General features: G+C 69.7%; 49 protein-coding genes. 20 read left to right on the forward strand and 29 right to left on the reverse strand.

Annotated features, from left to right (window positions below; all coding sequences use genetic code 11):
- Positions 1-80 precede the first annotated feature (80 nt).
- The gene (locus ACIBVP_RS40485) at positions 81-1,247 is read left to right on the forward strand and encodes a sensor histidine kinase (RefSeq protein ID WP_396111849.1); all 1,167 of its coding nucleotides are present in this window, start codon (positions 81-83) and stop codon (positions 1,245-1,247) included.
- Here ACIBVP_RS40485 and ACIBVP_RS40490 read toward each other — a convergent pair.
- Genes ACIBVP_RS40490 through ACIBVP_RS40500 form a run of 3 tightly spaced genes read right to left on the reverse strand, consistent with a single transcriptional unit; the run spans position 1,244 to position 2,488 of the window.
- Positions 1,244-1,765, reverse strand: a complete 522-nt coding sequence (locus ACIBVP_RS40490; protein ID WP_396111851.1) for a GNAT family N-acetyltransferase — start codon at positions 1,763-1,765, stop codon at positions 1,244-1,246. The two genes, ACIBVP_RS40485 and ACIBVP_RS40490, sit on opposite strands and share 4 nt — an antisense overlap.
- A gap of 2 nt (positions 1,766-1,767) precedes the next feature.
- Complete coding sequence (locus ACIBVP_RS40495) at positions 1,768-2,181, reverse strand: SRPBCC domain-containing protein (protein ID WP_396111852.1); 414 nt, start codon at positions 2,179-2,181, stop codon at positions 1,768-1,770.
- Complete coding sequence (locus tag ACIBVP_RS40500) at positions 2,159-2,488, reverse strand: ArsR/SmtB family transcription factor (protein ID WP_396111853.1); 330 nt, start codon at positions 2,486-2,488, stop codon at positions 2,159-2,161. The genes ACIBVP_RS40495 and ACIBVP_RS40500 overlap by 23 nt, the downstream gene beginning before the upstream one ends.
- A 149-nt stretch (positions 2,489-2,637) precedes the next feature.
- Here ACIBVP_RS40500 and ACIBVP_RS40505 point away from each other — a divergent pair, with 149 nt between their 5' ends.
- The gene (locus tag ACIBVP_RS40505) at positions 2,638-2,835 is read left to right on the forward strand and encodes an antitoxin (protein ID WP_396111855.1); all 198 of its coding nucleotides are present in this window, start codon (positions 2,638-2,640) and stop codon (positions 2,833-2,835) included.
- 52 nt (positions 2,836-2,887) lie between these two features.
- Here the strand turns inward: ACIBVP_RS40505 and ACIBVP_RS40510 are convergent, their stop codons facing one another.
- From ACIBVP_RS40510 to ACIBVP_RS40520, 3 genes are read right to left on the reverse strand one after another with little or no spacing between them, the layout of a single operon-like run.
- Positions 2,888-3,337 carry a pyridoxamine 5'-phosphate oxidase family protein gene (locus tag ACIBVP_RS40510; RefSeq protein ID WP_396111856.1) on the reverse strand — a complete coding sequence of 150 codons (450 nt, stop codon included), beginning with the start codon at positions 3,335-3,337 and terminating at the stop codon, positions 2,888-2,890.
- Positions 3,334-6,471 (reverse strand): SDR family NAD(P)-dependent oxidoreductase, encoded by a 3,138-nt coding sequence (locus tag ACIBVP_RS40515; protein WP_396111857.1) that lies wholly within the window; start codon positions 6,469-6,471, stop codon positions 3,334-3,336. Before ACIBVP_RS40515 ends, ACIBVP_RS40510 begins: the two co-directional genes overlap by 4 nt.
- A gap of 15 nt (positions 6,472-6,486) precedes the next feature.
- Positions 6,487-6,927, reverse strand: a complete 441-nt coding sequence (locus tag ACIBVP_RS40520) for a hypothetical protein (RefSeq protein ID WP_396111858.1) — start codon at positions 6,925-6,927, stop codon at positions 6,487-6,489.
- A 148-nt stretch (positions 6,928-7,075) separates the two neighbouring features.
- Here ACIBVP_RS40520 and ACIBVP_RS40525 point away from each other — a divergent pair, with 148 nt between their 5' ends.
- The gene (locus ACIBVP_RS40525; RefSeq protein WP_396111859.1) at positions 7,076-7,807 is read left to right on the forward strand and encodes a peptidylprolyl isomerase; all 732 of its coding nucleotides are present in this window, start codon (positions 7,076-7,078) and stop codon (positions 7,805-7,807) included.
- 45 nt (positions 7,808-7,852) lie between these two features.
- Here the strand turns inward: ACIBVP_RS40525 and ACIBVP_RS40530 are convergent, their stop codons facing one another.
- Positions 7,853-8,662 carry an NAD(P)H-binding protein gene (locus tag ACIBVP_RS40530; RefSeq protein WP_396111860.1) on the reverse strand — a complete coding sequence of 270 codons (810 nt, stop codon included), beginning with the start codon at positions 8,660-8,662 and terminating at the stop codon, positions 7,853-7,855.
- Positions 8,663-8,806: 144 nt separating this feature from the next.
- Between ACIBVP_RS40530 and ACIBVP_RS40535 the strand changes: the two genes are divergently transcribed.
- Positions 8,807-10,156, forward strand: coding sequence for a dicarboxylate/amino acid:cation symporter (locus tag ACIBVP_RS40535; RefSeq protein ID WP_396111862.1), 1,350 nt, complete (start codon positions 8,807-8,809; stop codon positions 10,154-10,156).
- On the opposite strand, the gene ACIBVP_RS40540 is transcribed toward ACIBVP_RS40535, so the two are convergent.
- Positions 10,153-10,929, reverse strand: a complete 777-nt coding sequence (locus tag ACIBVP_RS40540) for an isocitrate lyase/phosphoenolpyruvate mutase family protein (protein WP_396111863.1) — start codon at positions 10,927-10,929, stop codon at positions 10,153-10,155. The genes ACIBVP_RS40535 and ACIBVP_RS40540 overlap by 4 nt on opposite strands.
- 81 nt (positions 10,930-11,010) lie before the next feature.
- Here ACIBVP_RS40540 and ACIBVP_RS40545 point away from each other — a divergent pair, with 81 nt between their 5' ends.
- Entirely contained in the window at positions 11,011-11,340 is a 330-nt protein-coding gene (locus ACIBVP_RS40545) for a plasmid stabilization protein (RefSeq protein WP_396111865.1), read from the forward strand.
- A 23-nt stretch (positions 11,341-11,363) separates the two neighbouring features.
- On the opposite strand, the gene ACIBVP_RS40550 is transcribed toward ACIBVP_RS40545, so the two are convergent.
- Positions 11,364-11,657, reverse strand: coding sequence for an iron-sulfur cluster biosynthesis protein (locus ACIBVP_RS40550; RefSeq protein WP_396111866.1), 294 nt, complete (start codon positions 11,655-11,657; stop codon positions 11,364-11,366).
- A 187-nt stretch (positions 11,658-11,844) separates the two neighbouring features.
- Here ACIBVP_RS40550 and ACIBVP_RS40555 point away from each other — a divergent pair, with 187 nt between their 5' ends.
- Both ACIBVP_RS40555 and ACIBVP_RS40560 read left to right on the forward strand, forming a co-directional pair.
- A complete protein-coding gene (locus ACIBVP_RS40555) occupies positions 11,845-12,270 on the forward strand; it encodes an ATP-binding protein (RefSeq protein WP_396111867.1) in 426 nt (141 codons plus the stop codon).
- The gene (locus tag ACIBVP_RS40560; protein ID WP_396111869.1) at positions 12,267-13,079 is read left to right on the forward strand and encodes an RNA polymerase sigma factor SigF; all 813 of its coding nucleotides are present in this window, start codon (positions 12,267-12,269) and stop codon (positions 13,077-13,079) included. Before ACIBVP_RS40555 ends, ACIBVP_RS40560 begins: the two co-directional genes overlap by 4 nt.
- A 196-nt stretch (positions 13,080-13,275) precedes the next feature.
- On the opposite strand, the gene ACIBVP_RS40565 is transcribed toward ACIBVP_RS40560, so the two are convergent.
- A complete protein-coding gene (locus ACIBVP_RS40565; protein WP_396111870.1) occupies positions 13,276-14,112 on the reverse strand; it encodes a Ku protein in 837 nt (278 codons plus the stop codon).
- 292 nt (positions 14,113-14,404) lie between these two features.
- On the opposite strand from ACIBVP_RS40565, the gene ACIBVP_RS40570 reads away from it, so the two are divergent.
- The 5 genes from ACIBVP_RS40570 (at position 14,405) to ACIBVP_RS40590 (ending at position 20,717) form a co-directional block, all read left to right on the forward strand.
- Positions 14,405-15,424: a LacI family DNA-binding transcriptional regulator gene (locus tag ACIBVP_RS40570; protein ID WP_396111871.1), complete on the forward strand. Its 1,020-nt coding sequence runs from the start codon at positions 14,405-14,407 to the stop codon at positions 15,422-15,424.
- 488 nt (positions 15,425-15,912) lie between these two features.
- On the forward strand, positions 15,913-17,277 hold the full coding sequence (locus ACIBVP_RS40575) for an ABC transporter substrate-binding protein (protein ID WP_396111873.1): 1,365 nt from the start codon (positions 15,913-15,915) through the stop codon (positions 17,275-17,277).
- Between the two features lie 68 nt (positions 17,278-17,345).
- The gene (locus tag ACIBVP_RS40580) at positions 17,346-18,224 is read left to right on the forward strand and encodes a carbohydrate ABC transporter permease (RefSeq protein ID WP_396111912.1); all 879 of its coding nucleotides are present in this window, start codon (positions 17,346-17,348) and stop codon (positions 18,222-18,224) included.
- Positions 18,225-18,229: 5 nt separating this feature from the next.
- On the forward strand, positions 18,230-19,102 hold the full coding sequence (locus ACIBVP_RS40585) for a carbohydrate ABC transporter permease (protein ID WP_396111874.1): 873 nt from the start codon (positions 18,230-18,232) through the stop codon (positions 19,100-19,102).
- Positions 19,103-19,106: 4 nt separating this feature from the next.
- On the forward strand, positions 19,107-20,717 hold the full coding sequence (locus tag ACIBVP_RS40590) for a glycoside hydrolase family 13 protein (RefSeq protein WP_396111875.1): 1,611 nt from the start codon (positions 19,107-19,109) through the stop codon (positions 20,715-20,717).
- On the opposite strand, the gene ACIBVP_RS40595 is transcribed toward ACIBVP_RS40590, so the two are convergent.
- Positions 20,687-21,361 carry an SDR family oxidoreductase gene (locus ACIBVP_RS40595; RefSeq protein ID WP_396111877.1) on the reverse strand — a complete coding sequence of 225 codons (675 nt, stop codon included), beginning with the start codon at positions 21,359-21,361 and terminating at the stop codon, positions 20,687-20,689. The genes ACIBVP_RS40590 and ACIBVP_RS40595 overlap by 31 nt on opposite strands.
- Positions 21,362-21,430: 69 nt before the next feature.
- On the opposite strand from ACIBVP_RS40595, the gene ACIBVP_RS40600 reads away from it, so the two are divergent.
- Positions 21,431-22,258, forward strand: coding sequence for a LysR family transcriptional regulator (locus ACIBVP_RS40600; protein WP_396111878.1), 828 nt, complete (start codon positions 21,431-21,433; stop codon positions 22,256-22,258).
- On the opposite strand, the gene ACIBVP_RS40605 is transcribed toward ACIBVP_RS40600, so the two are convergent.
- The 9 genes from ACIBVP_RS40605 to sucC all read right to left on the reverse strand — a co-directional run bounded on the left by ACIBVP_RS40605 (position 22,215) and on the right by sucC (position 32,761).
- On the reverse strand, positions 22,215-24,251 hold the full coding sequence (locus ACIBVP_RS40605; protein WP_396111879.1) for a hypothetical protein: 2,037 nt from the start codon (positions 24,249-24,251) through the stop codon (positions 22,215-22,217). The two genes, ACIBVP_RS40600 and ACIBVP_RS40605, sit on opposite strands and share 44 nt — an antisense overlap.
- Entirely contained in the window at positions 24,248-25,393 is a 1,146-nt protein-coding gene (locus ACIBVP_RS40610) for a purine phosphorylase (protein WP_396111880.1), read from the reverse strand. Before ACIBVP_RS40610 ends, ACIBVP_RS40605 begins: the two co-directional genes overlap by 4 nt.
- The gene (locus tag ACIBVP_RS40615; RefSeq protein WP_396111881.1) at positions 25,393-26,121 is read right to left on the reverse strand and encodes an NUDIX hydrolase; all 729 of its coding nucleotides are present in this window, start codon (positions 26,119-26,121) and stop codon (positions 25,393-25,395) included. The genes ACIBVP_RS40610 and ACIBVP_RS40615 overlap by 1 nt, the downstream gene beginning before the upstream one ends.
- Before the next feature lie 135 nt (positions 26,122-26,256).
- Positions 26,257-27,207, reverse strand: a complete 951-nt coding sequence (locus ACIBVP_RS40620) for a chitinase (protein ID WP_396111882.1) — start codon at positions 27,205-27,207, stop codon at positions 26,257-26,259.
- Positions 27,208-27,321: 114 nt separating this feature from the next.
- The gene (gene gcl / locus ACIBVP_RS40625) at positions 27,322-29,025 is read right to left on the reverse strand and encodes a glyoxylate carboligase (protein ID WP_396111913.1); all 1,704 of its coding nucleotides are present in this window, start codon (positions 29,023-29,025) and stop codon (positions 27,322-27,324) included.
- 5 nt (positions 29,026-29,030) lie between these two features.
- Positions 29,031-29,918 (reverse strand): 2-hydroxy-3-oxopropionate reductase, encoded by an 888-nt coding sequence (locus tag ACIBVP_RS40630; protein ID WP_396111883.1) that lies wholly within the window; start codon positions 29,916-29,918, stop codon positions 29,031-29,033.
- Positions 29,915-30,688, reverse strand: coding sequence for a hydroxypyruvate isomerase family protein (locus tag ACIBVP_RS40635; protein ID WP_396111885.1), 774 nt, complete (start codon positions 30,686-30,688; stop codon positions 29,915-29,917). Before ACIBVP_RS40635 ends, ACIBVP_RS40630 begins: the two co-directional genes overlap by 4 nt.
- Before the next feature lie 13 nt (positions 30,689-30,701).
- Complete coding sequence (gene sucD / locus ACIBVP_RS40640; protein WP_396111886.1) at positions 30,702-31,595, reverse strand: succinate--CoA ligase subunit alpha; 894 nt, start codon at positions 31,593-31,595, stop codon at positions 30,702-30,704.
- Between the two features lie 2 nt (positions 31,596-31,597).
- Positions 31,598-32,761 (reverse strand): ADP-forming succinate--CoA ligase subunit beta, encoded by a 1,164-nt coding sequence (gene sucC / locus ACIBVP_RS40645; protein ID WP_396111887.1) that lies wholly within the window; start codon positions 32,759-32,761, stop codon positions 31,598-31,600.
- A gap of 94 nt (positions 32,762-32,855) precedes the next feature.
- On the opposite strand from sucC, the gene ACIBVP_RS40650 reads away from it, so the two are divergent.
- Positions 32,856-34,166, forward strand: coding sequence for an MFS transporter (locus tag ACIBVP_RS40650; protein ID WP_396111888.1), 1,311 nt, complete (start codon positions 32,856-32,858; stop codon positions 34,164-34,166).
- A 334-nt stretch (positions 34,167-34,500) separates the two neighbouring features.
- On the opposite strand, the gene ACIBVP_RS40655 is transcribed toward ACIBVP_RS40650, so the two are convergent.
- Positions 34,501-35,376: a LysR family transcriptional regulator gene (locus tag ACIBVP_RS40655; protein ID WP_396111889.1), complete on the reverse strand. Its 876-nt coding sequence runs from the start codon at positions 35,374-35,376 to the stop codon at positions 34,501-34,503.
- Positions 35,377-35,436: 60 nt separating this feature from the next.
- On the opposite strand from ACIBVP_RS40655, the gene ACIBVP_RS40660 reads away from it, so the two are divergent.
- Together ACIBVP_RS40660 and ACIBVP_RS40665 are read left to right on the forward strand one after the other, a co-directional pair.
- Positions 35,437-35,778, forward strand: a complete 342-nt coding sequence (locus ACIBVP_RS40660) for a DoxX family protein (protein ID WP_396111891.1) — start codon at positions 35,437-35,439, stop codon at positions 35,776-35,778.
- A 115-nt stretch (positions 35,779-35,893) separates the two neighbouring features.
- Positions 35,894-36,652, forward strand: a complete 759-nt coding sequence (locus tag ACIBVP_RS40665; RefSeq protein WP_396111892.1) for a hypothetical protein — start codon at positions 35,894-35,896, stop codon at positions 36,650-36,652.
- A gap of 21 nt (positions 36,653-36,673) precedes the next feature.
- Here ACIBVP_RS40665 and ACIBVP_RS40670 read toward each other — a convergent pair whose 3' ends face one another.
- On the reverse strand, positions 36,674-36,892 hold the full coding sequence (locus ACIBVP_RS40670) for a hypothetical protein (protein WP_396111893.1): 219 nt from the start codon (positions 36,890-36,892) through the stop codon (positions 36,674-36,676).
- A 267-nt stretch (positions 36,893-37,159) separates the two neighbouring features.
- Here ACIBVP_RS40670 and ACIBVP_RS40675 point away from each other — a divergent pair, with 267 nt between their 5' ends.
- The 3 genes from ACIBVP_RS40675 to ACIBVP_RS40685 all read left to right on the forward strand — a co-directional run bounded on the left by ACIBVP_RS40675 (position 37,160) and on the right by ACIBVP_RS40685 (position 38,465).
- Positions 37,160-37,921 (forward strand): GntR family transcriptional regulator, encoded by a 762-nt coding sequence (locus ACIBVP_RS40675; RefSeq protein ID WP_396111894.1) that lies wholly within the window; start codon positions 37,160-37,162, stop codon positions 37,919-37,921.
- A 103-nt stretch (positions 37,922-38,024) separates the two neighbouring features.
- The gene (locus ACIBVP_RS40680; protein WP_396111896.1) at positions 38,025-38,186 is read left to right on the forward strand and encodes a hypothetical protein; all 162 of its coding nucleotides are present in this window, start codon (positions 38,025-38,027) and stop codon (positions 38,184-38,186) included.
- 114 nt (positions 38,187-38,300) lie between these two features.
- Entirely contained in the window at positions 38,301-38,465 is a 165-nt protein-coding gene (locus tag ACIBVP_RS40685) for a hypothetical protein (RefSeq protein ID WP_396111897.1), read from the forward strand.
- Between the two features lie 436 nt (positions 38,466-38,901).
- Here ACIBVP_RS40685 and ACIBVP_RS40690 read toward each other — a convergent pair whose 3' ends face one another.
- The 7 genes from ACIBVP_RS40690 to ACIBVP_RS40720 all read right to left on the reverse strand — a co-directional run bounded on the left by ACIBVP_RS40690 (position 38,902) and on the right by ACIBVP_RS40720 (position 47,818).
- Positions 38,902-39,903, reverse strand: coding sequence for a TerC family protein (locus ACIBVP_RS40690; RefSeq protein WP_396111898.1), 1,002 nt, complete (start codon positions 39,901-39,903; stop codon positions 38,902-38,904).
- 82 nt (positions 39,904-39,985) lie between these two features.
- The gene (locus tag ACIBVP_RS40695) at positions 39,986-40,525 is read right to left on the reverse strand and encodes a hypothetical protein (protein ID WP_396111900.1); all 540 of its coding nucleotides are present in this window, start codon (positions 40,523-40,525) and stop codon (positions 39,986-39,988) included.
- A 12-nt stretch (positions 40,526-40,537) separates the two neighbouring features.
- The gene (locus ACIBVP_RS40700; protein WP_396111901.1) at positions 40,538-42,061 is read right to left on the reverse strand and encodes an Nramp family divalent metal transporter; all 1,524 of its coding nucleotides are present in this window, start codon (positions 42,059-42,061) and stop codon (positions 40,538-40,540) included.
- A 178-nt stretch (positions 42,062-42,239) separates the two neighbouring features.
- Positions 42,240-44,408 carry an acetate--CoA ligase family protein gene (locus ACIBVP_RS40705; RefSeq protein ID WP_396111902.1) on the reverse strand — a complete coding sequence of 723 codons (2,169 nt, stop codon included), beginning with the start codon at positions 44,406-44,408 and terminating at the stop codon, positions 42,240-42,242.
- A gap of 115 nt (positions 44,409-44,523) precedes the next feature.
- Positions 44,524-45,753: a formyl-CoA transferase gene (gene frc / locus ACIBVP_RS40710; RefSeq protein WP_396111903.1), complete on the reverse strand. Its 1,230-nt coding sequence runs from the start codon at positions 45,751-45,753 to the stop codon at positions 44,524-44,526.
- 12 nt (positions 45,754-45,765) lie between these two features.
- Positions 45,766-47,478, reverse strand: coding sequence for a thiamine pyrophosphate-binding protein (locus tag ACIBVP_RS40715; protein ID WP_396111904.1), 1,713 nt, complete (start codon positions 47,476-47,478; stop codon positions 45,766-45,768).
- An 88-nt stretch (positions 47,479-47,566) separates the two neighbouring features.
- On the reverse strand, positions 47,567-47,818 hold the full coding sequence (locus tag ACIBVP_RS40720; RefSeq protein WP_396111905.1) for a DUF6457 domain-containing protein: 252 nt from the start codon (positions 47,816-47,818) through the stop codon (positions 47,567-47,569).
- 76 nt (positions 47,819-47,894) lie between these two features.
- Here ACIBVP_RS40720 and ACIBVP_RS40725 point away from each other — a divergent pair, with 76 nt between their 5' ends.
- Positions 47,895-48,866, forward strand: a complete 972-nt coding sequence (locus ACIBVP_RS40725) for a 2-dehydropantoate 2-reductase (protein ID WP_396111906.1) — start codon at positions 47,895-47,897, stop codon at positions 48,864-48,866.
- The last annotated feature ends 378 nt before the right edge of the window (positions 48,867-49,244 follow it).

The following is a 49,244-nucleotide window of genomic DNA, read 5'->3' on the forward strand; positions in this document are numbered from 1 at the left end:
GCTACGAACTCGCGGCCCCAGGCACGATGCAGCCAGGTACCGGGTTCGAGGTACAGCTGGCTGTACCCCATGCTGGTGACATGCGGGAACGGGTCGCGGCGGTCTGGGGGACGGTGCGCTACCTGCTCGTGGGCGCGCTCACCGGTCTCGTGTCGCTCGTCCTGCTGCCGTTCATGCTGGTGTCACTGCTGGTGGCGCGCCCGACCGCCCTGCGCCTGCTGCACGACTGGGCGGGGCGCGAACGCGTCCGGGTCGCGGCGTTCACGGGTGCGCCCATCCCGGAACCCGCGCCGCCGGAGCGGGTGTGGGACGCCAGGAACGACGTGGCGTGGCTGGTCGTGCACGGGCTCACGGGCACGGTCGTGGGCCTGCTCGGGTTCGCGCTGCCCGCGTCGGCGGTCAACGCGGTGCTCGTGCCGTTCTACTGGTGGGCGGTGCCCGAGGACGACCCGGTCACGTCGCCGTACCCGGTGACGTCGTGGCTGGGCGCGGCGTTCATGCCGCTGGTCGCGGTCGGGTACGCGCTGCTGTCGCTGTGGTTCGTGCCGTGGCTGGGCCGGTTGCAGTCCCGGGCGGCGCGGGCACTGTTGTCCCCGCCCGCGGGCGCCCGGCTGGCGATGCGGGTCGCCGAGCTGACCGCGTCGCGTGCCGCCGCGCTGGAGGCCCACGGTGCGGAACTGCGGCGCATCGAACGGGACCTGCACGACGGCACGCAGAACAAGCTGGTGGCGGTCGCCATGCACCTGGGAATCGTGGAACGCGCGCTGCGCCGCGACCCGGCGGCGGCGCTGCCGATGGTGCTGACGGCACAGGACGCGGTGAGCGACGCCCTGTCCGGGTTGCGCGGGGTGGTGCGGAGCATCTACCCGCCGGTGCTGTCCGAACGCGGGCTGGACGGTGCGGTCGCGGGCCTCATCGCGAGCAGTGGCGTGCCGTGCGCGCTGACGGTGACCGACCTGCGGCGGGCCCCCGCGGCGGTCGAGTCGGCGGCGTACTTCGTGGTGGCGGAAGCGCTGACGAACGTCGCCAAGCACAGCGGCGCCACCCGCTGCGAGGTACGCCTGTCGGCCACGGACCACCTGCTGCTGGACGTGTGGGACGACGGGCACGGCGGCGCCGACGAGGAGCACGGCACCGGGCTGGCGGGCATCCGGCGACGGGTCACCGCGTTCGACGGCACGATGACCCTCGACAGCCCGGTCGGCGGCCCGACGACCCTACGGGTGACACTGCCGCTGGGCGGTTAGGGCCCTGCCGGGCACCACACGCCGAACCACTGCTCGGCGCCGAACTCCTCGAACCGCGTCACCTCGGCGAACCCCAGCTTCGCCGCGAGACGCATCGAGCGGTCGTTGGCGGTCTGGGTGCAGAGCACCACCGGCTCGCCGCGATGCGCGTGGGCGAACCAGTCAAGCACCGCCGTGCACGCCTCGGCGGCGTATCCGTGGCCCCACGCGCCCGGCAGGAACATGTAGCCAAGCTCGGCCTCCCCGCCTTCTGGGCCGACGCGCCCGGGGCGCTCCGGGTCGCGCCGATCGACGGTGACCATGCCGATCATCGCGCCGTCGAGGTCGACCACGAACCGCCCTGGGCGCCGTCGAGGTACCTCGGGGATCGTGCGCTCGAGTTCGTCGCGCGGGCGAGGGCCGCCGAGGTACGCGCCCACCTCCGGTGAGGCGAACAGCTCGATCAACGCCGCGCGGTCCCGTGCCTCGGGCTCGCGGAGCACGAGCCGCTCGGTCCCGATCGGCGCAGGGGGCCACACGATCAGGACGCCGCCACCTCTTCCAGCTCACGTGCCAGGCGGGGCAGTACCGCCGTCGCCCAGCCGCGGGACATGGTCGTGTACGCGTGCCGGTGCCGGGGATCGTCGAGGTCGAAGCCGCCGTGGGCCAGGAAGAGCCGTGTGCCGGTGCCTTCCGCGACGAGCCGCCACGTGATCGTCCAGTCCACGTCGCCCTCGCCGAACGTGTAGCTCAGCAGCCGCTCGTCCTCGACCTCCGTGACCGTGCACGGCTGGCTCCCCCACCCGCCCATGTCGAGCGTGAACCGGTGGCCCACCTCCGGCCGGATGTCGCCCGCGGCCCACCAGCGGGCCAGCCGGTCGGGTTCGGTGAGCATCCGCCACACCTTCGCGGGCGGCTGGGCCAGGAACTGGTCAACGTGAATCGTCTCGCTCATCGTCTTCCTCCATGATCTGGGACAGGGTGCGCATGCGGTCACGCCAGAAGCGCTCGAACGGGTGCAGCCAGTCGCTGACGGCGGCGAGGGGCTCGGCGGTCAGGTGGTAGTGGCGTTCCCGGCCACGTACCTCCTCGCGCACCAGTTCCGCGCGCCGCAGCACCTGCAGGTGCTCGGACACCGCTGGTCGTGACAGGTCGAACTGGGCGGCCAGCGCACCGGCGGTGCGTGACCCGTCCCTCAGCAGCTCCAGCAACCGCCGCCGCACCGGGTTGGCCATGGCGGTGAACAGTCGATCGTCCAGCACGCACCCAAGATATGTCGGAGATCTCCGACATGTCAATGATTTCCGACATGTTCGGCGGCGGTCCGGCCGCAGGGCGTTTGGGGAACTCCGCGGGGCGGGTACTCCGTTGACCGGGTACGTGACGACGGAAAGGACGCGCCATGCCCCTCATGAGGAGACTGACCGCACTGGCCGGGACCGCCGCCGCGGCTCGCACCTACGTCCGCCGCAACCCGGACAAGGTGAACAAGGTCGCCGCGAAGGCGGGCCAGTTCATCGACAAGCGGACGAAGGGCAAGTACCACTCGCAGATCGACAACGCGGTCCGCAGGGTCCACGGCTACACGGGCGGACCAGGCAAGCACTGACCTCGTCCGACGACCGGGCCGGCACCGAGCCGGACCCGGTCGTCGTGGTCGCCTACAGGGTGACCTGGAGCCGCTCGTCGACCGCGGCGTCCGGGTCCAGGATGTAGTGCGCGTCGACGGTCGCGCGGTACAGCCGCAGCCGGGCGCCACCGCTCACCCGTGCGGCGTCCCACGCCCCGAGACCCTTCCGCACGGACACCCGCGAGAACACCGCGATCCCGTCCTCGACGTCGGTCACCTCGACGGCCGTCGCCGACATGTACACGGCCTGCACCTGGCCGGGCACCTGGGTCGAGTCGAACACCACGGCCGACATCTCCGGCCGCACCGCGAGGTTGCGCGAGTGCCGCGACCCGGGCGAGGACACCCAGTACAGCGAGCGGTGGTCCTCGGTCGCGAACCAGACGGGCGACGCCCACGGGATCCCGTCGGCGTCCGCGGTGGCGAGCGTCATGAACGAGTTGGTGTCGAGAACCGCACGCGCGATGTCCGCTCCGGTCATTCGGCGCAGCATAACGAGACCGGCAAGTCGACGAGGTCCGCGGCGGGGAGCACGCGCGCCCAGTCGACGGGATATCCCTGGACGAACGCGTCGAGCACGATCCGCATCAGACCAGCCGCACCGTCCGGCACGGGCCCCAGCCGCACGACCGCGTCCCGGTCGGAGACGCTCTCCCACACTCCCGGAGCCCCGTCCACGACCATCCGCGCCCCGTCGGCGAGGGGAACACGCCCGGTGACGACGGCGGCGGCCACGGACCCGAACGCCGAGTCGGCCTCCACACCCCACTCCCGCAACGCCGCGGCGACCCCCGCCTGAACCGCGAAGAGAACCGGTCGTACGACATCCGGCCGCTCGAGATCGAGGTCCCAGTCACCGATGACGGCGTCGGTCACGGACCACCCGGTGAGCGGCCGCGACACAGCGTCACACTCGGCGACGACGTCGGCGAACGCGGCGGTGGCGAACAGGTCCCGCCCCATCCCCGGCCATCGTCCACTATGGAAGGAACAGTCGAACACCAGCCGCGACCGCGTTTCGGTCACCGTCCCCGAGCCGAGCTCGCGCAGAGCCGCGGCGGCCGCCGTGGCGGTGTGTGCGACAACCCCGGCCCGCACGGCGAAGTGCGTCCGGTGCAGGGCGGCGGTCCGCGCCACCCCGGCGAGTGGGACACCGGGATGGGCGTCGAGCCAGTCGGCCCACATCGCGGCGTGCCGGGCCAGTTCCCGCTGATCCCGCCCGGACACGATGAGCGGAAACGCCCCCGCCACCACGGGCGTGCGCCGCGGAGGTCGCGGTTCGACGGTCACCCGTGCCCCCGGCCCGCGCACCTCGGCCCGCTGCCGCCCGCGCACGGCGTCGGCGAGATCGGCGTCCTGCCCACCCCCGCCACCGTCGAGCACCGACTCGGTCAGCACCGCCCGCCCGTGCTCCACAGCGGACAGGACGAACACGTCCGGGCCGCCGGCGAGGGCGAGGTCGCACTCCCCGCGCAGAACGGCCACCCGCGCGAGATGCACAGCCACGAGCGGTGAGCCGCACACCGTCACAGCAGGCCCACGCAACCCGAGCGAGGCGGCGACGTCCTGGGCCCGTGCACCCACACCGTGCTCACCCCACCTGACATCCGTCAGGTACACGCCCACCCGTCGCCCGCGCAGCGAGCCCGGCACGATCCCCGCCCGCTCGAGCGCCGCCCACGTCGCTCCCACCGGCGAACCGCCACCCCCGGCCCCCAGCACCGCGACCGGCACCTCCGACCTCCCGCCCGACGACAACCGCGTCGCGATCAGCCGGGCGATGGCGTTCGGCGTCGGGTGGTCCACCACCAGCGCGGCGGGCAGCGGCACCCCGGTCGCCGCGCTCAGCCGGGTGCGTAGCTCCAGCGCCATCAGCGAGTCCACGCCCGCGTCGCTCAGCACCTGCCGCTGCCCCACCTCCGCCCCGAGCACGACCGCCGCCTCCCGCCGCACCAGCGACACCACCGCCCGCCACCGTTCCTCCTCGCGCAGCGCGGCGAGCCGGTCCCGCTCGTCGGGCATCGTCGACGCGGGCGTCAGCACGGCCGCGACCACGTGCGGCAGCGGCTGCGCGATGGCCGCGTCGAAGATCCGGCAGCCCTGCCGCACGGTCAGCGGTTCGACCCCCTGCCGCCGCGACCGCGCCGTCTCCCACGCCCCCAGGTGCGCGGCCATCCCCGTGTCCGACTGCGCCCACAGCCCCCACGACACGCTCGTCGCGACCAGGCCGGACGCCCGCCGGTGCGCCGCGAGCGCGTCCAGGTACGCGCACGCCGCCGCGTAGTTGCTCTGTCCCGCCGCGCCGAACACCGACGCCAGCGAAGAGAACAACACGAACGCCGTCAACGGCTCGTCGCGTGTCAGCTCGTGCAGGTTCCGAGCGCCGTCGACCTTCGCGGCGAGCACGCGCCGGAACCGGGTGGCGTCCTGGCCCTGCGCGAACCTCGGGTCCAGCACCCCCGCCAGGTGCAGCACCGCCGTGAGCGGCCGCTCGATCGTCGCCAGTACCGCCGCCACCTGACGCTCGTCAGCCACGTCGGCGGCCACCACCCGCACGGTCTCCGCGCCGGCCGCGCGCAGCGACGCCGCCAGCTCACCCGCCCCCGACGCGTCCGTGCCCCGCCGGGACACGAGCACCAGGTGCCGGACCCGGTGCGCCACCACGAGATGGGTGGCGAGGACACCGCCCAGCTCGCCGGTGCCGCCGGTGATCAACACGGTGCCGTCCGGGTCCAGCACGGGGCCGCCGGTGAGCGTCACGGGTTCGAGCCGCGGCGCGAGGAACGCCGCGCCGGACACGACCAGCTCCGGCTCCGCCGCGTCCAGCGCGGTGTCGACCGCGGCGCGGGTGGCGTCGGCGCCCGCCACGACCAGCCGGACCGTCCAATCGGGACGCTCGGCCCGCAGCGACCGCGCGAGCCCGCGCACCGGTGCGCACGCAAGGGAGTCGTCGACGAGGAACACCAGCTCGTCGTGCGGCCCGCGCGCGGCTTCCAGCGCCTCGAGCACCGGGGTCCGCGCACCCCGGAGGTCGACGACCGTCCGCGCGGCGGCACGCGACGTCGGCGCCACCTCCTCGTACGCCACGCGGTAAACGTGCTCGGCGACGACGTCCGGCCCCGGCGGGCCCACCACGACCTCGTCCACATAACCGGACGGAGTCCCCTCCGCGTCGGCGAGCCACATCCGCGCGCGGCGCCCGTCCCACTCCACCCGCGCACGCACGGCGCCCGGACGTACCTCCGCTCCTCGCCAGCGCACGGGCACGAGCCCGTCCCGGCACAGCACGTCGGCGGGTTCGACCGCGGGCCAGGACCGGGCGCCCGCGAACCCGCCGCGGCTGTCCCAGACCGGGTCGTCCGCCAGTTCCCCGGTCGCGTGCGGCACCCACTCGCCCGCACGCAGCACGCACAGCTCGAAGCGGCGGGTCGCGTCGGCCGTCAGCCGCCATTCCGCGTCGTCGGGCAGCGGCAGCAGTTGCTCGAGCGTGCCGACACCGACCGCGCCGAGCCGCCGGGCCGCCGCCATGACCACGTCGAACGTCGCCGTGATCGGCACGGCACCCGTCAGCCTGCCGGTGACGACGTCCTCGTCACCGGCGATCAGGAGGGACATCGCCCGGTCGCGGGCTTACGCGGCCAGCTCGTCCGCGCGCGGGGCGCGGCAGGCGTCGCGCAGCCCCGCGGCGAGGCCGCCGATCTCGGTGACGATCTCCGCGACGGCCGGGTGCGCGCTCAGCCAGTCGACGTGCCGGTGCAGAAAGCCGGCCAGCTCGGCCACCGACCGGACCGGCCGGGGCACGGCGCGCGCGCCGACGACGACGTGCGCCCACGAGGCGAGCACCCCGCGCGTGGCCGACCGCGCCTCGGCGATCCGCGGGGTCATGGGGGTGCCGGGCGTGCGCGCGTGCTCGACGGCCGTGTACAGCCCGGGCAGGTCGGTCAGGAGCGTGGCGAGGCCGTCGCGGCAGGGTGTGCACAGGCGGGCGCGGGTGCCCGCGGCGCGGCCGCAGCGGGTCGCGGCGCAGCGCCGAAGCCCGAGGACACCTGAGACTGGTCGCGATGCGGGCACGGTGTCCTCCCGGGAAACTCGACGGTTCACCGGAGCGTACAAAACCGACCGCCCGGTTTGTCAACTGCTCTTGAGCGGCGCGTACGCGACCCTGGTGCCCCGTGTGCGCCGCGGCCTAGAATTCTCGCCCCTGCGACGAGGAGGACCAGTGGTCAGGAAGTTCACGATCGCGGCAGGCGCCCTGCTGGTGGCCGCCGCGAGCCTGGTGGTGACGGCTCCGACCGGTGCCGCGACCGCCGCCACCGCGGACGGGTCCACCCACGGCCCGTGCCAGTACACGGTGACCCCCGACGAGCCCGCGGCGCGCCCGGTGCCGCTGCCGCCCGACCCGGCCCACACCCCCGACCGCGGCACGGTGCGGGTGGACGTGCGTACGAACCAGGGCGCGCTGCCGCTCACGCTGGACCGCGAGGCGGCGCCGTGCACCGTGCAGAGTTTCGTGCACCTGGCGAAGTGGCGCTTCTACGACCGGACCACGTGCCACCGGCTGACGACGTACCCGACGCTGGCGGTCCTGCAGTGCGGCGACCCGAGCGGCACGGGCGAGGGCGGGCCGGGGTACCGGTACGCCGACGAGCTGCCGGTCGACCTGGCGCCGGCCCCGAACGACCCGACCGGCGAGCGCAGGATCTACCCACGCGGCACCCTCGCGATGGCCAACGCGGGCCCGGACACGAACGGGAGCCAGTTCTTCCTCGTGTACGGGAACGCCTACCTGCGACCGAACTACACGATCTTCGGCACGGTGGGCGCCGACGGCCTGGAAACCCTGGACAGGGTCGCCGCGGCGGGCGTGCTGCCCACTCCGGAGGACCCGGCGCCGGTCGACGGGGCCCCGGCGCTGCGCACCGACCTGAAGAAGGTCAAGGTCCGCCGCTGACCCGGAGCCACCGGTCGGGCGCCGCGCGCCCGACCGGTGGCGCGGTCAGCGGAAGTCGGCCGCGTGCTCCACGGCCCACTCCGCGAACCGACGCCCGGGCTTCCCCGTGATCTCCTCGACCACCCCGGTCACCGTCTCCGGCCGGTCCACCAGCGTCGCCCAGTACGCGAGCCCGTTGTCCGCGAACTCCGGGTCCCACCCCTGCGCCAGCAACGACTCCCGCGCCTCGGCTACCGGCATCTCCTCCCACCGCACCTCGCGGCCCACCGCGGCCCCCAGCGTCCGCACCTGCTCCACCTGCGTCAACGTCTCCGGCCCCGTCAGCTCGTAGGCCGCCCCGGCGTGAGCGGACGACGTCAGCGCCTCGACGGCCACGTCCGCGATGTCCCGTTCGTGGATCAGCGACCGCCCCGCGCCGCCGTGCACCCAGCGCACCACTCCGGTGCGCACCTGCGGCGCCCACTCGAGCGTGTTCGTCGCGAAGCCGCCCGCGCGCAGGAACGTCCAGCCGACGCCGCTGTCCCGCAGCAACCGCTCGATCCGCGCGTGGAACAGCGGTGAGTCGTCCGTCACCCCCCGGGCGGACAGGAACACGACGTGCGACACACGCGACGCGAGCGCCGACACGACCGCGTCCGCCCCGTCGGCGGTCATGTGCGGCCAGAGCAGGAACACGCGGTCCACGCCGTCGAGCATCGAGCCCAGGTCCGCGATGTCACCGCGGGCCACCTCGACACCCTCGGGCACCTTGGACGGTGTGCGAGTCACCGCCCGCACGGGTTCGCCGGTGGCGGTGAGCCCCGCCACCACGTGCCTGCCGACGTTGCCGGTCGCTCCGGTCACCAGGATCGTCATGGTCAGCGACGGTATGACCTCCAGCAATGTGGAGGTCAACAGGTCTGGTCCACATCTTGAGAGCCGGAAGAAACTCACCAAACCTGCTGTTGGATGAGGGTGGTGGCCCGGTCCGGCCACGACCTGACGTCATCGGGAGTACAGATGTCGACAACAACTCGTAGCCGTCGGCACACGGTCTTCGGGCTCGCCGTGCTCGCCGGGCTCGTGCTCGGCGCCCTGCTGGGCTTCGTCGCCAAACAGGCCGACGTGTCCTGGCTCGCCACCACCCTGTCACGGATCGGGGAGACGTTCGTCAGCCTCGTCCAGTTCACGGTCATCCCGCTGGTGTTCACCGCGATCGTGGTCGGGATCACCAGCCTGCGCGGCCTCGGCGGCCCGCGGACGGCCGCACAGCTGGGCGGCCGCACGCTGATGTGGTTCGCCATCACCTCGCTCATCGCCGTCCTGATCGGCATCGCCATCGGCTCGATCGGCAACATCGGCAGCGGCGTACGCGTCACGCCCTCGGAGGACGCGGTCGCGAACATCGCCGAGCGCAACCCCGGAGACTGGTGGGCGTTCGTGCAGAGCATCGTGCCCACCAACATCTTCAGCGCGTTCAGCGAGGGCAACATCCTGCAGGTCGTGTTCATCGCGCTGCTCGTCGGCGGCGCCGCCTACGCGCTGGCCGACCGCGCGAAGGTGTTCGTGGACTTCAACCGCGCCGCGTTCGACCTCATCCAGAAGGTGCTGGGCTGGATCATCTGGCTCGCGCCGATCGGCGTGCTCGGCCTGCTCGGCAACGCGTTCGCCAGCTACGGCAACGAGTTCTTCGCGCCGCTGCTCTCGCTGATCGTCGCCGTCTACGTCGGCTGCGCGCTCGTGCTGTTCGTCGTCTACCCGATCCTGCTGCGGTTCGTCGGCAAGATCAACCCGCTGACGTTCTTCCGCAAGTCGTGGACCGCGCTGCAGTTCGCGTTCGTGTCGCAGTCCTCCGGCGCCACGCTGCCGCTGTCCCGCCAGGCCGCCGTGAACCTCGGCGTGCCGCGCGGCTACGCGAGCTTCGCCGTACCGCTGGGGACGACGACCAAGATGGACGGTTGCGCCGCCGTCTTCCCCGCCGCCACCACGATCTTCATCGCGAACCTCAACGGCATCACGCTCTCGTTCGGCGACTACCTGCTGATCGTGCTGGTCGCCGTGTTCGGCTCGCTCGCCACCGCGGGCACCACCGGCTGGTTCACCATGCTGACGCTCACGCTCGCGGCCGTGAACCTGCCCGCCGAGGTCATCGCGACCGGTGTCGCCATCGTGTTCGCCATCAACCCGATCCTCGACATGATGCGCACCGCCACCAACGTGGCGGGCCAGATCGCCGTGCCGATCCTGGTGTCGCGCAGCACCGGCATCCTCGACGAGGAGGCGCTGCACGCGCCGACCGACCTGCCGCTCGTCGATGACGAGACCGAGGCGCGTGCCGAGGAGTCCGAGAAGGACAAGGTGCCCGCCTAGCCCTGGATCTCTTGCACGGCAGGGATGTCACGCCGGAGCGGTTCGCCGTCGCGGACCGCTCCGGCGACCTCCAGTGCCGCCCCGAGCGCGGCGCGGAACAGCAGTGAACCGGTGCTCACGCGCCGCACCCCGAGCGCACGCAACCTGCCAACCGTCAGGTTCTCCGGCATGAACAACAGGTTCACCGGCACGGGCACCGCCTCGACGAGCGCCTGGATGTCCGCGTCCGCGACCATGCCGGGTACGAACACCCCGTCGGCGCCCGCGTCGACGTAGGCACGCACCCGGTCGAGCGTGCTGTCCCGGTCGACGCCCAGCCAGTACGTGTCGGTGCGGGCGTTGACGAACAACCCGCTCTCCCCGATCGCCGCGACGAGCCGTGCCTGGTGCGCCGGGTCGACGAGGCCGCTGTTCTCCCGCCCGTCCTCGATGTTGACGCCCGCCACACCGAGCGCCGCCAGCTCGTGACCCAGGTCGCGCACCGCGCCGGGGTCGTCGGCGTGGTCGCCTCGGGAATCGGCACCGAACCCACCCTCGACGTCCACCGACACCGGCACCGGCAGCCCGGCGAGCCTGCCCGCGAGCGCCACCGTCTCGGCACGTGACACGCCCGTCCCGTCCCGCAGCCCGGCGCCCGCCGCCACCCCGAGGCTGGTGGTGGCCACCGCGGGGAACCCCGCCCGCACCAGCGCGGCCGCCGACGCGGCGTCCCACGCGTTCGGCAGGAGCAGGAAGTCGTCGTGGAGGGCCCGGAAGGTGTCGGCACGTGTCATGCGCCGCACCGTAGGACGGGCACGGTTCGGCCGGGACCGAACTGGGTACACCCAGCTCAGGAACATGAAAGGGGTGTGACGATGCCGCAGTCGTGGAGCAACAAGCGCGAACGACAGTACGAGCACATCAAGGAAGGCCAGAAGAAGCAGGGCCGCAGTACGGGCCGGGCCAAGGAGATCGCGGCGCGGACGGTGAACAAGAACCGCGCGCAGTCCGGTGAGTCGCGGTCCGCGAGCCGGACGTCGGTGAAGGACAAGTCGCCGCAGGAGCGCGGCGGCGAACGGTCAGGCAACCGCAAGGGACCGGGCGGGCCGACCAGGGACCAGCTCTACAACGAGGCCAAGAAGAAGAACATCAAGGGTCGCTCCTCGATGACCAAGAAGGAACTGCAGAAGGCCCTCGGCCGGTGACCCACCCGGTCCTTTGTGGAAGGTCAGGCCTGCTCGAGGACAGCGAAGCTCAGCTGCCCGTCGGCGTCCGGTTGAACGTCGAGGACCTTGTCCGACAGGTAGTCGGCCGCTTGCTGTTCGAGGAACACGTGCGCGCCCTCGTTCGCCGTGACGACCTGGTCGCCCTCGGCGGGCGCGGGTGCCACGCTCAGCGCGAGCGCGGCTTGCGAGTCGGAACTGCTCTGCATGGCGAACCTGAGTCCGCCTTCCTGCTCTATGCCACCCTGGGCGGTCAGCGCACTGATCGCCTCGGCAGCCGCTTCCGTTACCGCCAACATGTATTTGGCTCCCTCGTTTCGACGGCTTGCCCTGCCCACGTTATGCGGACGAACCCACGTGCGCCAAACGGGGTAGTGACCAGCGTGTGTTGAGCAGGGCCGACAGACCCGATACGGTGTGGTAACGCGGTCATGAAGCGGCCCGAACTCCTGTGTTTCTGCTCAAGATTGTGGGTACTCCGGGTACATGTTCGAGGGAACCGAGGACGGCAGTCCAGAAGAGATCGAGCTGCGAATCGGCGCCGTGCTCACGAACCTTCCGATCATCAGGTCGCTCGCCGCGAGCATCGCCATGCGCGCGGACTTCGACCTGGACTCCATCGCCGACCTGCGTCTCGCGGTCGACGAGGCGTGCTCGACGCTGATCACGCAGGGCGCGCCCGGCGCGGCCCTGACGTGCGGTTTCCGCGTCAGCCACGACGAGATCAGGTTCACCGTGACGGTTCCGTCCACAAGCGACGCGAAGCCGAGCAGCGACTCGTTCGGCTGGCGCGTGCTGACCACGCTCACCGACCACACGGCCACGTGGGTGGACGGCCCTGACGAGGCCGACGCCCCACACCTGGTCAACATCGAGTTGGCGAAGCGCAGGACGGAAGGGCTTCCCGGGTGACCGGGACGCAGAGTTCGCGCGCCAGAGACCACGAGAGTTCGGCCACCGGCTACGAACACCTGACCCCGCTGTTCACCGAGATGGCGGCGCTCGCCGAGGACGCCCCCCAGCGCGCGGAGCTCCGGAACAAGCTCGTGACCGGGCACCTGCCGCTAGCGGAGCACATCGCGGCCAGGTTCTCCAACCGCGGCGTCCCCCGCGAGGATCTCGTGCAGGTGGCGACCCTCGGGTTGATCAACGCGGTCGACCGGTTTCAGCCGGAACGCGGCACCGACTTCCTGTCCTTCGCCGTGCCGACGGTGATGGGCGAGGTCCGCCGCCACTTCCGCGACGCGAGCTGGTCCATGCACGTGCCGCGGCGTCTCAAGGAGCTCAACCTCGCCATCAACGCGGCGAGCGCCGAGCTGTCACAGCGCCTCGGCCGCGCGCCGACCCCCAGCGAGCTGGGCAAGCACCTGGACCTGACGCCCGAGCAGGTGTACGAGGGGCTCGAGGCGGGCAACGCGTACCACTCGATGTCGCTGGACGAGGCGCTGTCGCCGGACGCCGACTCGGACCCGCTCGGCGACACGCTCGGCCAGCCGGACGAGGCGCTCGACGGGGTCGAGAACTACGAGTCGCTGCGGCCGCTGATCGAGTCGCTGCCGGAGCGGGAGCGCCAGATCCTCACGCTGCGGTTCTTCCGGCACATGACGCAGACGCAGATCGCGGAGCGCATCGGCATCTCCCAGATGCACGTGTCACGGCTGTTGTCCCGGACGCTGGAGCAGCTCCGCCAGGGCCTGCTGGCCGACCCGGAGGACAAGTAGCCGGTCAGGCACCGGTTCGTGGTGTCAGAGAAACTCACGTAGCCCGTTACCATCCGCAACCAGGGAGTTACCTGGGAAAGGACGGGTGGCGACGGTCACGGCGATGGCGCCGTTGACGGTCGAGTGCCATCTGCTGACCGGCATGCGCAAGGGGCCCGCCCGGACGAACTCCGGACGGGCCCCTTGCTCGGTGACGTCAGCTCTTGGTGGTCTGGCGGCTCTTCCGTGCCGCCTTCGGGGCCGTCTCCTCGACGCGCTGGCGCGGCAGCCGCCTGTCGGCGAGCGTGGTGCGCAGCGCGCTCAGCAGGTCGGCCGCGCCCTCGCGCTGCGACTCGGCGGTCGGCTGCACCACCTCGTTGCCGTCGATCTTGGACTGCACCAGCGCACGCAGCGCGGCACGGTAGCCGTCCGTGTAGTGCGCGGGCGTGAACCTCTCCGACAGGCCCTGGACCAGCTCGGTCGCGTCGCGGATCTCGCGCTCGCTCACCTCGACGTCCTGGTACAGGAACGGGAAGTCCGGCGTGCGCACCTCCTCCGGCCACAGCATCGTCTCGAGCACCAGCACCCGGTCGCGGACACGCACCACCCCGAGGCTCTCCCGCTGCCGCAGCGCGATCTTGACGACCGCGACGCGGCCGGACCGCTGCAGCGCCTCGGCGAGCAGCACGTACGACTTCACGCCGACGGGCTCGGGCTCCAGGTGGTAGCTCCGCGCGAAGTAGATCGGGTCGATCTCCTCCGCCTGCGCGAACGCCTGGACGTCCATGGCACGCGAAGTGGACAGCGGCAGCCCGGCGAGGTCGTCGTCGGTCAGCACCACCGTCTCACCGCCCGGCAGCACGTAGCCGCGCGCCAGTTCGGCCAGCTCCACCTCCTCGCCGTCGACCTCGCAGATCCTGCGGTGCCGCACCCGCCCGCCGTCGGTCACGTGCACGTGGTGCAGGCCGGTGCCGCGCTCCTCGGTGGCGCCGTAGGCCTTCACCGGGACGTTCGCGAGACCCAACCTGATCGTGCCGTTCCAGACGCTTCGCATAGACGAACCTCCCAATCGCGGACTCCCTCCATCCTAGTCCGAAAAAGTGCCCCTGACCAGGTAAAAGTCACAACTTTTTCGAACACATGTCCACCATCACCAACCCCGCGAGTCGCGCTCTCAAACACCGCGAGTCGCGCTCCCGCACATGCCGAGTTGTCGGTTTCGGGTAGACCGGATGTGCACGAAACCACCAACTCGGCGCGCGCGAGAGCGCGACTCGCGGGGGTGGGGGGCGGGCATTTCGCAAACCAGCGCAAGTGGCTGCAAGTGTTGTCGTAGACTTGCAAGCATGGCGCAACGACGGCTCTCCGAAGTGGCCAAGAAGGTCGGGGTCAGCGAGGCGACCGTGAGCCGCGTGCTCAACGGGAAGCCGGGTGTGTCCGAGGCGACCCGGCAGGCCGTGCTCACCGCGCTGGACGTGCTGGGCTACGAGCGGCCGACGCAGCTGCGGGGCGAGCGGGCGCGGCTCGTGGGGCTCGTGCTGCCCGAGCTGCAGAACCCGATCTTCCCGGCGCTGGCGGACGTGGTGGGCAGCGCGCTGGCACAGCAGGGGTTCACCCCGGTTCTGTGCACCTGCACCGGTGGCGTGTCCGAACCGGACTACGTCGAGCTGTTGCTGGCACAGCAGGTGTCGGGAGTCGTGTTCGCGGGCGGCAGCCACGCGGAGGAGGACGCGAACCACGAGCACCACTACGAACTGGTGCGGCGCAAGCTGCCGGTGGTGCTGGTCAACGCGTCCATCGACCTCGACTACCCGGTCGTGTCGTGCGACGACGCGGTGGCGGTCGAGCAGGCGTTCGGCCACCTGGTCGCGCTGGGGCACCAGCGGATCGGCATGGTGCTGGGCCCGAGGGACCACATCCCGTCGCGGCGCAAACTGGCGGCGTTCCGCGCGTGCGCCGACCGGGCCGGCCTGACGGTCGACGAGCACACGATCGGCCACACCATGTTCTCCGTCGAGGGCGGCCAGGCGGTCGGCACGCGGCTGGTGCAGAACGGGATCACGGGGTTGATCTGCGCGAGCGACCCGCTCGCGCTGGGCGTGATCCGCGCCGTCCGGCGGCTCGGGCTGAGCACACCGGAGGACGTGTCGGTGATCGGCTACGACGACTCGGCGCTGATGACGTGCACCGACCCGCCGCTGACGACCGTCCGCCAGCCGATAGAGGCGATGGGCCGGGCGGCCGTCGAACTGCTGGCGAACCTCATCGCGGGCAACGAGGTGTCGATGGAGGAGCTGTTGTTCGAGCCGGAACTGGTGGTCCGCGCGTCGGCGGCGCCCGCCAGGGAGCGGGCGGAACTGGGGTGAGGCCCGGCCTCCGGCCCCCTCGAACCACGCTACCGGAAGCCACCGACAGAACCCGGCGCGCAGCCGTGCGCTGTGGACAACCCCGTCGACTGTGGACAACCCGCGCCTCGCGGCGGTCCGTTGTCGGTGCGCCGCTCTAGGCTGGATGTCGGGGGCCGGCGGCCGCCCTCGTGACGGATCTCGACGCGGTTGACGCGCACCCGAACCCGGGTCAGCGCTCCCGCGGCCACCTCACCACCGGATCGCCGCGCGTGCTGTGCCCGCGGCGACATGACCGGTTCAGCGGCTCGAACGCAACCCCGCCGTCACCCATCCGCGACCACCACGCGTCGCGGCGGAGTCAGATTTTTTCAAATCTCTGTCGAACTATTGCAAGACTCCGTTCACCGCACTTATGGTGTTGCTCACCAAATTTCCCCACCCGACAGCTACCCGAGACACGGACCGTCCCCCCGACGGCGGCCCGTCGACGGAGGGGTACGACAACCATGAACACATTCACGCGCAGGTCGTTCGGCCTCGTGCTGGCCGCCGGGCTCGGTGTCAGCCTGGCCGCCTGCGGCGACGGCGGCGAAGGCAGCGCGAACGGCAAGATCACGATCACGGTGAACGGCCAGCCGCCGAAGACGCAGCCGTTCGAGCGGAAGATCTTCGACGAGGACGTCGCCGAGTTCGAGCGGACGCACGAGAACATCGACATCCAGCCCCGCGAGGGGTTCATGGACCCCAAGACCTTCAACTCGAAGCTCGCGGGCGGCCAGCTGGAGGACGTCTTCTACGTCTACCTCACCGACCCCGCGAACCTCATCGCACGGCGCCAGGCCGCGGACATCTCCGCGTACGTCAAGGACATGCCGCACTACGACGAGCTACAGCCGGAACTCAAGGAGATCTTCACCAAGGACGGCAAGGTCTACGGCCTGCCGACCGCGAACTACTCGATGGGCCTGCTGTACAACCGCAAGCTCTTCACCGACGCGGGCCTCGACCCGAACAAGCCGCCGACCACGTGGGCGGAGGTCCGCGACGCCGCCAAGAAGATCACGGCCCTGGGCGACAACACCGTGGGCTTCGCCGAGTACAGCAAGAACAACCAGGGCGGCTGGCACTTCACGACCTGGATGTACTCCGTCGGCGGCGACATCGCCAAGCAGGACGGCGACAGGTGGGTCGCGGACTTCAACAACGACAAGGGCAAGGAGGTCGCGCGGACCCTGCACGACATGCGCTGGACCGACAACACCATGGGCAGCAAGCAACTCCTCGTCATCGAGGACGTGCAGCGCATGATGGGCGCGGGCCAGCTCGGCATGTACATCGCCGCGCCGGACAACGTGCCCGTGCTGGTCAACCAGTTCAAGGGCGACTACGCGAACTACGGCCTCGCGCCCCTGCCGGGCGGCAACGGCACCCTCGTCGGCGGCGAGGGCTACATGATCAACCCGAAGGCGTCGCCGGAGAAGATCAAGGCGGGCCTGGAGTGGATCTCCTGGAAGTACCTGAACCCGGACCGCATGGAGGCCGACCTCAAGCGGTACTCCGAGCAGGACCAGCCGATCGGCCTGCCCACCTCACCGCCGGCGGGTTCCTCCGACGTCTGGACCGGCGCGCTGCGCGACCAGCAGGGCACCCTGCGCGCCAAGTACGCCACCATGCCCGTCGAGAACTACCAGCCCTACGTCGACGGCCTCGCCGACCTCGACAAGAAGATCGAGCCACCCAACGCCCAGCAGGTCTACGCCGCACTGGACAACGTGATGCAGGGCGTGCTGACCAACAAGGACGCCGACATCGACCAGCTGTTGTCGGACGCGGAAGGCAAGGTCAACTCCGCCCTGACACAGGTCAAGTAACCGTGTCGACCACCGCCGTGCTCGCGCCGGACGTCGACAGGCGTCCGGCGCGGGCGCCGCGCCGCCCCGTGCAGAAGGGCCTCCGGCGCGCGGTCACCGACAACCTCACCGCGTACGGGTTCCTGTGCGCGGCGCTGGTCTGCTTCGCGCTGTTCTCGTGGTACCCGATCGTCCGCGGTGTCCTGCTGAGCTTCCAGCAGGTCAACTTCGTGACCCCCGCGGAATGGGTCGGCTGGCAGAACTTCCGGACGCTGTTCGCCGACCCGCTGTTCGGCGTGGCGTGGCGGAACACGTTGCTGTTCACGGGCATGGCGCTGGTCATCGGGTTCGCGGTGCCGTTCGCCGTCGCGATCGTGCTGAACGAGCTGCGCCACATGAAGGCCTACTTCCGGCTCGTGGTCTACCTCCCCGTGATGCTGCCGCCGGTGGTCGTCGCGATTCTCTGGAAGTGGTTCTACGATCCGGGTCCCGGCCTGTTCAACAGCATGCTGCGCCTGATCGGGCTGCCGCCGCTGGCCTGGCTGAACTCCGCCGACACCTCGATGCTGTCGCTGGTGCTCGTCGCGACGTGGGCGGCGATGGGCTCGGCCACCCTGATCTACCTGGCCGCGTTGCAGACCATCCCCGGTGAGCTGTACGAGGCGGCGGAGCTGGACGGCGCGAACCTGTGGCAGCGCCTGCGGTACGTCACGATCCCGCAGACCCGGTTCGTGCTGCTGATCATGATGCTGATGCAGATCGTGGCCACCATGCAGGTGTTCACCGAGCCGTACGTCATGACCGGCGGCGGACCGGAGGACTCCACGGTCACCGTGCTGCTCCTGCTGTACCGCTATGCCTTCACCTACAACGACTTCGGCACGGCCAGCGCGCTGAGCCTGCTGCTGTTCGTCGCGCTCGGCGCGTTCTCCGCGCTGTACCTGCGCCTGACCAGGACGAAGGGGTGACCACAGTGGAGCGAACGCTGATCTCCCCGTGGGCGCTGAAGAAACGGCGCGGGAAGCTCCTCTACTGGCTGGTGTTCGCGCTCGTGATCACGGTGTTCACGGTCGCGTTCGTGGTCCCGCTGCTGTGGATGGTGCTGGGCGCCATGAAGACCGCGCCGGAGCTGGCCCGCAACCCGCCGACGCTGCTGCCCGAGACCTTCGGCGCCGGGGCATACGCGCAGGCGTGGGAGTTCATGGACCTCGCCAAGTACTTCACGAACACCGTGATCGTCGCGGCCGGTGCGTGGCTGATCCAGCTGGCGGTGCAGGTCCCGGCCGCGTACGCGCTGTCCAAGCTCCGTCCGGTGCTGGGCAGGTGGCTCCTCGCGCTGATGCTGGCGACGCTGATGCTGCCCGCGTCCGCGTTGCTGGTGCCCACGTACCTCGCGATCACCGAGGTGCCGGTCGTCGAGGTGAACCTGGTCAACTCGCCCGCCGCGATCTGGCTCCCCGCGGCGGCGAACGCCTTCAACATCTACCTGCTGAAGCGGTTCTTCGACCAGATCCCGACCGAACTGCTCGACGCCGCGCGGATCGACGGCGCGGGCAGTGTCGGCACCATGGTGCGGATCGTGCTGCCGCTGTCGCGGCCGATCATCGCCGTGGTGTCCATCTTCTCGATCGTGGCCGCGTGGAAGGACTTCATCTGGCCACTCCTGGTCCTGCAGGACCCGGAGATCCAGACGCTGTCCGTCGCGTTGCAGCGGTTCGAGCCGGACACGCCGATCAACCTGATGCTGGCGGGCCTCGTGCTCGCGAGCATCCCGATGGTCGTCGCGTTCCTGATCTTCCAACGGCAGATCCTCGCCGGTCTCACGGCCGGCAGTCTCAAGGGGTGAACGAGTGAGTGACAACTGGTGGCGTGGTGCCGCGATCTACCAGGTCTACGTGCGCAGCTTCGCGGACGGCGACGGCGACGGCACGGGCGACCTGACAGGTGTCAGGTCCAAGTTGCAGTACCTGGCCGACCTGGGCATCGACGCGATCTGGTTCAACCCGTGGTACCCGTCCCCGATGGACGACGGCGGCTACGACGTGTCCGACTACCGGGACATCGAGCCCGTGTTCGGGTCGCTCGCCGAGGCCGAGAAGCTGATCGAGGAGGCGCACGGCCTCGGCATCCGGATCATCATCGACATCGTGCCGAACCACTGCTCCGACGAGCACCCGTGGTTCAGGGCGGCACTCGCCGCGGGCCCGGGATCGCCGGAGCGCGAACGGTTCTGGTTCCGCGACGGCGTCGACGGCGGCCCGCCGAACAACTGGCAGTCGCGCTTCGGCGGGTCCGCGTGGACGCAGGCGCCGGACGGCCAGTGGTTCCTGCACCTGTACAGCTCGCGGCAGCCGGACCTGAACTGGACGAACCCTCAGGTGCACACGGAGTTCGCCGACATCCTGCGGTTCTGGTTCAACCGCGGCGTCGACGGCTTCCGCATCGACGTCGCGGACGGCCTCGTCAAGCAAGACGGGCTGCCGGACGTCGACGACCCGGACGGCCGCCTGCCGTACTCCGACCTGGACGGCGTGCACGAGATCTACCGCGAGTGGCGCAAGATCGCCGACTCCTACGAGGACAAGCGCGTGTTCGTCGGCGAGATGTGGCTGCCGGACCCGCAGCGGTTCGCCATGTACCTGCGGCCGGACGAGCTGCACTCGGCGTTCAACTTCGACTTCCTGTCCTGCCCGTGGGACGCGAAGAGGCTGCGCGAGGTCGTCGACGCGACGCGCGACGCGCACGCACCGGTCGACGCGCCCGCGACGTGGGTGCTGTCGAACCACGACGTGACCAGGCACGTCACCCGCTACGGCCGCGCGGACACGTCGTTCTCGTTCGCCGACCGCCAGCACAAGGCACCTACCGACCGTCAGCTCGGCCTCCGGCGGGCCCGCGCGGCCGCGCTGCTGACGCTCGCGCTGCCCGGCGGCGTGTACATCTACCAGGGCGAGGAACTCGGTCTGTCCGAAGCGGAGGACCTGGCCGACGAGGTGCGGCAGGACCCGGTGTTCCGCCGCACGAACGGCACGGACATCGGCCGCGACGGTTGCCGGGTGCCGCTGCCGTGGTCGGGCACCGAGTCGCCGTACGGGTTCAACACCACGGGCGCGGCACCGTGGCTGCCACAACCTGACGACTGGTCGGCAGCCACCGTGGCGGCACAGACCGGCGACGAGGACTCGATGCTGGAGCTGTACCGGTCGGCGCTGCGGCTCCGGCACGCCGAACCAGGCCTGGGCGACGGCCCGATGACCTGGCTCGACGTGCCGGAAGGCGTGCTGGCCTTCGCCCGTGACGACCGGTTCGCCTGCGTCGTCAACCTTTCCGGCGCGGCGGTGCCCATGCCGCCACACACGGAGGTGCTGCTCGCGAGCGGGCCGCTGGAGGGCACCGACCTGCCGTCGGACACGGCGGTGTGGCTGCGCACTCACCAGGCGATGGGACCGTCCTCGTCGTAGAAACCCCCGGTGGGGCCGTCGTCGTCCAGGGTCGCCAGCGTCACCGCGGCGGTGGCGCCCTGGGCGGCGGTGCGGTGCCCACGGTGACCGTTCAGGTCGGTGGCGCAGTAGCCGGGGCAGGCCGCGTTGATCCGCATGCTCGGCTCGGCCCTGGCGTAGGAGACGGTGACGGCGTTCAGCGCGGTCTTGGACGGCACGTAGGCCAGCGAGTTGGGGGTGTCGCCGGCCAGCATGTTCGCGAGCGACCCGACCATGCTCGACATGTTGACGACGCGCGGGCGCGCGGACCTGCGGAGCAACGGCAGGAACGCCTCGGTGACGGTGACGACCCCGAACACGTTGGTCTCGAACACGTTCCGGATCGCGTCGACGTCGGCCTCGCCCGGCGCGTTCGCCCGCCCGCCGGTGATGCCCGCGTTGTTGACGAGCACGTCGAGCGAGCCGACGGTCTCGGCGGCCTGTCGCACCGACTCCGCGTCGGTCACGTCGAGCCGCACGAACCGGGCCCCGACGTCGGCGGCGGCCTTCTCCCCCTTCTCCGGGTCCCGCGCCGCGAGGTACACGGTCATCCCCTTGGCGATGAGCTGCTTCACGATCTCGAGGCCGATCCCCTTGTTGGCCCCGGTCACCAGTGCGGTTGTCATGACTCCAGAGTTCCCGCTGGTCAGCGCGGGGTCCAACACCGGTTGGGTGGGAATCGATACTCTGGCGGTATGGATTCGCGGGAGCTTCGGTACTTCGTCGCGGTCGCCGAGGAGCTGAACTTCGGCCGGGCGGCGACCCGGCTGGGGATGGCGCAGCCGCCGTTGTCGCGGGCGATCCAGCAGCTGGAGCGGCGGATGGGCGTCGCGCTGTTCGAGCGGACCAGCCGTCAGGTCTCGCTGACCCCGGCGGGCGAGGTCCTGCTGCGCGAGGGCCGTCGCGCGCTGACCGCGTTGTCGGCGGCGGAGCGGCGGGCGCGGCGCGCGGGCACGCGGCTGGTCCTGGCGATGAAACCGGACAGCGACGGCGGCCTGGTCGAGAAGATCATGGCCGAGTACGCGGCGAGCCCGGCGCCGGTCGAGGTGGAGGTGCACATCTGCGGCATCGGCCAGCAGGCGAGGCTCCTCCGCGAAGGCGAGGCCGACGCGGCGCTGCTCCGGTTTCCCCACGACGACGCCGAGGGCCTCGCGTACGAGGAGCTGCTGACCGAGCAGGAGGTGGCGGTGCTGCCCCGCACCCACCGCCTGGCCGACCGCCCGGCGCTCAGGCTGGCGGACCTCCGCGACGAACAGTTCCCGCGGTGGCCCGCCGACCCACCGAACGGCGGCCCGCTGGTCCGCGACCCCGCGCAGCTGCTGCAGCTCATCGCGCTGGGCCGCACCATCGCCCTGCTGCCCGCGTCGGTCCGGCACCACCTGCGCAACGACCTGGTGACCGTACCCGTCACCGACGCCCCGATCTCGACACTGGCGATCGCGTGGCAGGAGGACTCCCGCTCGAAACCCCTGGCCGCCCTCATCCAGGCGGCGGTGAACTGCGCGCCAGCGCACCTCGGGTGACGACGACATCGGACGTGCCCCGCATGTCGTCGATGATCGTCGAGCCGACCGGCCGCCGCAGCTGGGGATCGCGCCCGATCCACCCCTTGCCCTCGGCGGCGATGCCTTCGAGGATGTGCAGCGTCGGCCTGAATCCCGCGGCGTCCAGGTTCAGCTCGGAGAACGCCTCCCTGTCCGTCGCCGTGTCCTGCTTCTGCGTGGGATCCATGATCCGGATGTCGTTCGACGGTCCGTTCGTCAGCGTCAGCTTGAGCGTGTACGTCCACGTGCTCGTGATGACCACTCCCACGGAGGAAACCGCGTCGAAACGGAAGTTGTTGCGTTCGCTCTGGTCGATGAACACGCGCTCGAAGTCGAACTCCGACTGGTACTCCCGGACACCGTCACGGGTGATCAGGAACAGTCGCATGTCGTACCGCGAATAGCGCCACGGGTAGCCCTCGGTGCGGGCCCTTTTGTATCTCAGCGCGGGTGTCTGCAGGAACGCGTGGGCGATGACGTCCTGCCACGTGAGTTTGTAGTGCCGCAGCGCGCGGTCGAGCATGATGGTTTTGTCGCAGTTGAGCCAGGTCTCCATCTCGGTCTCGTTGGGCAGGCGCGAAGCGATGTCGCTCACCCACTCGTCGTGCTGCTCGCGCCGAGCGGCAAGTTCCTCGTCGTGCAACCGCTGGTCGTCCGCGAACCGCCGCTGTTCGAGGACGATGCGCGACCAGCACTCCGCCGTCACCCGGACGCCCACCAACAGCACGAACACCACGACCGTGCCCAGCACGGTGTGCGCCCGCACGCCCGTGACGGCGACCGCGACGAGGGACACCACGAACACGGGCAACGACAACGCGCTGGTCAGCTTGGTGCCCAGCCGGGTGCTCCACTCCTCGCGGTACGCGCGCAGCGTCCTGGCCTCGTACCGCGTGCACACGTCACGCGCCAGGTGGCGGATGAGCCACCGCACGTTGCCGACGGTGATGTCGTCGTCCTGGCCGTACAGGTCGACGATCTCCTCCCGCAGCGCGGCACGTATCCCGGCCGTGCGGGTGAGCCACCACTTGCGTTCGCTGCCGTCGGGCACGTACTCGCCGAAGTTGTACTTCAACGCCTCGTCGACCTTGGCCGGGAAACCGCGGTCGGGCGTGTCGACACGCCGGTCTCCGTGCCGCCGCTCGAACGCGCGCAACCGGTCCGACCGGTAACGCCACTCCAGGGAGCTGCGGAACGCCAACGCGCCGGAAGCGACGACGACCACACACGCGGCCATGACCAACGGTTGCCCGGAGTCCAGCGCCGTCGACCCCAGGAACACGGCCGACACCGCCAGCAACATCGACCACAGGATGCCGAGTCCCCAGTCCGACAACGTCGATGCCGCGGGTTTCGGCGGGTAGGCCCTCGGCTCCGCCGGCTTGGGCTCGAAGTACGCCCACACCCGGTTTATCCGGTCGCCGCTGAGCCGCGCCGCCTCCGCCTTCTGCCGTGCCTCGAGCCACAGGATCTCTTTCGCACTACCGGTGAGGACGAGGTCGAGGTGGCGGACGATCTCCTGCCGCTGGTCGACCTTCAACCGCTGGATCGACCCCATGGCGGGGCCGGGATCACCTTTGTGCAGGCCTTCCAGCAACTCGTTGACCGCCGCGAGGCCGCGTTTCCACGCGTCATCCGGATACCGGGACAGGAAGTCCGGGATCCTGGCGAGCTGGTCGCGCTCCGGCACGCTCAGGTCGCGGTACGCCCGTTTGCTGAGCATCGCCATGGTCCAGTAGAAACGGACCTCGGCGTTCTCGTACTCGTGCGCGATGGCCTCCCTGATGAGTTCCCGCGCCCGGGCAGGCACCCCGTCCTGGAGGAACGACACGCCCAACCTGAACTTTTCCTCCGGCGAGTGGTCCGATTTCCCGATGTTGATCGTGGCGTTGTGTACCTGCTCGGCCTGAATCCCGACGGTCGAGCCGTATTCCGCGGTGTTCGACGTGGTCGCGGTCTCCTGGGTCGTCACGACAACCCCTTCGCCGCGGCTATGACGGCCGCGATCCGCGCAGCCAGTTCCGCCACGTCGGCGACCAGTCCCCGCAACCGTTTGAGGGCCAGCATGAACGTGCTCTTGCCCTCGTCGGTGTCGGAGCCCAGGGCCCCGTCCGCGATGTCCAGCTCCGCCTCCGCCGCGACGTAGGTGTGGTCGTCGACCGTGCCGTTGGACCGTTCACGACGGAGCTGGTCCCGGAACGCGACCAACTCGGCGGCGACGTCCCGGCGTGTCAGGCTCGGGGACGACGCGATCATGTTGACCGTGCTCCCGGTGACGTAGCCGGCCTGGATGCCGACCTGACCGGAGGAGAAGTTGCTGACGTTGCCGAAACGACGTGCGTTGACATCCTCGTGCATGGCCACCTGTCCTCGGTCGTTGATGAGTTCCGCCGCGAGCCGGACCGCGAACGCCGCGGCGTTCGCCGCCGCCGTCGGCTGCCAGGTCCGGTCTTCGCCGGTCGACTTGGTCCCGTCGGCACGGTCGCTGATCCCCCGCACGATCGCCACCGGCGACCCGTTGAGGTGACCGGCCTGCGCGATACCGGCCGCTTCCATCTCGATCGCCAACGCGTCGTTGTAGTGCTCGCGAATCCACCGCGCCTCACGGGAGACCCGGGAGTTCTGCACGATCTCCCCGGCCGCGATCGGCCCGAAATGCACGTCGGGCCTTCGGGTGCCCACCGGCGGTCCGGTCACCCATTCCCGGGCGCGGCACACGTGCGTCGCGATCTGGTGCACCTCATGGGCCATCTCCCACACCCGCGGCCGCGCTGTCAGACCGTCGTCCGCACTGGTTCCGCCGTGGTAGGCGTACACGTGCGTGGCCACCACGACATCGCCCAGGGGCGTGTCCCACAACGCTCCGGCAACCCCGACGAACAACACGGCCACGGGCGAGAACTCGTGGATCGCACGTTCGGCGAGCACACCGGCGCGATGGTTTCCTTTGTCGGTGAGACCGAGCGCGACCCGGCACCTCGTGCCGCGAATCGTCCCGATCTCGAAACGGGTGCCCTTGCTGTGGCGGTGCACCCTCGGGTTCTCCAGGTTTTCCCGAACCGCTTCGTACTCGAGGTTCAGCGCGGTCAGGATCACGACGATGCCGTCCGTCATCACTCCCTCATTTCCGTTGCCGACGAGGGAGGCCGGACCAGTGGTGGCTGCAGCAGTGTCCGGGTGCCGGCCCGGAACAGCCGAGCGGGCCGCCCTTTCGTCGTTCTGCGATCGGTCCCGGCAGGCACGATGAAGCCAGGCACGCCCTGAACCTTGCGATAGAAGTTTCTCGGGTCAAGCGCCACGCCCCACACCGCTTCGTAGACCTGTTGCAGCTCGGAGATCGTGAAGACCTCGGTGCAGAACGCGGTCGCGAGGGCCGAGTGCTCCAGTTTCGTTCGCGCACGCTCAAGCCCGTCGAGCAGGATCTGGTGGTGGTCGAAAGCCAGTTTGACGCTGCCGGACGTGACGTGGTCCACAGGCACCCAGCCGGCGCCGGCCGCGTCGGTGCCCGCGACCGGTTCGGGAAGTCCCGGCGCGATCGCCAGGTACGCCACGGAGATGATCCGTCCGCGTGGATCACGACCGGGCTCGCCGTACGCCCCCAGTTGCTCGAGGTGAAGGCGTGGGCCGTCGAGCGCGGCCTCCTCGCGCAGTTCGCGGTGCGCCGCGGCGAGCACGCCTTCCTCGGCGTTGTTGAGGAACCCGCCGGGCAACGCCTGGTCGCCGCGGTACGGCTCGACGCCGCGTTCGACGAGCAGGACGTGCAGCCTGGAATCGCGCAGGGTCAGGATGACCAGGTCGACCGCGACCATGACGAGCGGAGGCGTCCACACATCGTCCGACATGCGCTCGACGGTATCTTTTTGTCACATCGACAGGAAGACGGATGCCGGCGATTCACCCGGACGTCGCATCGAGGTCAACGCACACGACAGCGGGGCGGCCCGCACACCCGGCCACCCCGCTGTCGTTCCAACGAGCTAGAAGCCCGCCGTGATACGGGTGAACTCCCACTCGGGCTGGTCGATGCCGCTGCAGTTGGACTGCACCCCACCGCCCGCGCACGGGCGGTCCCGGTTCACCGCCCAGAACGCGAGACGGCCCAGGCTCTTCGACGACGCCCAGTCGCGGATCGCGGTCCACGTCTCCAGCGACGTCATCTCCTGCTGGTCGGACAGGCCGTTCATGCCGGAGATGCCGACGTGGCGGAACGCCTCGGCCTCCGACCAGCCGAACGTCGACACCAACTTGTCCTTCAAGCCCGTGGCCGCGTTGATCGTGTCCGTCTCGATGTCCGACGAGCCGAAGTCGAACGGCATGATCGTGAACACGTCGATGCCCGCGTCCAGCGCCTTGGCCTGGTCGATGAGCCGGTTGCCGTAGTAGTTCGGGCCGGTCGTCGTGGTGCCGAAGGTGACGATGGTCCGAATCCCCGGGTTGTTCGCCTTCACGATCTTGAGCGCGCCGAGGATCCGGTCCTGGACGGTCTCGTTCTCGAACTCGTCCGTGTTCTCGATGTCGATGTCGATCGCCGTCAGGCCGTAGGCGTCGATCACCTCCTGGTACGCGGCCGCGAGCGCTTCGGGCGTCTCGCAGTTCGGGCCCAGCTTGTTGCCGCTCCAGCCGCCGAACGACGGGACGACGTCGCCGCCCGCCGCGCGGATCTCGTCGATGGCAGCCTGGTCGGCGCCACCGGTGAGCGGTCGCGAGCCGTCCCACGCCGGGGAGCAGCCGCCGTCCGACAGCACGAACGCCATGGTGAACGACGTCACGCCCGTCGCCTCCATCACCGCTGAAGGCGAAGGGGGTTCACCCCAACCGAGGAACAGGTACGGCGCCGCGGGTGACACCGCGGCCGGTGCGGCCGAAGCCGCGGGCAGCAACACGAAACACGAGGCGGCGGCGACGATGCCGGCCAGCAAGGACCTCATAACTCTCCCCGACCTATCCGAGAACAGGACGGGGCCAGTGTGGTCTAGACCACGCGGGAACCGGTACCGACGAAAGTAGGCGGTGCCCTCCAGGGAGCGGAGGGCACCGCGTGGTCAGTCGACGGCCGGGGCCAGCTCCGGGACCGGCTCGAACTCCTTCACCTTGTCCAGCGACGGGCCCATGGCGGCGTTGGCCTCGCGTTCCACCATGACCTCGACCAGGACCGGCAGCGACAGCCGGGCCGACTCCTCGTCCGCCCACTCCAGCGCACCGCTGATGTCACCCGGCCGCTCGACCCGCACCGCCGGGCACCCGAAGGCCTCCATGAGCTTCACGTGGTCGATGCCGCCCTCGCCGTAGTGCAGGTCCACCGCGTAGTTCATCTCGTACGGCAGCTCCGCCTGGCGGATCAGGCCCAGGTACTCGTTGTTGACCATCACGATCACGAACGGGATCCGGTACTGCGCCGCGACCGCGATCTCCTCCATCAGGAACTGGAAGGAGTAGTCACCGGCCACCGCCACCACGCGCCGGTCCGGGAACGCGCACTTGACGCCCATCGCGGCGGGCACCTCCCAGCCCAGCGGCCCGGCCTGCCCGCACACGAGGTACCGGCGCGGCAGGAACGTGTGCTGGAACTGCCCGGACCAGATCTGGTACAGCCCGATCGCGGTGACGAACGTGGTGTCCTCGCCGTAGTGCTCGTTCAGCTCCCGGTACACGCGCGGCGGCTTGATCGGCACGTCGTCGAAGTCGTCACGCCGCAACAGGGTCGACCGCAGCGACGCCACCCGCGACGGCCACACCTCGCCGTGCGTCACGCCGAGAGACCGCGCGCGCGACGTCAGCGCGGACAGCGTCGGCTTGGCGTGGCCCACGACGCCGAGCGTCGGCTCGAACACCTTGCCGATCTGCGTCGGTTCGATGTCGACGTGGATGAACTTGCGGTCACCGCGGTAGGTGTCGAGCGTCCCGGTGTGCCGGTCGCCGAACCGCGCGCCGATCGCGAGCACCACGTCCGACTCCAGGAACGCCTGGTTGCCCCACCGCTGCTGCGTCTGGATGCCCGCCATGCCCGCGAACAGCTCGTGGTTCTCCGGGAACGCGCCCTTGCCCATCAACGTGACCTGCACCGGCACGTTGAGCGTCTCGGCCAGCTCGCGCAGCTCGTCGGCCGCGTCCGCGATGATCACGCCGCCACCGGCGAGGATCAGCGGCCGTTCCGCGTTCGCCAGCAGTTCCACGGCCGCCGCGACCCGTGCCGGGTGCGGCTCCGGGACGTCGATCGGCAGCGGTGCGTCGATCGCCGCGTCGTAGTCGCACAGTCCTCTTTGGACGTCGATGGGCAGGTCGATCAGCACCGGTCCCGGCCGGCCAGAGCGCGCGATCCGGAACGCCTCCCGGAACACCCACGGCGCCTGGCCCGGTTCCTTGAGCTGCACCGCCCACTTCGTGACCGGCTTGGCGATCTCGACGATGTCGACCGCCTGGAACGCCTCCTGGTGCAGCTTCGCGCGCTCCGCCTGCCCGGTGATGCAGATCATCGGGATGGAGTCGGCGAGCGCGGTGTACAGACCGGTGATCATGTTGGTGCCGGCAGGACCGGAGGTGCCGATGCACACTCCGACCTTGCCGGTGACTCGGGACCAGCCGTCCGCCGCGTGCGTGCCGCCTTCCTCGTGCCGCACGGTGATGTGCTTGATGCCGCTGTGCTGCAACGCGGCGTAGAGCGGCAGGATCGCGGCGCCCGGGATGCCGAACACGGTGTCGACACCCTCGGACTCCATGACCGCGACGGCGGCCTCCATACAGGGCATGGTGGTCACGCTGCGTCTCCCTTGCCGGAGAGGGATTCCGCGACCTTCAGCAGTGCGGAATGGTCCAACTGTCCATACCCCTGCGCCCTGGCCGACGCGATCAGCGCCGCCACCAGGTTGCCGATCGGGAGCGCCACACCCGCGTCACGGGAGGCGTCCAGGATGATCCCCATGTCCTTGTGGTGCAGGTCGATCCGGAAGCCCGGCGCGAACTGGCGCTCCACCATGGACTTCCGCTTCAGTTCCAGGATCCGGCTGCCCGCGAGGCCACCGGCGAGCACGTCGAGACCGACGCCAGCGTCGATGCCGGACGCCTCCAGCAGCACGATGGCCTCGGCCACCAGCGCGTACGTGCCGCCGACCACCAACTGGTTGGCGGCCTTGACGGTCTGGCCGGCACCGTGTGGTCCGACGTGGACGATCGTCTTGCCGAGCACGTCGAAGATCGGCTGTGCCGCCGCGAAGTCCTCGGCCGCACCGCCGACCATGATGGACAGCACGCCGTCGACCGCGCCCTTCTCACCACCGGACACCGGGGCGTCCAGCACGCGGACACCGCGTTCCGCCCCGACCTCCGCGAGCCTGCGCGCGGTCTCCGGGCGGATCGACGACATGTCGATGTAGAGCGTGCCCGGCTTGGCGCTGTCCAGCACGCCGCCCTCGCCGAGCGCCACCGCCTCCACCTGCGGGTGGTTCGGCAGCATCGTGATGACCACATCGGACTCGGCGGCGGCCTGCGCGGCACTCACCGTCTTGGTGCCGCCGTCGGCCGCCAGCCGTTCCAGGGCCGAGGGCACCACGTCGAACCCGATGACGTCGTGGCCCGCCCTGAGCAGGTTCGACGCCATCGGGCCGCCCATGATGCCGAGCCCGATGATCCCGACTTTTGTCACCGCATAGCCTCCAACCAGCCGAAACTCTCGTCACTGGGGCCCACCGGCTTGTATTCGCACCCGACGGGCCCCTGGTAGGGGCTCGCCGCCAGCTGCCGCAGGATCGCCGGGTAGTCCAGCTCTCCCGTCCCCGGTTGGCCGCGGCCGGGCACGTCCGCGATCTGCACGTGCCCGAACCGGTCCGCGTGGTTCTCGATCAGCGCGGGGATGTCCTCACCCATCCGCGCCAGGTGGTAGAAGTCCGCGAGGAACGCGGTGCCCGGCACCTGGTCGATCACCTGCAGTGCCGCGGTGGTCGAGGTGAGCGGGTACCGGGTGTTCTCGAACGAGTTGAGCGCCTCCACGACGACCGTGGCCCCGATGCGGGACGCCGACTTCGCCGCCAGGGCGAGGTTTTCCAGCGCCAGCTCCACGTCGGAGTCGTCGGTCGTGTTGCCGTACAGGGCGTTCAGGGTCTGGCAGCCGAGCCGCTCCGCGAACCCGACGGTTACGTCGATGTTGTCGCGGAACCGCCCGCTGGTGGCCTTCGACGACAGCAGACCGCGGTCGCCCGAGGGCATGTGCCCGGCGTCGAAGTTGAGCCCCACCAGCGAAACACCGGCGTCGCGGATGGCGCGTTCGAGCGCGTCCAGTTCGGCGTCGGCCGGTACCGGACCGTCGAACGGCCACCACATCTCGACCGCGTCGAACCCCGCGCGAGCGGCAGCGGCGGGGCGCTCCAGCATGGGCAGCTCGGTGAACAGGATGGACAGGTTGACGTCGAAACGCATGCGGAACAACTCCCTAGGCGACGGTCTGGACCAGGCTCGCCCTGGCCAGCTCTGCGGTCTCCGACGGAGTCTTGCCCACCTTCACGCCCGCTGCTTCGAGGGCTTCCTTCTTCGCCGCGGCCGTGCCCGACGAACCGGACACGATCGCGCCCGCGTGCCCCATGGTCTTGCCCTCCGGCGCGGTGAACCCGGCGACGTAGCCGACGACCGGCTTGGTCACGTTGTCGGCGATGAACGCGGCCGCGCGTTCTTCGGCGTCGCCGCCGATCTCGCCGATCATCACGATCAGCTCGGTCTCGGGGTCCGCCTCGAACGCGGCGAGCGCGTCGATGTGCGTGGTGCCGATGATCGGGTCACCACCGATGCCCACGGCGGTCGAGAACCCGATGTCGCGCAGCTCGTACATCAGCTGGTAGGTCAGGGTGCCCGACTTGGACACGAGCCCGATCCGGCCGGACGTGGTGATGTCGGCGGGGATGATGCCCGCGTTCGACTTGCCGGGACTGATCACGCCGGGACAGTTCGGCCCGATGATGCGCGTGCGGTTCCCGGTCGCGCAGGCGTGCGCCCAGAACGCGGCCGTGTCGTGCACCGGGATGCCCTCGGTGATCACGACGGCGAGCCCGATGCCGGCGTCGACCGCCTCGTTCACCGCGCCCTTGGCGAACTTCGGCGGCACGAACACGACCGTCGTGTCGGCGCCGGTCTCGCTCATCGCCTCGGCGACGGAGTTGAACACGGGGAGGTTCTTGTCGCCGATCTCGGCCTTCTGCCCGCCCTTGCCGGGTGTCACGCCGCCGACCACGTTCGTGCCCGCGGCGAGCATGCGCGCGGTGTGCTTGCGGCCCTCGGCCCCGGTCATGCCCTGGACGATGACCTTGCTGTCCTCGTTGAGGAAGATCGCCATAGCTACGCCCCCTGTGCGGCGAGTTCGGCGGCGCTGCGGGCCGCGCTGTCCATGGTGTCGAGGCGGGTCAGGCCGGGCAGGGCGGCGGCGTCGAGGATCTCGCGGCCCTGCGCGGCGTTGTTGCCGTCGAGCCGGACCACGACCGGCTTGGTCACGTTGCCGAGCAGCCCGAACGCCTGCACGATCCCGTTCGCGACCGCGTCGCAGGCGGTGATGCCGCCGAACACGTTGACGAACACCGACTTCACGTCCGGATCGGACAGGATGATCTCCAGCCCGTCGGCCATCACCTGTGCCGACGCACCACCGCCGATGTCGAGGAAGTTCGCGGGCTTCACGCCGCCGAACTCCTCGCCCGCGTACGCCACCACGTCCAATGTGGACATCACGAGGCCCGCGCCGTTGCCGATGATCCCGACCTCGCCGTCGAGCTTGACGTAGTTGAGGTCCTTGGCCTTCGCGGCCGCCTCCAGGGGGTCCTCCGCCTCGGCGTCGACCAGCTCGGCGTGCCCCGGGTGCCGGAAGGACGCGTTCTCGTCGAGCGTGACCTTGCCGTCCAGCGCGACGATCTGCCCGGCACCGTCGCGGACGAGCGGGTTGACCTCCACGAGCGTCGCGTCCTCGGCGACGAAGGTTTCCCACAGCTTGACGATCACCTCGGCGGCCGCCTCCTGGACGTCCGCCGGGAAGATCGCGGCGATCTCGCGTGCCTTGGCCAGGTCGACGCCATCGTTCGCGTCGATCGGGATCTTCGCGAGCGCCTCGGGGCGCTCCACGGCGAGCTGCTCGATCTCCATGCCGCCCTCGGCCGACGCCATCGCGAGGAACGTCCGGTTCGCGCGGTCGAGCAGGAACGAGAAGTAGTACTCCTCGGCGATCTCGGACGCGGGCGTGACGAGCACCCGCCGGACCGTGTGCCCCTTGATGTCGAGACCGAGGATGCTCTCGGCCTTCGCGAGGGCGTCACCGGCGTCGGTGGCGAGCTTGACGCCGCCCGCCTTGCCGCGGCCCCCCGTCTTCACCTGTGCCTTGATGACGACCGGCACCCCGAACTCGGCGGCGGCGCTCGACGCGGCACCCGCGTCGGTGACCACCCGCTGGCCTGGACCCACCGGCACGCCGTGCGCCGCGAAGAGGTCTTTCGCTTGGTACTCGTACAGGTCCACGCGCCTACCTTTCGATTTTCGGGCTGTGACCGGCACCACCATGTGTTGTAGACTGTATGCAGTATGGAACCCGTTGTCCAGGGAGGGGTCCGTGATGAGCACCTCTGTTGACTTTTTGGGCCGTCGTTTCCAGGTCGGCCCGGAACCGGACGAGCTGGTCGGTCGTGACCGCGCCTGGATGCTCAGGGCGTCGTGGGCGGCGATGGCCGCGATCGGCGTCCTGCAGTACGGGTTCGGCTCGCTCGTGCCGTCGCTCGTCGACCGCGGCTGGTCGGCGCTCGACGTGTTCTGGCTGCTCGCACTGTGGACGGTCTTCCAGGCCGGCGCCGGATTCCCCGTCGCGTTCCTGCGGGAACGCGGCCGGATCGGACCACGCACCGCGATGGTCGCCGGGGCCGTGCTGCTCCCCCTCGGCCCGCTCTCGCTCGCGTTCGGGGACCGGTTCGCCGCCGTCGTCGGGTACTCCGTGCTGAGCGGCACGGGCGCCGGCCTGGTCTACGCGACCTGCTCGGCGACGGTCGCCAAGTGGTACCCGGAACGGGCAGCGGCGAAGGTCAGCCTCGCGACGGGCGCCTTCGCGTACGGCTCCGTGCCGTTCGCGGTGGCGTTCCTGTTCGCCCCGCTGGGCTCGGCACTGCCCGTGACCGCGGCGGTGATCTTCCTCGTGGTCCTGGCGGCGGGCGCCGTGCTGGTCGACCCACCCGCGAACTGGTGGCCGCCGACCGTCGACCCGAGGTCGTGGGTGCTGGAACAGCGCGCGTCGGCCGTGCGGCAGTACTCGCCACGCGAGGCCATGCGGACCGGGGTGGCGCCGCTGATGTACCTGATCCTGTTCATCGCCAGCGCGGTGTCGCTGTTCGACGTGACGTTCCTGGCCACGCTCGGCGGCACGATCGACGTCCCGCTCGCGGTCGTGGCGGTGGGCACCGGCGTCCTGCTGGGCGCGAACGGCGCGGGCCGGGCCGTGGCGATCCGCGTGTCGGACCGCATCGGCCGAACCCGCACGCTCGGCTGGGTGCTGGCGGTGCTCGGCCTGGGGCAGTTGTTCCTGGCGTCGGCGGCCAGCACGGGAGCGGCGCCGATGCTCGTGTTCGCGTGCGTGCTGGCCGGCGTCGGCGGCGGCGCGTTCTACCCGCTGTTCGCGTCGCTGGTCAGGGAGTTCTTCGGCGACCAGAGCGCGGGCGCGCGCCGCACCCACGCGGCCGTCTACAGCGCGAAGGCGTTCGGCGGCGTGCTGGGCGTAGGCGCGGGCGCGGCGGTCGTGCCGTCGTGGGGGTACACGCCGGTGCTGCTGCTGGCGTGCGCGCTGGCGGCCGGGTCGGCGGTGCTGTGCGTGAAGCTGCGCCAGCCGGGCCGCTTCCTGCCGGGTCTGCCGCCGCAGCGGGTGGCGACCTCGGAGTCCTGACTCAGCGACGGCCGCCGAAACGCCAGTGGTGCACCTCGACGTCGGCGCCGGGGAACTCCCACATGGCGCGGCGCAGCCCGTTGCGTCACCGGCGGAGCGGCACGTCCCCGGTACGCCCCGGCCTGGTAGCCGGGCTCGTCGAACGCGAACGCACGTGCGGCGGCGGGAGCGTGTGCCCCGCGTGGTGCGCGGTCACCCAGCGGCGGTCGACGGCGGTGATCTCGTCGTCGACCCACGCGAACGGTCGGCCCGAGGCACGTCGGACATTCCGGTCGTGGCCCACACGAGGTCGCAGCCGAGCGCCCTGAGGCGTGGCCCGTGAGGAACAGCAGTGTCATCGGTGCTCCACGCAGCACGCGACGAAGTCCCGGACCGCGGGGTTGTCGTCGTCCGCGGGTGACCAGGCGACGCCGACCTGGGTCGGGCTGATCCCGGTGACCGGCCGGTAGGTGACGCCGGGCCGCGCGTAGTAGCGGGCGGCGGACTCGGGTGCCAGGGCGACGCCGTAGCCGTTGGCGATGGCGCTCAGCCAGTCGTCCGGGTGCTCGGTCACGGCACCGATCCGCGGCTCGCCGGGCCGCTGGTCGGTGGCGAGCCAGTAGTCGCGCCAAGGCCCGGTCTCGACCGGCGCGGAGACGAACGGCTCGTCCCACAGCTCGTCGAAGGCGATCACGTCGCGTGTGGACAGCCGATGGCCGCTCGGGAGCGCGACGCAACGGGGTTCGGCCAACAGGACCTCGACGCGCCACGCCTCCTGGCCGGGGAACGGGAGACGAACCAGCGCCGCGTCGACGTCGCCGTCCGCGAGGCCCGCGGTCGGGTCGGCCCAGGAAGCCTGCCGCATGTCCACCCGCCAGCCCGGCCGCCGCTCCCCGAAGGCGCTGATGATCGCCGGTGTCGCCTCGTTCGCCGCACTGGCGAGGAACCCGACGCGCAGCACCTGGCTCGCGGCGCGCCTCGTCTCGCGCAGGACGCGGTCCCACTCGCCGAGCAGCGGCGGGACCCGGGCGGCGAGCGCCCTGCCCGCTTCGGTCAGGGCCATGCCCGCGCGCGACCGGTCGAAGAGCCGGACCCCGAGGCGGTCCTCCAGCTGCCTGACCTGCTTGGTCAGCGCGGGCTGCGACACGAACAACCGCTCGGCGGCGCGGGTGAGGTTCCCCTCCTCGGCGACGGCGGCGAAGTACCGCAGCAGACGCGTGTCGACATCCATGCCGACAGGTTATAGACGCAGGTATTGGACGTGCCCCGCCCCGCGTCGGAGGGTGGGGTCGTGTACGTCGTTCTGACACTGGTCACCGCCGCCGTGAACCTGTGGGCCGCGGTGGCCGACTTCCTGCATGCCCGCTTCGTACTGAACAACGCCGCCCAGCTGGACCTACCGTCGGCCTGGGTCCCGGCCCTGGGGGCGTTGAAGGCCGCCGGGGCGGCCGGATTGCTGCTGGGGCTAGTCGGTGTCCCACTGATCGGCACGGCGGCCGCGGCCGGGCTGGTGCTGTTCTTCGTGGGCGCGGTCGGCATCCACGTGTGGAAACGGATCTTCCACAACATCGCCTACCCGGCGGTCTTCCTCGCGCTGGCGACCGGCGTGCTGGTCTGGCAACTCACCCCGTGACCCCGTAGCGGTACCGGCATTTCGCCCCGCAGTTCCGGTCGCGTTCTTGCCGCGGGAACAAACCCCCTGCGACGATGGAATGTCCCAGTGCGGACGGGACCCGTCGGAGGTGGCGGTGATCGGCGAGATCGTGACCGGTTTGATCACTTCGGCGATGGCCGGCACCGCCGTCGTCATCTGGCGGCACCGCCTTCGGCTCGTCGCCGCGCCGCGCCGCGTCCGGGTGTCGTTCTGTGCCCTGCTACGCGTCCGCGATGACGACCGCTACGTGCTGTTCCACTCCATCAATCGACCGGGGTCGTACGGGCCGCCCGGTGGCGTGTACAAGTACGTCGGCGAAGGTGAGGCACAGCTCGAAGCACTGGGTTTCCAGGACGAACCGAGAGCCGCGGACATGATCGGCAAACAACGTCACGATCTGCGCGGATACATCAGTTCCCGCTCGGTGAAGAGGTTTCAACGCTGGTTCGACAGCGGCGCGGGCCGCGAATCGGCGACCGAATGCCTGCGCCGCGAACTGGCCGAAGAACTGGACGAGGTCGGTCACCCCGAGCTGATCGACGACGTGGCCTCGCTGGAGTTCACGCCCGTCCGGATGGTCGAGACCGGCCCGCACCCGGAGCCCGGCACCGACTGCCTGCACCTGCGCCGGTTCGAGATCTACGACATCGCCGGGACCGCCGACAACCCGGCCGCGGCCCGGTTCAAGCAGCGGCTGCTGAACCTGGCCGATGCCAGGACGGCCGACCTGGTCATGGGGGCGAGCGCGAGGGACATCGAGCACGGCCGGCACGCGACCGGACTGATCGACGGCCAGTCCGCGTACCTCATGGGCACCACACGGTTCCACCCACCCACCCCGGCGGTGCGGTGACGCGGACGAGCCGCACCGCGCCTACGGCATCAGCTCCGCGATGTCCGGCTTGCTCCGCAGCACGCCTTCGCTCTCCGCCAGTTCCGCGATCGTCGACACCGAGTCCTGGTTGATCTCCGCCGGCCACTTCGGCAGCACCAGGTCCGGGATCCTCGGCGGGCCGGAGCCGGACGGTTCCTCCGCACCGCATCCCGCAGTCAGCAGGGCGAGCGCGGCCAGCACAGCGAGGCGTCGTCGCATCACCGAGGCCCTGTTCGTCTCACCAACGATGCACGATCGAGTGAACTTTCCGTTCCCCCATCCGCGTCACGCGGGATGCCGCCGCCGAACAACGCAGAGGTCCGGAGAACACTCTCCGTCGATCGACGACATCTATCGGCTCAGAGTTACTGATCACTGACTGTGAACGCGCTCACGAGTGCCGTAAACGGACAACGCCGGACTGTATGCTGTAGGCAGTCGACGAGATCCATCTTATCGGCTACCTGCTGAACATACTCACTCCCGATGGAGACCACCATGCAGCCGACCGAGTTGCCAAAGGAACTGGCGGCTCGCCGGATCGATCGGCCAGTGCCCCTGCGTGAGCACGTCTACCAGGCGATGCAGGAGCTGATCATCTCCCGGCGACTGGCCCCCGGCCAGCACCTCGTGGAGAGCGAACTGGCGCAGATGCTGGGTGTCTCCCGTCAGCCCGTGCGTGAGGCACTGCAGTGGCTGAACAACGAGGGATGGGTGGACCTGCGGCCCGGCTACGGCGCGTTCGTGCACCAGCCGACCCCCGACGAGGCGGACCAGTTGCTCGCCGTTCGAACGCTGCTCGAGAGCGAGTCGGCACGCTTGGCGGCGACGAACGCCGACGAGGAGGGCATCGCACGCCTCCGCGACCTGAACAAGCAGGGCCTGGAGGCGCTGGCCGCGGACGACGTGGACACCGCCGTGGCCATGAACGCCGCGGTACACCGCTGCGTGACGGAGCTGTCGGGCAACAAGGTGCTGCTGGACTTCGCGACCCAGGTCGACCGCCGGGTGCGCTGGTACTACACGCCGATCGCCCGCCAGCGCGGCAAGCAGTCGTGGCAGGAGCACGCGAAACTCATCGACGCGATCGAGAACAGGGACGCCGACGCCGCCGCCCGGATCATGGCCGAACACACCGAGCGGACGAGGAAGTCCTACCTCGAACAGCGCGACGCGGACGGTGAGCAGGAGCAGGAGCTGCTCGAGCTGCCGACCCGCCGTCGTCGCCGGTCGCCCGCCAAGGGCTGACCACCCCCGATTCCCGGGCACCCGTGACCGGGTGCCCGCCCGACCCTGGCCGCGACGCCGCGACCGTGGGTTTACCAGTGCTGCCCGCAAGGAGGTGAAGTAGATGCGTAACTGGCTGCAGACGCTGCGTGGCTTCAACGCCGACGGCCGTGCCCTCGGCCTCGGCCTCGCCGCCGCCATGGAGAAGCAGCGCCAGGAGGCCGCCCGTGAGGTGGAGGACTTCCTGCGCGACCAGCCCGTTTCCGAGCGCCCGGCACGGGTGTGACGACCACCTCGGTGTGCTCACCGGTGGTATGGGGAAACCCCTGAGCGTGGTTGAGAGAAGTGGGATCGAGACGTGGTCCGTACGCCTCGGTGCCGCACCAGGAGGTGAGAAAAGATGCGTAAGTGGCTGACGTCGCTCACGAAGTCTCCTCGGGGTTGGTCGGCCGATGGCCGTCGCCTCGGCCTGGCCCTCGACACCGCGATGGAGAAGCAGCGCCAGGACACCGCCCGCAAGGCGGAGGAGTACCTGCGTGAACAGCCGGTCCGCGAGACCGTCTGACGTGTGACCGGGACTGGGCCGCGGTCCGTGCGGCCCAGTCCCACTCGAAGCTCGGGTCGTGGTCCGTACGGCCCGAGCTTTTTGTCGCGTGTGTGGAAACTTACCCACATCCGCCCGCCGGCGCATCCCATCACGCGAGACGGATACGAGTGTCGCCACAGAATGCGGTGGCATGCTTGTGATGGGTGAGACCCTGTTTTCGCGGGCCCTGTCCGGGCCCTGCGACGGCGGGCTGGGCCGCGGTCCGTGCAGCCCAGCCCGCCACTTCAGGCCCGCGTGCCGAAGGACCCCGTCAGGCGCACCCAACGCACCGAAGGGGTCCTTCAGTGCGTTCACCGACGGGTACGAAAGCGAACGGGCTGGGCCGCGGTCCGTGCGGCTCAGCCCGTTCGGCGTGGTGGACCGGGCCCCGGTCCGTGGGGCCCGGTCCACCGGGTCAGGCGGGATCCGGGTCGCTCACCTGTGACTCGTCCGTCAGCGAGTCCAGTTCCTTGTCACGGTCGCGCCGCACCTTCCACAGGCTGGCGACCGTGGTGATGGCAAGCGTGCCCACGATGATCCCCAGCGACACGAGGATCGGCACCTCGGGCGCCCACGACACGCCGTCGTGGTGGAGTGCCTCCGCGATCAGCTTCAGGCCGATGAACCCGAGCACGACGGAGAGCCCGACGGACAGGTACACGAGCTTGTCCAGCAGCCCGCCGATGAGGAAGAACAGTTGCCGCAACCCCATCAGCGCGAACGCGTTGGCCGTGAAGACCAGGTACGGCTCCTTCGTCAGCCCGAAGATCGCCGGGATGGAGTCGAGGGCGAACAGCAGGTCCGTGGTGCCGATGGCGACCATCACGATGAGCATCGGCGTCACCATGCGGCGGCCGGCCACCTTCGTCGTCATCCGGGCGCCCTCGTACTTGTCGGTCGCCGGGACGATCTTCTTGACGAAGCGGAGCATCGCGTTCTCTTTGAACTCGTCCTCCTCCTCGTCCTTGTGCGCCATCAGCTTGTACGCCGTGTAGACGAGGAACGCGCCGAAGACGTAGAAGAGCCAGTCGAAGCGGGTGATCGCCTCGTAGCCGACCATGATGAACACGCCACGCATGACCAGCGCGATCACGATGCCGATCGACAGGACCTTCTGGCGGTACTCCCTGGGCACCGCGAAGGACGACATGATGATCACGAAGACGAAGAGGTTGTCCACCGAGAGTGAGTACTCGGTGATCCAGCCCGCGAAGAACTCGCCGCCGTACTGCGGGCCCTCGAACACCAGCACGCCGAGTCCGAAGAGGACCGCGAGGCCGACATAGACCCCGATCCACGCCGTGCACTCGCGCATCGACGGGTCGCGGGGGTTGCGTGAGATCAGGTAGAAGTCGAAGACGATGACGGCGATGAGACCGATGCCGGTCACCACCCACAACCATGCCGGGACGTTCATCTAGCAACCTTTCGGCGCGCAGGAAGAACCCACCGGTGCACCTGGCTGGTGCATCGGCAGGCATCCTGAAGTTACCGGTACTTCAGCGCACCGTGGTGCGCGGCCTGCCGCGGGCGGCCTTGCGCCGCTGGCTCGCCTCGAACAGCGCACGCGCGTGCTCGGCGTACCGCATGTACACGTCACGCGCGTCCGCGTCGTACGCGGCCAGCTTCTGCCAGTACTTCGGCGCGACCCGCTCGTGCAGCCACAGGAACCCGATCGCGAACCCGGCGCTCACGATCCCCTGGTAGGCCAGGAAACCGAGCGGGTCCTCCGGTAACCCCGGCTGCCCGGTGAGGATGAACCGGGTGAGGATCTCGTGCAGCATCCGCGCGAGCGGGAAACCGATCAGCCAGTACACCGCGGCGGGCGCGAACCCGCCGAGCCGCACCTTGCCGTTGATCAACAGCAGCGTGTACCCCGCGCCGAGGAGTCCGAGCGGGACGCCCAGGGTCAGCGCGGAGACCAGCGCCCACCCGGCGGGCTGGCCGACGAACGCGGCCAGCCCGCCGGCGAGCACGCCGGCGATGAACCCCACTGCGAGCCCGGGCAGTGTCAACCGGGCCAGACGAAACAGGTGCATCGCACTCAGTCCTTAATCCAGTACCACACCGTAGGCGAAGAGGCAGTAGAACAGCATGCCCAGGTAGAACACGGCACCGAAGCCGATGATCGCGTTCGACCACCACCTCGGGCGGATCGGTTTCGGCAACATCCTGTTGTTCACCAGCAACAACGTCACACAGTAGGCACCCATGGCGAACGAGGACAAGAACGCCAGGATGTCGAGGATCCCGCTGGGTCCGTCAGCGGGTCCGAACAACAGGATGAGGATGCCGAAGGTGATGACGCCCCACAGGAACCCGGCGTAGAGATGCGACATGCGGAATCGCCGCGCGCCGGGAATGTTGAAGTAGGTCATGTCCGCCTGTCCTCGCGAGAACGAGTCGAACAGACCGAGTGTGGCGTTCAACCCGATCAGTGCGATGAACCCGAAGAACACCCCGCCGAGGAGCGACCCGCCCGCCGACGCGAACGCATCCGACATGGCGCGTAGCGCCGCGTCGCGGTCACCGCCCTCGATGAGGGTCTTGACGTTCGGGTTCTCCCGCGACGCCGACTGGGCGAGCACCGTGAACGACACCGTCACCAGCATCGTGATGCCCCAGAACAACAGGAACGCGTCGAACGTCACCCACTTGCGCCAACCCCGCCACTTCTCCATCTCCTTGGGGTCGGACGTGTCGAACATGAACCCGCGCGCGGGTACCTGTTCCTCGTCCTTCGCGCTGCGCAGACCCCGGACCTTGGGCACGTGCGCACCCATGCCGGCGCCACTTTCCCGCAGGTGCAGCGTGTACCACATCTGCTGCATGCCCGACGGGCCCGCGAAGGCGATCGACCCGACCACGATCGGGAACCACGTCTCGTTCAGCATGCCGTCCGGGACGTACCCGAAGGCGAACATGCCGCCGAGCGTGCTGCCCAGGTCGCCCCAGCTGCCCACGATGGACGCGATGATCGCGGTACCCACCACGAGCAGCCCGATGAGCAGGCCCAGCACCTTCTCGAGCAGGTCGTAGATGACACTGGCCAGGCTGAAGATGATCCCGACCAGGATCAGGGCAACGCAGGCGGTCACGACCCACGGAATGCCCGTTATCTCCTCGAACGCCGAGGCGCCCGCGGAGAGGTGTCCCGGCCAGATGTAGACCAGGATCGCCGTCACGAAGAAGAACCACATCAACGGTTTGAACACACGTGCCGCACCGGTGAAGATGCTCTCCCCTGTGGCCATCGCATAGCGTGCCATCTCGAGCATCACCACCGCCTGGATGGTGACACCGATCAGGAACAGCCACCTGATCTCCGGTCCGAACACCAGGACCAGACGGGGCCACATGTACGACTCGCCCATACCGACGCCGAGCGCGACCAGGAAGACGGTCGGCCCGAGGAGGTGGATGGACGGTGGCGCCTCGGGAAGCGGACGGATGGGCATCGGCTCGAGCCCCCCGGCTCGCCAGACGCGTTCTTCACCCGCCCCCGCGACGGTCGCCTCGGCCGCGCCGCTGCCCGAGGACAGCCCCGCGCCCGGGGGGTTGTGAGAATCCACCATTGGACCTCCAGAAATCACTTCGTGAAGCGGGTTTCCGCGGCCGCCACACCCTCACGTCCGCGGAAGGACCCGCTTCCTGCCGCCTGCCTGTTGACCCCTGCTCGATCACCCATCTTGCGGGTCGGTCAGCCTCGGCCGGCCCCATTGACCGCCGTTCCCTCCGCGGTCAAGCTCGTAATCAACTGCCGATGAGGCCCGCGGCCCGCGCCCACCGGTACTTCGCGCCCAGCACGGCCACGGGACGTTCCGTGGTGTACGGGTACGCGACGACCCGGTGGTCGAAGAGGTAGTCGCACGCCTGCTCGACCTCGGTGTCACCGGCGAGCGACGCCACCACGGGCTTGTCGATGCCCTTGGCTCGGTACTCCTCCACCACCTTCGCGGTCAGCTCGGCGAAGACCATAGGCGGCGTGACGATCGTGTGCCAGTAGCCCAGGATGAGCGCGTGGATGCGGTCGTCCTCCAGGCCGAGGCGGATCGTGGCCTCGTAGGTCGACGGCGGCTCGCCACCGGTGATGTCGATCGGGTTGCCCGCGGCCCCGAACGGGGGAATGAACTTGCGGAAACCCTCGTCGAGGTCCGGCGGGATGTCCATCAGCGACAGTCCCTCCGCGACACACGCGTCGGACAGCAGCACACCAGAACCACCCGCACCGGTGATGATGACGACGTTCTCGCCCTTCGGCGTGGGCAGCAGCGGAAGACCGCGGGCGTACTCGAGCATCTCGTTGAGGCCCGGGGCACGCACCACCCCCGCCTGCCGGAGGATGTCGTCGTACACCTTGTCGTCACCGGCGAGCGCGCCCGTGTGGGAGCTGGCCGCGCGGGCGCCCATGTCGGTGCGGCCCGCCTTCAGCACGACGACCGGCTTCTTCTTGGTCATCCGCTTGGCGGTCTCGACGAACGCCCTGCCGTCCTTGAGGTCCTCGAGGTGCATGGCGACACACTGCGTGTTGTCGTCGTTCTCGAAGAACGTCAGCAGGTCGTCCTCATCCACGTCGGACTTGTTGCCGAGGCCGACGATCGCGGACACGCCCATCTTGGTGGTGCGGGCGAAGCCGAGGATCGCCATGCCGATGCCGCCGGACTGCGACGTCAGCGCGACGCCGCCCTTCACGTCGTACGGCGTGCAGAACGTCGCGCACAGGTTCTGCGGCGTGTAGTAGTAGCCGTAGATGTTCGGGCCGAGCATCCGGACCTTGTACCGGTTGGCGATCTCGACGATCTCGTCCTGCAGCTCCTGGTTGCCGGTCTCGGCGAACCCGGACGGGATCATCACGACCGCGGTGACGCCCTTCTCACCGCACTCGGTCAGCGCGGCGGGCACGAACTTCGCCGGTACCGCGAACACCGCGACGTCCACGTCACCCGGCACGTCGCCCACCGACTTGTACGCCTTGCGGCCCATGATCTCGTCGGCCTTGGGGTTGATCGGGAAGATCTCCCCCGCGTAGCCGCCGTTGATCAGGTTCTTCATGACCGAGTTGCCGATCTTGCCGGCCTGGTCGGACGCGCCGATGACCGCGACGGAACGCGGGTTCATCATCGTGTTCATCGCCCGCAGGATGTCCTCCTGCGAGTGCTGCACGGGCCTGGCACGCTCCTCGGTCTCCAGGAGGATCCGCACGTCGGCCGCGACCGCGCCGCTCGCCGACGCGAACACGGGGTTGAGGTCGAACTCGCTGATCTCCGGGAAGTCGTCGACCAGCTGCGACACCTTCGCGATCACGTCGGCGAGCGCGTCGAGGTCGGCGGGCTCGGCGCCGCGGGCACCCTGGAGCACCTCGGCGGCCTGGATGCCGGTGACCATCGACCTGGCCTCGGCGTCGTCGACCGGCGCGAGCCGGAACGTGACGTCCTTGAGCACCTCGACGAGCACGCCGCCGAGGCCGAACGCGACGACCTTGCCGAACGTGCCGTCGGTGGTGGCGCCGACGATGACCTCGGTGCTGCCCGCGCCGCCCACCATCTCCTGGATCTGCACCCCGGTGACGTCCGCGTCGGCCTTGTAGGCCTTGGCGTTCGCCAGGATCTTCTCGTACGCGGCGCGTACCGCGTCCGGGCCCTCGACGCCGACGATGACGCCGCCCGCCTCGGTCTTGTGCAGGATGTCCGGGGAGACGATCTTCGCCACCACCGGTTTGCCGATCTCCTCGGCGAGCTTCGCTGCCTCGTCCGCGGACGTGGCGAGACCCTCACGCGGGGTGGGGATCCCGTACGCGTCGCAGACCCGCTTCCCTTCCGGGGCGGTCAGCGAGTCCCGGCCCGCGGCCTTGACCTCGTCAAGTACCTCGCGAACCGCCGCCTTGTCCACACCGGACAGTGTGGAACTGGTCGCTACGCTCATGCGCTGAGTCGCCCCCTTCCCTCGTCGCGTGCTCGGCGCTGACGCGCCTGCGCGCGCTCCTCAGTCCAGGCGGCGACCGCTCCTTCGCGCCGCTCCCGTGTTGCCGTCATGATCCTCAGATCACTCCACTCGCCTTGAGTTCGGCCATCTCGCTCTCGGAGATGCCGAGTTCGGTTCCGTAGATCTCTTGGTTGTGCTCCCCCAGGAGCGGAGAGCGCTTCACCTCGGCCGGGGAGTCCGACAGCTTGATCGGCATGCCGACCGTCGTGAACTCGCCGCGCTCCGGGTGGTCGACCTTGACGACGATCTCGTTGTCCGACAACGACTCGTCCTCGATGATCTCCTTGGTCGAGAGGATCGGCCCGCACGGGATGTTGTGCTCGTTGAGCATCGTGAGCACGTCCCACTTGCCGTGTGCCGACGACCAGTCCTCGATCAGCTGGAACATCTTGTCCAGCTTGGAAAGCCGCACCTCCGGCGTCGCCCACTCGGGGTCGTCCGCCAGCTCCGGCCTGCCGATCAGCTTCGTGATCGGCGCCCAGCCCACCGGCTGGACGATCACGTAGATGTAGTCGTTCGGGCCGCCGGGCGCGCACTTGATCGCCCAGCCCGGCTGCCCGCCGCCGGACGCGTTGGCGGAACGGGGCACCGAGTCGCCGAACTCCTTGTTCGGGTACTCGTTCAGCGGGCCGTGCGCCAAGCGCTGCTGGTCGCGCAGCTTGACCCGGCACAGGTTGAGCACCGCGTGCTGCATGGCGACCGTGACGCGCTGGCCCTGGCCGGTGTGCTCCCGCTGGTAGAGCGCGGCCAGGATGCCCGCCACCGCGTGCATGCCGGTGCCGGAGTCACCGATCTGCGCACCGGTCGCGAGCGGCGGCCCGTCCTCGAAGCCGGTCGTGGACATCGAGCCGCCCATGGCCTGCGCGACGACCTCGTACGCCTTGTAGTACTTGTACGGGCCGTCGCCGAAGCCCTTGATCGACGCGTAGATCAGCTTCGGGTTGATCTCCCGCAGCTTCTCCCACGGGAAGCCCATCCGGTCCACCGCCCCGGGACCGAAGTTCTCCGCGAGCACGTCGAACTTCTTCACCAGCTCGGTGAACAGCGCCTTGCCCTTGGGGTCCTTCATGTTCAGCGTGATGCTGCGCTTGTTGGAGTTCAGCATCGTGAAGTAAAGGCTGTCGACGTCCGGCAGGTCACGCAGCTGCTTGCGCGTGATGTCGCCGGTCACCGCCTCGAGCTTCACCACGTCCGCCCCGAGCCACGCCAGGATCTGTGTTGCCGACGGTCCACTCTGGACGTGGGTCATGTCGAGAACCCGCACGCCCTCCAGTGCCTTGCGCATGTGCAAGCCCCTTTACTTGTACATGGTCTGGTTCATCGTCCCCGGCGCGTAGACCTCGGGGTCGACCCAGACGTTGATCAGCGACGGGAGACCGCTCTCCCGCGCACGTTCCAGCGCGGGGCGGATGTCCTTCGGGTCGCGGACCTCCTCGCCGTAGCCACCGAGCAGCCGCGCGAACTCGTCGTAGCGCACGTCGCCGAGCGTGTTGCCGACCCGGCCGCGGTCCGCGCCGTACTTCTGGATCTGGCCGTAGCGGATCTGGTTCATCGACGAGTTGTTGCCGACGATGCCGACGAACGGCAGGTTGAACCGCACGAGCGTCTCGAAGTCGAAGCCGGTCAACGAGAAGGCGCCGTCACCGAAGAGCGCGACGACCTCCTTGTCGGGCCGGGCGTACTTGGCCGCCATCACGAACGGCACGCCGACGCCGAGCGTCCCGAGTGGACCGGGGTCCATCCAGTGGCCGGGCGACTTGGGCTGCACGACCTGGCCGGAGAAGGTGACGATGTCGCCGCCGTCGCCGATGTAGATCGAGTCCTCGGTGAGGAACTCGTTGATCTCGTGCACCAGCCGGTACGGGTCGATCGGCGCGGCGTCCGAGAGCTGGCGCGGGAGGCGCTTCTCGTAGGCCTGGGTCTCGACCGCGCGCAGCTCCTCCAGCCAGGCCTTGCGGGCCACGGCGCCGTTGTCGACCCGGCCGGACGCGGCCTGGGTGACCGCGGCGAGCACGGCGCCCGCGTCGCCGACGATGCCGAGGTCGATGTCGCGGTTCTTGCCGACCGTGCGGTAGTCGAGGTCGATCTGCACGACGGTCGCCGTCTGCGACAGCCGCTTGCCGTAGCCCATGCGGAAGTCGAACGGGGTGCCGACGATGATGATCAGGTCGGCGTTCTGGAACGCGTAGCGGCGCGAGAGCTGCAGGTGGTGCGGGTCGCCGGGGGGCAGCGTGCCGCGGCCGGAGCCGTTCATGAACGCGGGCACGTTGAGCGCGCGGACGAACTCGACGGCCGCGTCGGTGCCGCGCGTGGTCCACACCTGGCTGCCGAGCAGCACGCACGGCTTCTCCGCGCCGACCACGAGGTCGGCCAGCCTCTCGATGGCCTCGGGGTCACCGGACGATTTGGTCGAGGCGCGGTAGGCGCCGGCCTTGGGGATCCGCGCCTTCTCGAGCGGCACCGACGCGTCGAGCACGTCGCGCGGGATCTCGAGGAACGACGGGCCCGGGGCGCCGTGGAAGCACTCCCGGAAGGCCATCGACACCAGGTCGGCCGCGCGCTCGGTGCTGGGCACGGTCGCGGCGAACTTGGTGATCGGGTTCATCATGTCGACGTGCGGGAGGTCCTGCAGCGACCCCATCTTGTGCTGGGAGAGCGCTCCCTGGCCGCCGATCAGCAGCATGGGGCTCTCGGCACGCAGGGCGTTCGCCACGCCGGTCACCGCGTCGGTGGTACCGGGGCCCGCGGTGACGACGGCACAGCCCGGTTTGCCGGTGATGCGTGCGTACCCGTCCGCCGCGTGGGCGGCCACCTGCTCGTGGCGTACGTCGATGACGTCGATGCCCTCGTCGACACATCCGTCGTAGATGTCGATGATGTGGCCGCCGCAGAGCGTGAAGATCACGTCCACGCCCTCGGCCTTGAGCGCCTTCGCCACCAGATGCCCGCCGGAGATCATCTCGGGGTTGCCCTCCGAGGTACCGCCCGGCGTCTGTGCCTGTGAAGCCATCTGTGTCGTCATCTCCTTAAAGGTGGACTTGGCGCATACTGCATACCGTATGACTCTAGTGAGGGGGAAGGTCCAGGTCCAGGTCTCTTCAGTCGCGCCAGTCGCAGGTGGGGCCTGACCACTTTTCCGCGAGGTCCGCGAGCCGCGCGGCAGCCTCCCCGCGATCCGCGCCGCGACCGACCGCGACGCCGAGCAGGTAGACGGCCATGACCGCGGCGGGTTTCGCCACCGCGCGCTGCACATCCCTCGTGAGGGCGAGCAGTTCCGCGATATCGGCCTGACCTGCTGGTATGCCGAGCTCGCCAGCGGCCTTCGAGGTCCAATCCGCGATGTCGTCCATGCTCACCACTTCTCGTTTCGCCTAACATCTCATACTGTATGCAGTAGACCCTTTGAATACAAGAACGGAGCTTGCGGTGAAAGTTGCTGTTCTTGGGGCAGGCGCCATCGGCGCGTACGTCGGTGCCGCTTTGCACCGGGCGGGCGTCGAGGTCCACCTCATAGCCAGAGGTCCCCACCTGCGGAAAATCCAGGAGTCGGGGGTTCGCGTCGTGAGCCCCCGAGGTGATTTCGAAGCCCGTCCGCACGCCACCGACGACCCCGTGGAGGTGGGTCCGGTGGACCACATCTTCCTGGGCCTGAAGGCGAACCGGTACGCGGACGCCGGGCCGATGATCAAGCCGCTGCTCGGTGATGAGACCACCATCATCGCCGCGCAGAACGGCATCCCGTGGTGGTACTTCCACGGGACCGAGACCAAGTACCGGGACTACCGGATCAACAGCGTCGACCCCGGCGGCGCGGTGAGCGCGGCGCTGCCCGTCGAGAGAGCGATCGGCTGCGTCGTCTACGCGGCGACGGAGATCGAGTCGCCGGGGGTGATCAAACACCTGGAGGGCACCAGGTTCTCCATCGGCGAGCCGACCGGCGAGATCTCCGCCCGCTGCACGGAGTTCTCCCAGGCGATGATCGCCGGTGGCCTCAAGTGCCCCGTCGAGCCGGACCTGCGCAAGGACATCTGGCTCAAGCTCATGGGCAACATCGCCTTCAACCCGATCAGCGCGCTGACCCGCGCGACGATGAAGGGGATCTGTCAACACCTCGACACCCGCGAGGTCGTGGTCCGCATGATGCGGGAAACCCTCGACGTGGCGGCCCGCCTCGGCAGCTACCCGGAGATCTCCATCGACCGCCGCATGGCGGGCGCCGAGAGAGCGGGCGAACACAAGACGTCCACACTCCAGGACCTGGAGAAGGGCAAACCCATGGAACTGGACGTGATCCTGACAGCAGTGGTCGAACTGGCCAACCTGACCGGCGCGGAAGCCCCAACGCTACGAGTCGTCTCCGCACTAGCCGACCTACTAAACGAACAAACCTGCAACTAACCCACCCACCACCCCCACCCCACGAGGCGCGCACCCCCCAGGTGCGCGCCTCGCCCCATCCCAAAACACCGCGAGTCGCGCCCCCGAACACACCGAGTAGGACGATTCGTGCACACCAGCCCCCCGCGGACCAGCACGAACTCGACAACTCACCCAGCGCGAGCACGCGACTCGCCGTGCCTGAACACCGCGAGTCACGCGCCCGAACACACCGAGTAGGACGATTCGTGCACACCAGCCCCCGGCAGGACCTGCACGAAATCGACAACTCGGCCTGCGCGAGGGGCCTATCCCATGATCGGTGTTTCCGGCGTTGTTGATCAGTAGGTCTCGGCTCCCGGCCAGCGGTCACCGAAGGTGATGGCGAAGGCGTTGATC

This window comes from Actinophytocola sp. NPDC049390, from assembly GCF_044466355.1.
Taxonomy (GTDB): Bacteria; Actinomycetota; Actinomycetes; order Mycobacteriales; family Pseudonocardiaceae; genus Actinophytocola.

What these genes read in the sequence shown, in the direction of transcription:
- ACIBVP_RS40715 (WP_396111904.1), bottom strand. Translation starts at nt 47,478, where the DNA reads ATGGCTTCACAGGCACAGACGCCGGGCGGTACCTCGGAGGGCAACCCC.
- ACIBVP_RS40670 (WP_396111893.1), bottom strand. Translation starts at nt 36,892, where the DNA reads ATGCGACGACGCCTCGCTGTGCTGGCCGCGCTCGCCCTGCTGACTGCG.
- ACIBVP_RS40700 (WP_396111901.1), bottom strand. Translation starts at nt 42,061, where the DNA reads ATGGTGGATTCTCACAACCCCCCGGGCGCGGGGCTGTCCTCGGGCAGC.
- sucD (WP_396111886.1), bottom strand. Translation starts at nt 31,595, where the DNA reads ATGGCGATCTTCCTCAACGAGGACAGCAAGGTCATCGTCCAGGGCATG.
- ACIBVP_RS40485 (WP_396111849.1), top strand. Translation starts at nt 81, where the DNA reads ATGCGGGAACGGGTCGCGGCGGTCTGGGGGACGGTGCGCTACCTGCTC.
- gcl (WP_396111913.1), bottom strand. Translation starts at nt 29,025, where the DNA reads ATGCCCTGTATGGAGGCCGCCGTCGCGGTCATGGAGTCCGAGGGTGTC.
- ACIBVP_RS40595 (WP_396111877.1), bottom strand. Translation starts at nt 21,361, where the DNA reads ATGACAACCGCACTGGTGACCGGGGCCAACAAGGGGATCGGCCTCGAG.
- ACIBVP_RS40535 (WP_396111862.1), top strand. Translation starts at nt 8,807, where the DNA reads ATGTCGACAACAACTCGTAGCCGTCGGCACACGGTCTTCGGGCTCGCC.
- ACIBVP_RS40655 (WP_396111889.1), bottom strand. Translation starts at nt 35,376, where the DNA reads ATGGATGTCGACACGCGTCTGCTGCGGTACTTCGCCGCCGTCGCCGAG.
- ACIBVP_RS40540 (WP_396111863.1), bottom strand. Translation starts at nt 10,929, where the DNA reads ATGACACGTGCCGACACCTTCCGGGCCCTCCACGACGACTTCCTGCTC.
- ACIBVP_RS40510 (WP_396111856.1), bottom strand. Translation starts at nt 3,337, where the DNA reads ATGACCGGAGCGGACATCGCGCGTGCGGTTCTCGACACCAACTCGTTC.
- ACIBVP_RS40505 (WP_396111855.1), top strand. Translation starts at nt 2,638, where the DNA reads ATGAGGAGACTGACCGCACTGGCCGGGACCGCCGCCGCGGCTCGCACC.
- ACIBVP_RS40570 (WP_396111871.1), top strand. Translation starts at nt 14,405, where the DNA reads ATGGCGCAACGACGGCTCTCCGAAGTGGCCAAGAAGGTCGGGGTCAGC.
- ACIBVP_RS40530 (WP_396111860.1), bottom strand. Translation starts at nt 8,662, where the DNA reads ATGACGATCCTGGTGACCGGAGCGACCGGCAACGTCGGCAGGCACGTG.
- ACIBVP_RS40565 (WP_396111870.1), bottom strand. Translation starts at nt 14,112, where the DNA reads ATGCGAAGCGTCTGGAACGGCACGATCAGGTTGGGTCTCGCGAACGTC.
- ACIBVP_RS40705 (WP_396111902.1), bottom strand. Translation starts at nt 44,408, where the DNA reads ATGAGCGTAGCGACCAGTTCCACACTGTCCGGTGTGGACAAGGCGGCG.
- ACIBVP_RS40685 (WP_396111897.1), top strand. Translation starts at nt 38,301, where the DNA reads ATGCGTAAGTGGCTGACGTCGCTCACGAAGTCTCCTCGGGGTTGGTCG.
- ACIBVP_RS40615 (WP_396111881.1), bottom strand. Translation starts at nt 26,121, where the DNA reads ATGTCGGACGATGTGTGGACGCCTCCGCTCGTCATGGTCGCGGTCGAC.
- ACIBVP_RS40600 (WP_396111878.1), top strand. Translation starts at nt 21,431, where the DNA reads ATGGATTCGCGGGAGCTTCGGTACTTCGTCGCGGTCGCCGAGGAGCTG.
- frc (WP_396111903.1), bottom strand. Translation starts at nt 45,753, where the DNA reads ATGCGCAAGGCACTGGAGGGCGTGCGGGTTCTCGACATGACCCACGTC.
- ACIBVP_RS40575 (WP_396111873.1), top strand. Translation starts at nt 15,913, where the DNA reads ATGAACACATTCACGCGCAGGTCGTTCGGCCTCGTGCTGGCCGCCGGG.
- ACIBVP_RS40555 (WP_396111867.1), top strand. Translation starts at nt 11,845, where the DNA reads ATGTTCGAGGGAACCGAGGACGGCAGTCCAGAAGAGATCGAGCTGCGA.
- ACIBVP_RS40515 (WP_396111857.1), bottom strand. Translation starts at nt 6,471, where the DNA reads ATGTCCCTCCTGATCGCCGGTGACGAGGACGTCGTCACCGGCAGGCTG.
- ACIBVP_RS40690 (WP_396111898.1), bottom strand. Translation starts at nt 39,903, where the DNA reads ATGAACGTCCCGGCATGGTTGTGGGTGGTGACCGGCATCGGTCTCATC.
- ACIBVP_RS40635 (WP_396111885.1), bottom strand. Translation starts at nt 30,688, where the DNA reads ATGCGTTTCGACGTCAACCTGTCCATCCTGTTCACCGAGCTGCCCATG.
- ACIBVP_RS40550 (WP_396111866.1), bottom strand. Translation starts at nt 11,657, where the DNA reads ATGTTGGCGGTAACGGAAGCGGCTGCCGAGGCGATCAGTGCGCTGACC.
- ACIBVP_RS40545 (WP_396111865.1), top strand. Translation starts at nt 11,011, where the DNA reads ATGCCGCAGTCGTGGAGCAACAAGCGCGAACGACAGTACGAGCACATC.
- ACIBVP_RS40695 (WP_396111900.1), bottom strand. Translation starts at nt 40,525, where the DNA reads ATGCACCTGTTTCGTCTGGCCCGGTTGACACTGCCCGGGCTCGCAGTG.
- ACIBVP_RS40675 (WP_396111894.1), top strand. Translation starts at nt 37,160, where the DNA reads ATGGAGACCACCATGCAGCCGACCGAGTTGCCAAAGGAACTGGCGGCT.
- ACIBVP_RS40610 (WP_396111880.1), bottom strand. Translation starts at nt 25,393, where the DNA reads ATGACGGACGGCATCGTCGTGATCCTGACCGCGCTGAACCTCGAGTAC.
- ACIBVP_RS40495 (WP_396111852.1), bottom strand. Translation starts at nt 2,181, where the DNA reads ATGAGCGAGACGATTCACGTTGACCAGTTCCTGGCCCAGCCGCCCGCG.
- ACIBVP_RS40720 (WP_396111905.1), bottom strand. Translation starts at nt 47,818, where the DNA reads ATGGACGACATCGCGGATTGGACCTCGAAGGCCGCTGGCGAGCTCGGC.
- ACIBVP_RS40650 (WP_396111888.1), top strand. Translation starts at nt 32,856, where the DNA reads ATGAGCACCTCTGTTGACTTTTTGGGCCGTCGTTTCCAGGTCGGCCCG.
- ACIBVP_RS40620 (WP_396111882.1), bottom strand. Translation starts at nt 27,207, where the DNA reads ATGAGGTCCTTGCTGGCCGGCATCGTCGCCGCCGCCTCGTGTTTCGTG.
- ACIBVP_RS40680 (WP_396111896.1), top strand. Translation starts at nt 38,025, where the DNA reads ATGCGTAACTGGCTGCAGACGCTGCGTGGCTTCAACGCCGACGGCCGT.